This window comes from Duganella sp. Root1480D1, from assembly GCF_001427305.1.
Classification (GTDB): Bacteria; Pseudomonadota; Gammaproteobacteria; order Burkholderiales; family Burkholderiaceae_D; genus Rugamonas.
Genome location: NZ_LMFZ01000006.1, coordinates 114,585 through 159,333, shown reverse-complemented (window position 1 = coordinate 159,333; position 44,749 = coordinate 114,585). Strand labels below are relative to the sequence as shown.

General features: G+C 63.8%; 38 protein-coding genes, 1 tRNA gene and 1 riboswitch. Of the genes, 19 read left to right on the top strand and 20 right to left on the bottom strand.

Annotation, left to right across the window (positions count from 1 at the left end):
- Nucleotides 1-129: 129 nt before the first annotated feature.
- Genes ASD58_RS08810 through ASD58_RS08785 form a run of 6 tightly spaced genes read right to left on the bottom strand, consistent with a single transcriptional unit; the run spans nucleotide 130 to nucleotide 7,327 of the window.
- Entirely contained in the window at nucleotides 130-1,998 is a 1,869-nt protein-coding gene (locus ASD58_RS08810) for an MFS transporter (protein ID WP_057260736.1), read from the bottom strand.
- A gap of 17 nt (nucleotides 1,999-2,015) precedes the next feature.
- Nucleotides 2,016-3,101, bottom strand: a complete 1,086-nt coding sequence (locus ASD58_RS08805; RefSeq protein WP_057260735.1) for an N-acetylglucosamine-6-phosphate deacetylase — start codon at nucleotides 3,099-3,101, stop codon at nucleotides 2,016-2,018.
- Nucleotides 3,102-3,103: 2 nt separating this feature from the next.
- Nucleotides 3,104-3,871, bottom strand: coding sequence for a DeoR family transcriptional regulator (locus tag ASD58_RS08800; RefSeq protein WP_057260734.1), 768 nt, complete (start codon nucleotides 3,869-3,871; stop codon nucleotides 3,104-3,106).
- Between the two features lie 32 nt (nucleotides 3,872-3,903).
- A complete protein-coding gene (locus ASD58_RS08795) occupies nucleotides 3,904-5,232 on the bottom strand; it encodes a D-tagatose-bisphosphate aldolase, class II, non-catalytic subunit (protein ID WP_057260733.1) in 1,329 nt (442 codons plus the stop codon).
- Between the two features lie 9 nt (nucleotides 5,233-5,241).
- Nucleotides 5,242-6,192, bottom strand: a complete 951-nt coding sequence (locus ASD58_RS08790; RefSeq protein ID WP_057260732.1) for an ROK family protein — start codon at nucleotides 6,190-6,192, stop codon at nucleotides 5,242-5,244.
- The gene (locus ASD58_RS08785) at nucleotides 6,179-7,327 is read right to left on the bottom strand and encodes an SIS domain-containing protein (RefSeq protein WP_057260731.1); all 1,149 of its coding nucleotides are present in this window, start codon (nucleotides 7,325-7,327) and stop codon (nucleotides 6,179-6,181) included. Before ASD58_RS08785 ends, ASD58_RS08790 begins: the two co-directional genes overlap by 14 nt.
- Before the next feature lie 314 nt (nucleotides 7,328-7,641).
- Between ASD58_RS08785 and ASD58_RS08780 the strand changes: the two genes are divergently transcribed.
- The 5 genes from ASD58_RS08780 (at nucleotide 7,642) to ASD58_RS08760 (ending at nucleotide 17,622) form a co-directional block, all read left to right on the top strand.
- Nucleotides 7,642-10,971: a TIM-barrel domain-containing protein gene (locus tag ASD58_RS08780; protein ID WP_057260730.1), complete on the top strand. Its 3,330-nt coding sequence runs from the start codon at nucleotides 7,642-7,644 to the stop codon at nucleotides 10,969-10,971.
- Between the two features lie 74 nt (nucleotides 10,972-11,045).
- Nucleotides 11,046-14,027 carry a TonB-dependent siderophore receptor gene (locus ASD58_RS08775; RefSeq protein WP_057260729.1) on the top strand — a complete coding sequence of 994 codons (2,982 nt, stop codon included), beginning with the start codon at nucleotides 11,046-11,048 and terminating at the stop codon, nucleotides 14,025-14,027.
- A 31-nt stretch (nucleotides 14,028-14,058) separates the two neighbouring features.
- Nucleotides 14,059-15,423: a Gfo/Idh/MocA family protein gene (locus ASD58_RS08770; RefSeq protein ID WP_057260728.1), complete on the top strand. Its 1,365-nt coding sequence runs from the start codon at nucleotides 14,059-14,061 to the stop codon at nucleotides 15,421-15,423.
- Nucleotides 15,423-16,592, top strand: coding sequence for an FN3 domain-containing metallophosphoesterase family protein (locus ASD58_RS08765; protein ID WP_162253000.1), 1,170 nt, complete (start codon nucleotides 15,423-15,425; stop codon nucleotides 16,590-16,592). Before ASD58_RS08770 ends, ASD58_RS08765 begins: the two co-directional genes overlap by 1 nt.
- Nucleotides 16,593-16,635: 43 nt before the next feature.
- Nucleotides 16,636-17,622: a TraB/GumN family protein gene (locus ASD58_RS08760; RefSeq protein WP_082565310.1), complete on the top strand. Its 987-nt coding sequence runs from the start codon at nucleotides 16,636-16,638 to the stop codon at nucleotides 17,620-17,622.
- Between the two features lie 16 nt (nucleotides 17,623-17,638).
- Here ASD58_RS08760 and ASD58_RS08755 read toward each other — a convergent pair whose 3' ends face one another.
- On the bottom strand, nucleotides 17,639-19,225 hold the full coding sequence (locus tag ASD58_RS08755) for a methyl-accepting chemotaxis protein (protein WP_057260725.1): 1,587 nt from the start codon (nucleotides 19,223-19,225) through the stop codon (nucleotides 17,639-17,641).
- A 116-nt stretch (nucleotides 19,226-19,341) separates the two neighbouring features.
- A complete protein-coding gene (locus tag ASD58_RS08750; protein WP_057260724.1) occupies nucleotides 19,342-19,779 on the bottom strand; it encodes a carboxymuconolactone decarboxylase family protein in 438 nt (145 codons plus the stop codon).
- 102 nt (nucleotides 19,780-19,881) lie between these two features.
- Here ASD58_RS08750 and ASD58_RS08745 point away from each other — a divergent pair, with 102 nt between their 5' ends.
- Nucleotides 19,882-20,781 (top strand): LysR family transcriptional regulator, encoded by a 900-nt coding sequence (locus ASD58_RS08745; RefSeq protein ID WP_057260723.1) that lies wholly within the window; start codon nucleotides 19,882-19,884, stop codon nucleotides 20,779-20,781.
- On the opposite strand, the gene ASD58_RS08740 is transcribed toward ASD58_RS08745, so the two are convergent.
- Nucleotides 20,778-22,013 carry a M28 family metallopeptidase gene (locus ASD58_RS08740; RefSeq protein ID WP_057260722.1) on the bottom strand — a complete coding sequence of 412 codons (1,236 nt, stop codon included), beginning with the start codon at nucleotides 22,011-22,013 and terminating at the stop codon, nucleotides 20,778-20,780. The genes ASD58_RS08745 and ASD58_RS08740 overlap by 4 nt on opposite strands.
- A 152-nt stretch (nucleotides 22,014-22,165) precedes the next feature.
- Here ASD58_RS08740 and ASD58_RS08735 point away from each other — a divergent pair, with 152 nt between their 5' ends.
- The 7 genes from ASD58_RS08735 (at nucleotide 22,166) to ASD58_RS31805 (ending at nucleotide 27,753) form a co-directional block, all read left to right on the top strand.
- The gene (locus ASD58_RS08735; protein ID WP_057260721.1) at nucleotides 22,166-22,573 is read left to right on the top strand and encodes a YidB family protein; all 408 of its coding nucleotides are present in this window, start codon (nucleotides 22,166-22,168) and stop codon (nucleotides 22,571-22,573) included.
- Nucleotides 22,574-22,691: 118 nt separating this feature from the next.
- Nucleotides 22,692-24,206: a family 43 glycosylhydrolase gene (locus tag ASD58_RS08730; protein WP_162252999.1), complete on the top strand. Its 1,515-nt coding sequence runs from the start codon at nucleotides 22,692-22,694 to the stop codon at nucleotides 24,204-24,206.
- 79 nt (nucleotides 24,207-24,285) lie between these two features.
- Nucleotides 24,286-24,359, top strand: a tRNA-Gly gene (locus ASD58_RS08725).
- Between the two features lie 14 nt (nucleotides 24,360-24,373).
- Entirely contained in the window at nucleotides 24,374-25,183 is an 810-nt protein-coding gene (locus ASD58_RS08720) for an AraC family transcriptional regulator (RefSeq protein ID WP_057260719.1), read from the top strand.
- Nucleotides 25,184-25,230: 47 nt separating this feature from the next.
- Nucleotides 25,231-26,136: a DMT family transporter gene (locus tag ASD58_RS08715; RefSeq protein ID WP_057260718.1), complete on the top strand. Its 906-nt coding sequence runs from the start codon at nucleotides 25,231-25,233 to the stop codon at nucleotides 26,134-26,136.
- Nucleotides 26,137-26,151: 15 nt separating this feature from the next.
- Nucleotides 26,152-26,841 carry a DUF4197 domain-containing protein gene (locus ASD58_RS08710; RefSeq protein WP_057260717.1) on the top strand — a complete coding sequence of 230 codons (690 nt, stop codon included), beginning with the start codon at nucleotides 26,152-26,154 and terminating at the stop codon, nucleotides 26,839-26,841.
- Between the two features lie 33 nt (nucleotides 26,842-26,874).
- Nucleotides 26,875-27,753 carry a hypothetical protein gene (locus ASD58_RS31805; RefSeq protein WP_200951588.1) on the top strand — a complete coding sequence of 293 codons (879 nt, stop codon included), beginning with the start codon at nucleotides 26,875-26,877 and terminating at the stop codon, nucleotides 27,751-27,753.
- Nucleotides 27,754-27,767: 14 nt separating this feature from the next.
- Here ASD58_RS31805 and ASD58_RS08700 read toward each other — a convergent pair whose 3' ends face one another.
- From ASD58_RS08700 to ASD58_RS08690, 3 genes are all read right to left on the bottom strand, one after another.
- The gene (locus tag ASD58_RS08700) at nucleotides 27,768-28,001 is read right to left on the bottom strand and encodes a hypothetical protein (protein ID WP_057260716.1); all 234 of its coding nucleotides are present in this window, start codon (nucleotides 27,999-28,001) and stop codon (nucleotides 27,768-27,770) included.
- 65 nt (nucleotides 28,002-28,066) lie between these two features.
- Nucleotides 28,067-28,789 (bottom strand): hypothetical protein, encoded by a 723-nt coding sequence (locus ASD58_RS08695; RefSeq protein ID WP_057260715.1) that lies wholly within the window; start codon nucleotides 28,787-28,789, stop codon nucleotides 28,067-28,069.
- Nucleotides 28,790-28,872: 83 nt separating this feature from the next.
- On the bottom strand, nucleotides 28,873-29,376 hold the full coding sequence (locus ASD58_RS08690) for a hypothetical protein (protein WP_057260714.1): 504 nt from the start codon (nucleotides 29,374-29,376) through the stop codon (nucleotides 28,873-28,875).
- Between the two features lie 126 nt (nucleotides 29,377-29,502).
- Here ASD58_RS08690 and trmB point away from each other — a divergent pair, with 126 nt between their 5' ends.
- Entirely contained in the window at nucleotides 29,503-30,183 is a 681-nt protein-coding gene (gene trmB / locus ASD58_RS08685; protein WP_057260754.1) for a tRNA (guanosine(46)-N7)-methyltransferase TrmB, read from the top strand.
- Between the two features lies 1 nt (nucleotide 30,184).
- Here the strand turns inward: trmB and ASD58_RS08680 are convergent, their stop codons facing one another.
- Both ASD58_RS08680 and ASD58_RS08675 read right to left on the bottom strand, forming a co-directional pair.
- Nucleotides 30,185-31,081, bottom strand: coding sequence for a DMT family transporter (locus tag ASD58_RS08680; RefSeq protein ID WP_057260713.1), 897 nt, complete (start codon nucleotides 31,079-31,081; stop codon nucleotides 30,185-30,187).
- Between the two features lie 193 nt (nucleotides 31,082-31,274).
- A complete protein-coding gene (locus ASD58_RS08675; RefSeq protein ID WP_057260712.1) occupies nucleotides 31,275-31,844 on the bottom strand; it encodes a PEP-CTERM sorting domain-containing protein in 570 nt (189 codons plus the stop codon).
- A 468-nt stretch (nucleotides 31,845-32,312) separates the two neighbouring features.
- Here ASD58_RS08675 and ASD58_RS08670 point away from each other — a divergent pair, with 468 nt between their 5' ends.
- Complete coding sequence (locus ASD58_RS08670; protein WP_057260753.1) at nucleotides 32,313-33,188, top strand: AraC family transcriptional regulator; 876 nt, start codon at nucleotides 32,313-32,315, stop codon at nucleotides 33,186-33,188.
- Between the two features lie 95 nt (nucleotides 33,189-33,283).
- Nucleotides 33,284-34,294, top strand: coding sequence for a hypothetical protein (locus ASD58_RS08665; RefSeq protein WP_057260711.1), 1,011 nt, complete (start codon nucleotides 33,284-33,286; stop codon nucleotides 34,292-34,294).
- Here ASD58_RS08665 and recQ read toward each other — a convergent pair.
- The 6 genes from recQ to ASD58_RS08635 form a co-directional block, all read right to left on the bottom strand.
- The gene (recQ, locus tag ASD58_RS08660) at nucleotides 34,269-36,089 is read right to left on the bottom strand and encodes a DNA helicase RecQ (protein ID WP_057260710.1); all 1,821 of its coding nucleotides are present in this window, start codon (nucleotides 36,087-36,089) and stop codon (nucleotides 34,269-34,271) included. The two genes, ASD58_RS08665 and recQ, sit on opposite strands and share 26 nt — an antisense overlap.
- A gap of 4 nt (nucleotides 36,090-36,093) precedes the next feature.
- Nucleotides 36,094-36,927 carry an undecaprenyl-diphosphate phosphatase gene (locus tag ASD58_RS08655; protein ID WP_057260709.1) on the bottom strand — a complete coding sequence of 278 codons (834 nt, stop codon included), beginning with the start codon at nucleotides 36,925-36,927 and terminating at the stop codon, nucleotides 36,094-36,096.
- A gap of 135 nt (nucleotides 36,928-37,062) precedes the next feature.
- Nucleotides 37,063-38,205 carry an MFS transporter gene (locus ASD58_RS08650; protein ID WP_057260708.1) on the bottom strand — a complete coding sequence of 381 codons (1,143 nt, stop codon included), beginning with the start codon at nucleotides 38,203-38,205 and terminating at the stop codon, nucleotides 37,063-37,065.
- A gap of 50 nt (nucleotides 38,206-38,255) precedes the next feature.
- The gene (locus ASD58_RS08645; protein WP_057260752.1) at nucleotides 38,256-38,516 is read right to left on the bottom strand and encodes a YkgJ family cysteine cluster protein; all 261 of its coding nucleotides are present in this window, start codon (nucleotides 38,514-38,516) and stop codon (nucleotides 38,256-38,258) included.
- A gap of 14 nt (nucleotides 38,517-38,530) precedes the next feature.
- Nucleotides 38,531-38,788 (bottom strand): YkgJ family cysteine cluster protein, encoded by a 258-nt coding sequence (locus ASD58_RS08640; RefSeq protein WP_307177208.1) that lies wholly within the window; start codon nucleotides 38,786-38,788, stop codon nucleotides 38,531-38,533.
- Nucleotides 38,789-38,811: 23 nt separating this feature from the next.
- Nucleotides 38,812-39,117: a hypothetical protein gene (locus ASD58_RS08635; protein ID WP_156401203.1), complete on the bottom strand. Its 306-nt coding sequence runs from the start codon at nucleotides 39,115-39,117 to the stop codon at nucleotides 38,812-38,814.
- Between the two features lie 150 nt (nucleotides 39,118-39,267).
- A riboswitch (cobalamin riboswitch) is annotated at nucleotides 39,268-39,486 on the top strand.
- A 38-nt stretch (nucleotides 39,487-39,524) separates the two neighbouring features.
- Here ASD58_RS08635 and ASD58_RS08630 point away from each other — a divergent pair.
- Genes ASD58_RS08630 through ASD58_RS08620 form a run of 3 tightly spaced genes read left to right on the top strand, consistent with a single transcriptional unit; the run spans nucleotide 39,525 to nucleotide 44,724 of the window.
- The gene (locus tag ASD58_RS08630; protein ID WP_082565306.1) at nucleotides 39,525-43,928 is read left to right on the top strand and encodes a cobaltochelatase subunit CobN; all 4,404 of its coding nucleotides are present in this window, start codon (nucleotides 39,525-39,527) and stop codon (nucleotides 43,926-43,928) included.
- Complete coding sequence (locus ASD58_RS08625) at nucleotides 43,925-44,368, top strand: MotA/TolQ/ExbB proton channel family protein (protein ID WP_057260706.1); 444 nt, start codon at nucleotides 43,925-43,927, stop codon at nucleotides 44,366-44,368. The genes ASD58_RS08630 and ASD58_RS08625 overlap by 4 nt, the downstream gene beginning before the upstream one ends.
- Complete coding sequence (locus ASD58_RS08620; protein ID WP_057260705.1) at nucleotides 44,365-44,724, top strand: DUF2149 domain-containing protein; 360 nt, start codon at nucleotides 44,365-44,367, stop codon at nucleotides 44,722-44,724. Before ASD58_RS08625 ends, ASD58_RS08620 begins: the two co-directional genes overlap by 4 nt.
- Nucleotides 44,725-44,749: the final 25 nt, after the last annotated feature.

Here is a 44,749-nt window from a genome sequence, read left to right as displayed (position 1 = left end):
CAGCACGGTGTTGGCGATGTCGCCACCCAGCGCCAGGTCCAGCGAGCGCTTGAGGAAGGAGCACATTTCGCTGCGCGAAATGTCCGATTGCCGGAGCTGACCCCGACTTTCATCTTTCCAGCCACCGCGCTAGCGCGCGAAGTGCGCTTCAATCTCTTCCAGCGTTTTCCCTTTGGTTTCCGGCAGCAGGAAGGCTGCGGCCAGGAAGTACACCACCGTGCAGCCGGCCCAGAAGAAGAACATCGCCGCGTAGCCGTGCCGGCCGACGGTCGGCAGGAATACCGCTGCAATCGTGGTCGACACGAACTGGTTGACCAGCAGCGCAATACTCATGCCGTTGGAGCGGATGCGGGTCGGCATCAGCTCCGATAGCGCCAGCCACACGCATACGCCGGGGCCGACCGCGAAGCTGGCCACGAACAGGCAGATCGCCAGCGTCACTTGCCAGCCATGCGCTACCGAAGGCAGGGCGCCGATTTGCGCCTGTTCGATTTTCAGCGGGGCGTTGCGGCCTGCTGCCGGGTCGGCGAAGGGGTTCAGGTGCAGGCGGCGGAAGAAAGCGCCGATCACGCTGTCCGGCTGCACGGTGTCGTCGCGCGACAGCACCATTGGCGCCAGCGCCGGGTCGTCGCTGCGGCGTGTCTGCACGTTGGTGAAGGGGCCGTAGGAGTAGGACACGGTCAGCAGCTGCGGGGGCGCGTCCTTGCCGGCTGCCGCACCAAGCGCCTTCAGGGTTTTTGTATCGAGGCGCAGCGCCAGCGTGTCGCCCCTGGCTTGCGCGGCCACGCTGGCGCTGACGTCGCGCTGCTCGCTTTCGGCGCTGCGGAACAGCAAGCCTGCCGCCAGCAACGCGATCACGATGCCGGCGCTACCCAGCATCAGCAGGAACTTGCGGCCTTTGCGGTCGACCAGCAGCACGGCGACGACGGTCATGATGGCGTTCAGCAGCTTGAGGCCGACGTCGGCCATGTTGGCGGTGGCGCCGGGCAGTCCGGCCTGGTTCAGGATGTTGACCACGTAGGCCAGCACGGAATTGATGCCGGTCGCCTGGGTGCAGGCCAGCACCAGGCAGGCCAGCAGGAAGGGCAGCACGTAGCGGCGGCTGAGCAGGCGCTCATCGCCAGCAGCGGCGCCGGCTGGGCTGCGGGCCGCTGGCGCGCCGCCACGGCCGGCCACCACGCCGCGCGCTGCGGCGATATCGCCTTCGGACGGCTCGCCAGTGGCGGCCGCGCGCACGACGACGCCGGCAGCGGCCTGCATGTCGCGCAGTTCGGCTGCGGCTTCGGCGGCGGCACGGGTGCGCAGCAGGGCGGAGTGCGCCTGTTCGACGCGGCCGCGGCGAACCAGCCAGCGCGGCGATTCAGCCAGCAGTGCGCTGCCGAAAGTGAACACCAGCCCGGGGGCCAGGCACATCCAGAAGATGCTGCGCCAGGCGTGGTCCTTGGCGTCGAATACGGCGGCGGCACGCGCCGCTTCCGGCAGGGCTTGTGCGGCCTGCGTTGCGCCTTCCACGTTTTGCGCCTGCAGCAGGCCGATCACGGCTGCGGCGACCAGGCCGATGGTGAGCAGGAGCTGGAACAGGGCGGCGCCGCGGCCACGCTGTTCGGCGCGCAGGCATTCGGCGAGATAGAGCGGCACGACCACGCCGATCAAGCCACCGCTGATCCCTTGCAGCAGGCGTCCCAGCAACAGCGGGGTGTAGCCGTCCGACAGCGCGATCAGCGGAATGCTGATGGTGAACAGGGCGCCTGCCAGCACCATCGCCCAGCGGCGGCCGATGGCGTCGGCGATCGCGCCGGCAAACAGGGAAGACAGCACGGAGCCAAGCAGCACGGCGGCAACAATGAAGCTCAGTTGCTGTGCGCTCAGCTTCCACGCGACGGAAGCTGTGGACTCAAGGTAAGGCAGGGCGCCGGCGATAATGCCGACGTCGATTCCGTAAAGCAGGCCGCCCATCCCGGCGATAAACAGTAAATAGCGCATGGATAAGGCCTGCATTGGATCTCCTGATATTTTTATGTGAGTGGAATGGCCTCGCCTTCAACGAAGACGGCCACGGGGTGTAAAGACTGGTCCAGCACGACGATGTCGGCCCAAGCGCCCGGCGCCAGGCGGCCGCGCTGCGACTCGCCCAGGTAATCGGCAGGGAACAGCGACAGGCGCTGCGAAGCTTCCGCCACTTCCATGCCCAGGCTGACGAAGTTGCGCAGTGCCTGGTCCATGGTCAGCACGGAGCCCGCCAGCGAACCGGTGGCAAGGCGCACGCAGCCCATGCACTTGAATACGCGCTGGGTGCCCAGCGCGTACTCGCCGTCCGGCATGCCGGTGGCGGACGTGGCGTCGGTGACGCCATACAGGCGCGGAATGGCGCGCAGCGCGGCGCGCATGGCGCCCGGGTGCACGTGCAGCAGGTCGGGGATGATCTCGGCATATTCCGCGTGCGCCATGGCTACGTCCACCATGCCCGGTTCCTTGTGGCTCATGCCGGTCATGCCGTTGAACAGGTGGGTGAAGCCGGCGGCGCCGGCGCGCATGGCGGCCACGCCGTCGTCGTAGCTGCCGGCGCTGTGGCCGATCTGGACGCGGATGCCCAGGTTTTTCAGGTGCGGGATCAGTTCCAGGTGGCCCGTTACTTCAGGTGCCATGGTCAGCACGCGAATCGGTGCGATGGCGTGGTAGCTTTCCACCAGGGCGCGGCTGCCGGTCACCACATCGGGCGGCTGGGCGCCCAGGCGGCGGCGGTTCAGGAAAGGGCCTTCCAGATGCACGCCAAGCATGCGCGCGCCGTGCTGCGGGCGCTGTGCGATGACGCCGGCCAGGCCTTGCAGGGCGTGGCGGATCGAATCCTCCTTGGCGGTCAGCGTGGTGCCTAGCAGCGCGGTGGTGCCGTGCCGGGCGTGGCTGCGCGCCACGACGGCGCCAGCATCACCGCCTTCCATGATGTCGACGCCGGAGGCGCCGTGTACGTGCAGGTCGACGAAGCCAGGGATGATGGTCAAGCCTTCACCGGACGGCCCTTCATTGATGCCGGTGATGCGCTGGCCGAAGGCGATGCTGCCATTGATCCAGCCGTCGGGAGTGAGGATACGGCCTTGCAGCATTGTTACTCCGCGATGATCACTTCAATGCCGCGCTTCTCGAGGCCTTCGCGGTACTCGGTGCTGATGCTGGCGTCGGTGATGACGGTGTGCACGCGGTCCAGTTGCACGATGCGGTGCAGCGACACGCGTCCGAACTTGGAGGCGTCGGTCAGCACGATGACTTTCTTGGCGCGCTCCACCATCTTGTGGTTCAGGTTTGCTTCCGCCTCGTGGTGGGTGGTGATGCCGAACTGCAGGTCGAAACCGTCGACACCGAGGAACAGCTTGTCGAAGTTGTAGGCCGACAGGCAGGCTTCGGCCTGGGCGCCTTGCAGCGACAGCGATTGCTTGCGCAGGCGGCCGCCGGTCAGGATCAGGTCCACGCCAGGCGCATCGGCCAGTTCCCAGGCGATGTTCAGGCCATTGGTCAGCACCGTCACGTCGTTGGCTTCGCGCAGGTGGCGCGCCAGCGAAATGGTGGTGGTGCCGGAGTCGATGATGACGTTGTCGCCCGGCTGCACCATGCGCGCGGCCAGCAGGCCGATTTGCTCTTTCTGCGCCTGGTTCAGGGAATCCTTCTGGCGGATGGTGTGCTCGGTCGGCGGCGTGCGGGCCAGCAGGGCGCCGCCGTGGCTGCGCTGTACCAGGCCTTGCGATTCAAGCACACTGAGGTCGCTGCGGATGGTGACGGCGGAGACGCCAAGCTTGTCCACCAGGTCGGCCACCTGGACCGAACCATTTTGTACGATCGCCTGCAGGATGGTTTCGCGGCGTTGGCTGGTATTTCGCATGTCTTCTGTCGCTGGGTGTAAAAACGTCGAGCTTAACAGATGGCGGCAGCCATGTCCCTGGCAGCGGCGTTGGCGCTGCAGGCGCGCGCATATTGCGCCAGCACGCGGCCGACCTTGTGTTCGAGCAGGGCTTGCGGCACGGCGGCCAGTTCGCCCTGCAGCACTGCGAGGAATTGCTGCGGCAGGTATTGGCTCAGCAAAGGCAGCGGGATGCTGCGCCCGGCCAGGTTGGCGAACAACTGGCTGACGGCGGCCGCCACCTCCTGCTCGCCCCAGTAGTAGCGGCAGCGGTCGGACAAACCGTAGCGGCGCATCAGGCGCTGCTCCTCGGCGCTGCCCAGGTAATGTTTCTGCCAATGCTTGGGCTTGGCCTGCATGACTTGGTCCAGCACCTGCATCAGGCGCGACGCCTTGTCCTTGCCCAGCAGGGCTTCTTCGATCAGGCACAGGGCGAGGTAGCCTTCGCGCAGCGCGAAGGTAGCTGCCGGGCCGACTTTGAGGATGGCGTAGTGGTCGCGCACCATCTGGTGCAGGCCCGATTCGCGCTGGTAGTCGGTGGAGTGGGCTTCGAACACCAGGCCGGGCACGCCGGCCACGAAGGCGGACAAGTCCCGGGCGGCTGCCGCGTTGTAGTGCTGCACATTGGCCTGGTCGAAGTCGACGCCCGGCTGCACCACCATCGCGATCACGCGCTGCCATGCAGCTTGCAGGCCGGCTTCGGCGAAGGCGCGGCGGTGCACTTCCAGCGTGCGGGCAGCCGCTTTCGGCACCGTGACGGCAAGGGCCTGCTCCAGCGCAGGTTCACCGCCCGGCACCGGCACTTCGGTGCCGATCACGTAGACCGGCGCGGGCAGGCCCGCATGCGCTGCGGACCGTTCCGCGATGGCGGCCAGGCGCACCGCGCGTGCGGCTACGATCTCGTCGCTCAGTACCGGCTCGTCGTCGGCGCAGCGCATGCTGCAATCGAGGTGGATCTTGTGGAAGCCGGCCGACACATACGCGTCGATCAGCACCTCGGCATGTGCCATCGCGTTAGCGGCGTCCTGCGATTGCCAGGCGTTGGGGCCAAGGTGGTCGCCGCCCAGCACCAGGCGTTCGGCCGGGAAGCCCTGTTCCTGCGCCAGTCGATGCACGTAATCGCGGAACCCGGCCGGCTGCATGCCGGTATAGCCGCCAAACTGGTCCACCTGGTTGGAGGTGGCTTCCACCAGCAGCGGCGTACCGTATTGCGCGGCCACCTGCATGGCGGCGCGCAGCACGGTCGGGTGGCTGCAACAAACGCTGTACAGGCCCACCGCTGCGCCGGCGCGGTGCGCCTGGACGATTTGCAGGACTGGGGAAAGTTGGGCAGGCTGGTTCATTAGGCTTTCCTACTTCGTTTGTTGGCGCGCCAGCAGGGCGGCGCCGCGCGCACCGCCGGCATCGCCGAAGCGTGGCGGCAGCACCGGCGGCGTTTGCACGCCGCGGAACAGGTGGCGGCGCATGGCGGCCGGCAGTTGCTGGTACAGGTGCGACAGCTTGGACAGGCCGCCGCCCAGCACGATGGCGTGCGGGTCATAGGCCAGCACCAGCCCGGCCAGGGTATGCCCCAGCAGGTCGAGATGGATCGCTAGTGCCTGCGCGGCCACGACATCGCCGTTGTCGGCGCGGGCCACGATCGACAGCGGCTCGGCACTATCGCCGCCAAGGTGCGCGTGCAGTTTCGACAGGCCCGGGCCGGAGACATAGCGCTCCAGGCAGCCCTTCTTGCCGCAAGGGCAGTCCAGCAGCGGCAACTGGTAGAGCGCCAGCAGCGGCGCGGGAACGGTCCAGTGGCCCCATTCGCCGGCAATGGCATTGAAGCCGCGCTGCAGCCGCCCCTCGACGCAATAGCCGCCGCCGGCGCCGGTGCCGATGATGGCGCCGAACATGGTGGGCAGGCCGGCCGCGGCGCCGCCCTGCGCTTCCGACAGGGCGAAGCACTGGCAGTCGTTGCCGATGAAGACGGGGCGCACCAGCGCTTCCTGCAGCGCGGCAGCGACCAGCCGGCCGTTCAGGGCTGGCACATTGGAGCTGAGCTGGCGGCCGGTGGCGCTGTCGATGACGCCGGGCAGGCCAATGCCGACTGCTGCCGGCGAAGCTTGCGGGCCAAGCGCCGCGTCGCCGTGCGCGACCAGGCCGACGATCGCGGCGACGAACTCATTGAAGTCGGTACCCGGCGTCGCAACGCGTTCGCGGAACACTTCCTGCAACTCGCCGCCGGCATCGATCCACGACACCAGTTCGATCTTGGTGCCGCCGATGTCGATGCCGTGATAGCCGGTTTGCTCAGAACTGGTCATGGCGGTAAATGGTGACGCCTTGCACGACGCGGTTGACCGTGCCGTCGGCGAACGGGTTGTCGGGAGTCAGGCCCAGCGCGGCCGATTGGTGCAGGGCGTATTGCTGTGCCATCAGCAGCCACAGTGGCGCCAGCCACGAATCGGACAACTGTGCCGGCAACGCCGGTGCTGCGACCGAAATATCGGATTCGGTGCCGACGGTGACCACAGTGCCGGCCACGCCATCGCGCTGCAACTCTTGCAGCAGGTCTTCCTCGTAGCGCCGCGACAGCGCTTTGCTACTGCGGAACAGGATCACCAGCGATTGCTTGTTCAGCGCGGATTTCGGACCGTGGCGGAAGCCAAGCGCGGTATTTGACATGGCCAGCACCCGGCCGCCGGTCAGTTCCAGTATCTTCAGGGCCGCTTCCTTGGCCAGCGCTTCCAGAGGGCCGCTGCCCAGGTAGACCACGCGTTGCACCGGCTGCGCGGCCAGCGAAGCCACCGGTGCCGCCCAGTCGCGCAGTGCCGCGTCGCCGGCTTGGGCCAGCGCTGCCAGGCGTTCCTGCCACTCGCCTTTGCCCAGCACGCACAGGGCGGCCAGCAGCATGCAGGTGAAGCTGCTGGTCATGGCGAAGCCACGGTCGCAGCTGGCGGCAGGCATCAGCAGATTGAAGGTGCGGGTGCCGGAATCGGCGTTGCGCGCCAACTGGCCTTGCGGATTGCAGGTGATATTCAGGAAGCGCGCATCGGCCACCACCTCGCGCACCAGTTCCACGGCAGCCAGGCTTTCAGGGCTGCTGCCGCTGCGGGCGAAAGAAACCAGCAGGGTCGGGGCATTCGGTTCGAGGTAAAGCTCCGGGTGCGTCAGCAGGCTGGTGGTGGCCACTGCGCGCACTTGCGCAGGCCAGGCGGCATTCAGTTCATCAGCGACGATCTCGCCCACGTAGCAAGAGCTGCCGGCGCCAGTCAGGATCACGCGCTGCTGCGGATTGTGCAGGCAGCTGCCGAGAAAGGCGGCGACGTCGGCGGCCCGGCTCCGCAAGGTGGCGCCCAGTTCGCGCCACAGGGCCGGCTGTTGCGCGATTTCCTCGGCGGTATCAAGGCCGCCGATGTCGCGCCAGGCTTGCAGGTCGCGCTGGAGAAGGATAGTCATCGAAAAAAGATAAGTTGTAAGTTGGCTGAAAGCATAAATAGAATATTTCGAAAAGTCAAATACGAAAGAAAATCGAAAGAAAATGGCCGCAGTCAGATGGGGGAAATGGCCCTGGTTGCTGCGTATTTCGGCTTGTTACGTTGCGAATTCACGACTATGCGAAAGGTATCGCCCTGCGATATCGGTTAAACGAAAGTTAAAATCGCGAAAAATCAATATGAAAGCGCGAATTACTTTCTTTTTGTTGACCTTTTTTGCTTTTATTCCTAAAGTACGTCCATCAAAACGAAAAAACTTGCACCTTAGGCAGGCTTATGAAGAGACTCACCCGCACTGCAATCGCCGCTGCTGCCCTGGCCCTCGCTACCGGCGCCGGCCTCGCTGCCCCTCTCGGAAAACTGCGCAGCATCAGCGCCGCGCCGAGCAATACCGCCGAAGGCCAATCCTGGGACCTGGCGACCGAATCGGGCGCGATTGTGCGTGTCAGCTTGCTGCAGGACGACGTGCTGCGTATCTGGGCTGGTCCCAAGGGCAAGCTGACCGATGCCGGCGACAAGGCTGCCGCCATCGTAGTCGGCAAGCCGGCGGCGCATATTGAGCATAGCGTAAGCGAACAGCCAGACCATATTTTGCTGCGCACCTCCAAGCTGGCTTTGCGCATCGACCGCAACCCGCTGCGTTTCACGCTGTTCCGCGCTGGCGAAAACCAGCCGCTGTGGCGCGAAGTGCAGCCGCTGGAGCTGGGCGAAAAAGCCAGCGTGCAGACCCTGTCGAGCGACAAGGCGGAGCGTTTCTTCGGCGGCGGCCAGCAGAACGGCCGCTTCGAATTCAAGGGCCGCCAGCTTGACGTGTCCTATTCGGGCGGCTGGGAAGAGGGCGATCGCCCAAGCCCGGCGCCTTTCCTTATGAGTTCCCGCGGCTGGGGCGTGCTGCGCAATACCTGGTCGGATGGCAGCTACGATTTGCGCCAGCACGATGTGGTGGCCTTGCAGCACGCCGAACCGCGCTTCGATGCCTATTACTTCGTCGGCAAGGACGTGCGCGACGTGCTGGCGCGCTACACCAAATGGACCGGCCGCGCGCGCATGCTGCCGCGCTGGGCGCTGGAATACGGCGATGCCGATTGCTACAACGATGGCGATAACGTGAAAAAGCCGGGCACCGTGCCCAAAGGCTGGAGCGATGGCCCGACCGGCAAGACGCCGGACGTTGTCAATTCTGTGGCGCGCAAATACCGCGAGAACGATATGCCGGGTGGCTGGATCCTGCCGAACGATGGCTACGGCTGCGGCTACACCAACCTGCCGGAAACCGTGCAGGGCCTGTCCAAATACGGCTTTCGCACCGGCCTGTGGACCGAAAACGGCGTCGACAAAATCAAGTGGGAAGTCGGCACTGCCGGCAGCCGCGTGCAGAAGCTGGACGTGGCGTGGACCGGCAAGGGTTACCAGTTCTCGCTGGACGCCAACAAGTCTGCCTATGACGGCATCCTGGACAACTCCGACAGCCGTCCTTTCATCTGGACCGTGATGGGCTGGGCCGGCACGCAGCGCTATGCCGTGGCATGGACCGGCGACCAGAGCGCAAGCTGGGATTACATTCGCTGGCACGTGCCGACGCTGGTCGGTTCCGGCCTCTCCGGCCAGGCCTACGCGACCGGCGACGTCGATGCGATCTTTGGCGGCAGCCCGGAGACCTATACCCGCGACCTGCAATGGAAGGCGTTCACGCCGGTGCTGATGGGGATGTCGGGCTGGTCGGCCAATGCGCGCAAGCATCCGTGGTGGTTCGATGAGCCATACCGCAGCATCAACCGGCGCTACCTGAAACTCAAGCTGCGCCTGACGCCGTACATGTACACCCTGGCGCGCGAGGCGGAGCAGACCGGCGCGCCGCTGGTGCGTGGCCTGATGTGGGATTACGCATCCGACCCTGCTGCCTTCACCGAAGCGCACAAGTATCAGTTCCTCCTGGGCCGCGACATGCTGGTGGCCCCGGTGTATCGCAGCCAGGCTGTCTCGCAAGGCTGGCGCAAGGGCATCCACCTGCCGCAAGGCACCTGGTTCGAATACTGGGATGGCCGCCAGGCGACGGCAGGTGCGGCAGGGCGCGACCTCGACCTGCAGGTCACGCTCGACAAGCTGCCCGTCTTCGTCCGCGCCGGCGCGATCCTGCCGATGTATCCCGAAGTCCTGTTCGACGGCGAGAAGGCAAAGGACGTGCTGACGCTGGACCTGTATCCACACGGCGAATCCTCGTTCACGCTGTACGAAGACGACGGCAATACGCGCCAGTACCAGAAGGGCGCGTTCAGCCAACAGGTCCTGCGCATGCGCGAATCGAGCGGTACCGTCAGCGTCGACATCGCCCCTGTGGCAGGCAGCTACGCAGGACAGGAGCCGCGCCGCAGCTATGTCCTGCGCATGCCGACCCGCCAGCGTCCGGCAGCCGTTACCGCATCCGCGCCCGCAATCCGCACTCTGCCTGCGCAAGGGGACCGCGCGGCATATGACGCGGCCGTGGAAGGCTGGTTCTACGACCCGCAAGACCGCACCGGAACGCTGCACGTAAAAACCGCGAAACAGGACATTCGCCAGCCCCTGCAAATCACTGTGCAAGGTGCGCAGACCCTGGCAGCGCAGGACGACGGCTTCCCGCAAGCGCCGGAACTGGGCCGCGCTCTGCCGCCAGACGCACTGCTGGTGGTGAACCGTCCGGCCGAAGAACCCGGCCACCCGCTGGAAAACGCCTTCGACGACAAAGCTGCCACCTGGTTCCGCACCACCCGCAACCAGTCGATCCGCACCGGCGCGCACGAATGGACCATCGGCTTCACAGAACGCCGTCTGGTCGACGGCATTGAAATTGCGCCGCGCAATGACGAGCACTGGAAGCACGGCCAGGTACGCGACTACGAAATCTACATCGCCGACACCAATGGCGAATGGGGCAAGCCAAGCTTCACCGGCCGCCTGAAGCTGCAGAAAGAAACACAAACCATCAACTTCCCGGCCACCGCGGGCCGCTTGCTGCGCTTCCGCGTGCTCAGTACGCAGAACCCGGAAGGCGAAGGTGCTGCATCCACCGACCCGATGGTCACGGCTGCCGCGCAGGCGCCGGCCAAGGCAATCAACGCCATGCAGCCGGCCGAAGTGGGGCCGATTGCGCTGTCCACCTTCCGCATCCTCGAGCATCGCGCGAAAGAGGGCGCCGAGCAGCAAAGCTTCCTGTCCGACCTGCCGCTACCGCAAGGCGTCGGACGCGATCGCCCTGCCGGCAAGGGCAAGGAAATGCGCATGAACGGCCTGTGGTTCCGCAAGGGTCTGGGCGTCGGCCCCGCCAACCGCATCGACCTACAATTGGCAGGCAACTGGAACCTGCTGCGCGCCGACCTCGGCGTGGACGATAGCTGCCGTAGCGCCGGCGGCCTGCAGTTCCAGGTCTGGAGCGGCGACCGCCTGCTGTACGACAGCGGCCTGGTGACCGCACCGGCCGTCGTCAAGCCGGAAATCGATGTGCGCGGGTTGAGGCAACTCAGCCTGCGGACCCTGGGTGCGCGCGGCGCCCAACCTGCCCAGGTTTGCGGCAACTGGGCCAACGCCGTACTGATAGGCACAGAGGGCGCCACCGTCCGAACGCGCTGACCGCACATTTATCGTCACTAAGAACGAACCCCTCTTCGGACCGGGGAGGGCGTTTTGCAAACTAAAAAAAGGAGATGCAAGTGGAACTGAAGAAATTGATCGCTGCGCTGGCAGCTATTGGAATGGCTGGCGGCGCCCTGGCAGCCGATGGGGCGGATGACAAGAAGGACGAAAAAGGCGAGAAGATCCACCGCGTTGAAGTGACCGGCTCCAGCCTGAAGCGCATCAATGCCGAAACCGCTTCGCCGGTGCAGGTGATCGACGCCAGGCAGATCGAAAACATGGGCGCCCGCACCCTGATGCAGGTACTGGACAACCTGCCGGCCGCCCGCCCGGCGCAGCAAGACTTCCGTTCCATGTTCACCGGTTCCGACGGGGCCTCGCAAGCCAACCTGCGCGGCCTCGGTGCGCAAGGCACCCTGGTGCTGCTGAATGGCCGGCGCCTGTCCTTTTATGGCGCACCGGCCGGCTTCCAGACCATGTTCGTCAACATCGACGCGATCCCCGCTGCGGCAATCGAGCGCATGGAAATCCTGACCGACGGCGCCTCCGCCGTCTATGGCTCCGATGCGGTGGCTGGCGTGATTAACGTCATCACCAAGAAGAACTACCAGGGGCTGGAAGCGAAGGTCAGCACCGACCATTCGCAGGAAGTCTCGGCATACGGCGAGCATCAGGCCAGCCTGGTGTACGGCAAGGGCGATTTTGGCAACGACGGCTACAACCTGATGGCCTCCCTGAACGTTTACCAGCGCGACCGCATTGCGCTGGCCGATACTTACGACAAGCGCCCCGACTACTTCTACGTCAATAACCCCAACTTTATTTCCAACTTCCGCGTCGGCGTCGGCAGCGAACCAGGCCAGCCAAACCCGGGCACGTTCTTCGTGTTCGATCCGGCCAGGAACAACGCGCGTACACAGCGTGCGGTGAGCGGCTGTTCCACCATGATCACCGAAGCATCCGGCACCCGCTGCGTGTGGAACAACCTGCCGTATGCGCTTGATACCGGACCGACCTCCGATCGCGTGACCGGTTTCCTGTCCGGCAGAAAGAAGTTCGGCGACGACCTGGAAGCCTTTGCCGAAGTGGCTTATACGCACATCAAGCTGCGCGGAGAAAACGGCCCGCGCAGCTTCAACAGCGGCACCACCAGCAACTGGTTCTCGCGCAATACCGGCACCAGGCTGAATACCTTCGTCAACCCTTACCTGGGCCCGAACAACGTCTACCTGCAAGGCAAGCTGGACCCCGACATGGCGGCCAAGATGGGCGGCGCGGCAGGCCTGAACTACATCCTGCAGGATGCGGTCGGACACTTCGGCCAGAAGAACCTGGACGACAACTACCGCGTGCTGACCGGCCTGCGCGGCCATCTCACCGGCAGTTGGGACTTCGAAACCGCGCTTGGCGTGGCGGGCAGCCATTCCACTCTGTACCAGACCACCAACATCAACATCAAGGGCTTTGAGAAAGCCTTCGGCCCAACCAGCAAGGACCCTGTCACTGGCCGCGCCTACATTGCCGACAATCCTGCCTTCAAGTTCGGCGAAATCAGCGAATCCAATGCGGCCCTGATCCGCGAGGCCTTCCCAACCTTCGACATCCAGTCCTGGACCAAGCTGATTACCTTCGACGCCAAGGTGGAAGGCACGCTGTTCAAGCTGGGCGAGCGTGAAGTGCGCGCTGCTTTCGGCACCAACCTGATGCGCGAAAGCTTCGACACGCCGGGCAATGCCGATGCCGCCAATGGCCTGATCACGCAGCAGGGCGGTTCCTGGTTCGATGGCAAGCGCACTGTCAGCGCCCTGTTCGGCGAGGTGGTGGTGCCTGTGACCGACACGCTGGAAGTCAATGCCGCGGCGCGGCTGGACAAATACCCGCACTTCTCGGCCAACCTGGCGCCGAAGCTCGGCGTGCAATGGCGCGCACGTCCTGAAGTGATGGTGCGCGGCACCTACTCGGAAGGCTTCCGTGCACCGAACCTGGCCGAATCTGGCAGCGGCGGCGTGTTCGCGCAGGTGGGCGGCATCCGCGATACCGTGCGCTGCGACGAAACCAATGCCATCGCCAAACTGCTGATGAAGTCCGTCACCAACACCGACCAGGACCTGGGCAAGACCCTGCTGAACTCCAACTGCTCGACCACGGTGGGCGGCCTGACTCCACCGAACCCGAACCTGACACCGGAGAAAGCCAAGATCTCGACCCTGGGCCTGGTGCTGCAGCCTGCCAAGGACGTCAGCATCTCGCTGGACTACTGGTTCGTCTACCGCCGCAATGAAATCGTGCGCCAGGACTTCAACCAGTTGTTCACGGACCTGGTAGCCAATTATGGCCCGAGCCTGGCCGGCACCGACAAGGCAATCCGCAATGACCTGAGCGATGCCGACCGCGCCAATATGGCAGCCGTGGTCAGCATGTGCAACAACCTGGCCAACTTGCCGGCATGCGTTGCAGCCGGCATGCCGAAGTACTCGGTTGGCAACCTGGGTGGCTTGATCAACTCCTACTCGAACCGCGGCCGCACCCTGCTGGACGGCTTCGACATCGACGCGCGCGCCCGCTTCTCCCTGGGCGAATACGGCAAGCTGGGTACCGGCGCCGCCTTCACCATCCGCAAGCGCGAGACCTACAACTACGAAGACGGCGGCGGCTTCTCCGGCAACTACGTCGGCTACTACGATTCGCCACGCCTGCGTGCCACCTTCAATGCCGACTGGACCTACCAGAACCTGGTCACCAACCTGTTCGTGAACTACACCGGCAAGGCCAAATGGGCTTATGGCGCATACGACACCGACAACGCACCGGAAAACTGCACCGCCGGCGGGGTGGCACTGCCGGAAAACCTTTGCGGCGGCCAGCCTTCGTACTACACCGTCAACCTTGGCTTCAACTGGAAGCCGATCAAGAACCTGGATGTGGGGCTGAACATCAAGAACGTGACCAACAAGAAGCCGTATTACGACCCGAACGGCTGGGAAGGCTACAACCACCAGCAAAACCTGTTCGGCCGCGTTTTCTCTCTCTCGGCCAACTACAAATTCTGGTAACCTGCGATCCAACCATAGAGGCAAAGACTAGATGGACAAGCAATTCAATCGACGACACTTCCTCACCGCCGGCGCAGCGCTGGCGGGCAGCCTGTTGCTGCCGACCGCCTTTGCGGCCGGCGGCCGCGAAAAGCTTCGGCTCGGCATGATCGGTACCGGCATGCGCGGCCAGGTGCTGCTGCGCGAACTGGTACGCCGAGACGACGTGGAAGTGGCAGCGCTGTGCGATATCGAACCGGTCATGCTGGGCAAGGCGCTGGCGCAATTCGAGAAGGCCGGCAAACCCAGGCCGCGCACTTTCGGCGATGACGGCGACAAGCATGCCTATCGGCGCATGCTGGACTCCAGGCAGCTCGATGGCGTGATCATCGCCACCCCGTGGGAATGGCACGCGCAAATGGCGATCGACGCCATGCAGGCCAAGGTTCCCGTGGGCTGCGAAGTAGTGGCCGGCATCACGCTGAAAGACCACTGGGACGTGCTGGACACCCAGCTCAGGAGCGGTACGCCGTACATGCTGCTGGAGAACGTTTGCTACCGCCGCGACGTGATGGCGGTGCTGCAGATGGTACGCTCCGGCCTGTTCGGCGAACTGGTGCACCTGCAGGGCGGTTACCAGCACGACCTGCGGGCGGTGAAGTTCAATAACGGCGACCCGGCCAAGCCATACGGCAGCGGCATCGAGTTCGGCGCCAAGGGCTGGTCGGAGGCGAAGTGGCGCACCGAGCACTCCGTGCAGCGCAATGGCGAGCTGTATCCAAGCCATGGCATCGGCCCGTGCGCGATGTACACCAACATCAACCGCGGCAACCGCTTCACCCGCATCAACACCTTTGCGACCAAGGCGCGCGGCCTGCATGACTACATCGTCAAGCAGGGCGGCGCCGAACATCCGAGCGGCAAGGTGAAGTTCAGCCTGGGCGACGTGGTGACCACCACGCTGTCCTGCGAGAACGGCGAGACCATCATCCTCCAGCACGATACCTCGCTGCCGCGCCCTTATTCGCTGGGTTTCCGCGTGCAGGGCACCAATGGCTTGTGGATGGACGTGAACCATTCCATCCACATCGAAGGCAAGAGCAAGCCGCACCAGTGGGATGACTTCCAGGCCTACCAGGACCAGTTCGACCACCCGTTGTGGCGCAAGTACGCCAACGAGGCGGCAGGTGCTGGCCACGGCGGCATGGATTACTTCGTGATCCACGCTTTCGTGGAAGCGCTGAAGGCACGGGCGCCAATGCCGATCGACATCTACGATGCGGTGACGTGGAGCGCCATCACGCCGCTGTCCGAGCAATCGATCGCGCAGAACTTCCAGACGCTGGACTTCCCCGACTTCACGCGGGGCGAATGGAGCAAGCGCAAGCCGATCTTCGCTTTCAACGACCGCTACTGATGAAGCGCACAAGGATAGCCCTGGCGTCACTTTGCATCGGCTTGGCAGCGTTGGCCGTGCAGGGGGCAGCGGTGGCCCAATCCGAACCCTACAAAGTGTTCGACACCAGGCCTGTCATTACCGAAGGTCCCTACCTGTCCGCGCTCTCCGATACCGCCGTGTCGGTGATGTGGATGACCGATGCACCCAGCCACGCCAAAGTGCGCCTGAGCGATGGCGATACGGTGCGCGAAATCGAGCCGCAGGTCGATGGCCTGGTGCCTGTGGGCCAGCGGCATGTGGTGACGATCACCGGGCTGGCGCCCGGCAAGCGCTATTCCTACGAAGCCATCGCCACCCGTGTGGTAAAGCTCAAGCCCTACTGGCCGGACAAGGGCTTGAGCACCAGCAGCCCGACCGCTGCATTTACCACCTTCAATCCGCAACAGGGCAAGGTTTCCTTCAGCGTGGTCACCGATACCCATGAGGACACGGCGCGCATCGGCCGCTTGATGAAGATGGTCGACTGGGGCAACACCGATGCGTTGCTGCACCTGGGGGACGCCTTCCACTGGCTCGATTCGGAAGAACAGTTGTGGGCGAAATGGCTGCGGCCCACGATTGCAGCAATGGGGCCGGGCAAGCCTCTGCTGTTCGCACGCGGAAACCACGAACTGCGCGGCGCCTTTGCGCGCCAACTGGCCGGCTATGTGCCGACGCCGGAAGGGAGCTACTACTACGCGCGCGCCATGGGCCCGGTGCACCTGCTGGTGCTCGACACAGCCGAGGACAAGCCCGACGACACCAACGTCTACGCCCAGTTGAATCGCACCGTTCCTTACCGCGAAGATGAACTGGCATGGCTGCGCGCGCAGGTCGGCGCCAACAAGCACTTTGCCAGCGCGCCGTTCCGCGTGGTGGCAATGCACCAGGGCGACTGGGGCTGGCTGCCCGATAACGGCGCCGCCTGGGCTGCTCTGGCCAACCAGGCCGGCGTCGACCTGGTGATCGCCGGCCATGACCATGCCTTCTCCTACCAGCCGCCGGACCAGGTGCATGCCTACCACCGGCTGGTCCTCGGGCAGGACCAACTGGCGCGTGTCGATGCCACCGAACGCACGCTGACAGTCAAAGTACTGACCGACAAAGGCGCGACGGTCCATACATTAACCATTCCTTCACGGCGCTGATGTAGTATTGCCATTCTCTTAACCATTTAGAAAGAGTAAGAGGATGATAAGTAAAGTGATAAGCGCGGTGGCATTGTGCCTGCTGGCGGCCAACGCCTGGGCACAGGATGAAGCCCAGGCTCCCGAAGGTGAAAAGGTTGTGATTACCGGCCAGCGTCCCGGCCCGGGACTGTGGAAGGTCTCCAAAGGCGAGCACGTGATGTACGTGTTCGGCGATTACTCGCCCTTGCCGATCAAGATGGACTGGCGTTCCAACGAAGTGGAATCCATCATCGCCAAGTCGCAGGAGTACTTGCCGAAGCCTTCGTTCGGCATCAAAGTCGGCTTTTGGGGCGGCCTGAAGCTGCTGCCACATGCAATCGGCTTCAAGAACAACCCGAATGGTGCAAAGTTGATCGATGTGCTGCCTGCGGAGACGTATGACCGCTGGCAGGTGCTCAAGGCCAAATACATCGGTAAGAACGACGACATCGAACGCGAACGTCCCATGTTTGTTGCCGACACGCTTTACAGGTCGGGCCTGGAAAAGAATGGCTTGACCATGCGTACCGAGGTGTATGGCAAGCTGGATAAGCTGGTCAAGCAGTACAAGGTAAAGGTCACTCCGAGCGGCTTCGAGATGGAGCTGGAAAATCCCGGCCAGGCCATGAAGGCATTCAAGAATTCGCCCGGCGCCGATACCGATTGCTTTGCCAAGACCGTGGCGCGCCTGGAATCCGACATCGACGCCATGCGTGTACGCGCCAATGCCTGGGCAGTCGGCGATATGTCGAAGATTGCCTCGCTCAATTTCGCGGATCGCGAAGAAGCCTGCAAACAAGCGGTCTTCGACAATGATGCCTTCAAGTCGAACGAGAAGCTGCTGCACGCGGAACAATCGGCCCGCCAGGCATGGATGGCCAATGTGGAGCGTGCGCTGGAAGCCAACGACAGCACCTTCGCCGTCTTGTCGCTAAGCCAGTTGATTGGGCCGAAGAACTATCTGCTTGAGCTGCAGGCCAAGGGCTACAAGGTGGAGGTGCCCGAATAGGCTCCGCCGGGCCTCGTCAGGCGCGCTTCGATTTGCTGCCGGCTTGCGGTGGCAGCTTGAATACTTCCAGCGCCTTGGCGACGGCCTGTGCCTGCAGGTCCAGCACGCCGGTAGCGGCGGAAGCCTCTTCCACCATCTGGCTGTTCTGGCGCGTCACCTCGTCAAGCTGCACGATGGCGTCTTTCACCTGGTTGACGCCATCACTCTGTTCGCGCGTCGCGCCGCGGATGTCGCCCATGATGGCGGCCACGCGGCCAATGGCGGAAATCACCGCATCCATGTCATTGCCGGCTGTGGTGGCCACGCTGGCGCCGCCTTCGATCTTGTCGGCGGAGGCGTCGATCAGTGCCTTGATATCCTTGGCCGCCGCGGCGCTGCGCTGAGCCAGGCTGCGCACTTCGCTTGCCACCACCGCGAAACCGCGGCCGCTTTCGCCGGCGCGCGCCGCTTCCACCGCTGCATTCAGGGCCAGAATATTGGTCTGGAAAGCGATGCCGTCGATCAGGCCGATGATGTCGACGATCTTGTGCGAAGATGCGCGGATCTCGTCCATGGCCGTCACCACCTGTGCGACGGCGACGCCGGTGCGTTCGGCCAGCGCGGTCGCTTCGTTCGCCACACCGTTGGCGGTATTCACGTTATCGGCGGTCTGGCTCACGGTGCCGGTGATCTGGCCCATATGGGCCGAAGTCTGTTCCAGGTTGGCCGCCTGTGCCTCGGTACGCGCCGCCAGGTCGACGTTGGCAGTGCGCACTTGCGTGGTGGTGCTGCGCGTCAGCGCGAAGTTGCCTTGAATGTCGCCGAGGATCGACGCCAGGTTCAGGTTCAACTGGCGCACGAAGGCCTGGAGCTGGCCCAGTTCATCGTGGCGGTCGACCGCCATGCGCGTGGTCAGGTCGCCGCCGGCCAGGATGCGGGTGGCGTTGATGCAGGCCTGGACCGGCGCCACGATGGCGCGGTGCAGGTTGTACCAGCCATACAGCGCCAGCGCGGCCAGCAGCAATGCCTGCAGATGCAGGGCGAAACCGGAGTAGGGCAGCACGGCATGCAGCGCCATCGACAGCGCCAGCAGCGCCATGCTGCCGAAGCACAAGGCCATGCGCTGCGACAGCGAAATGTCGCGCAGCGCGTTGGTGAGTTTCTTGCGCCCGCGTGGTGCGGCGCCGCCACGGGCGATGCGCACCCCGTCCGGATTCGCGCCTTTGACAGTGCGATACAAAGCCTCGGCTTCCTTGACCTGCTGGGGCTTGGGCTTGGTGCAGACCGACATGAAGCCGGTCGTGCGGTTCTTCTCGATCACCGGTGTGACGTTGGCGATGCACCAGAAATAGCCGCCACTCTTGCGCCGGTATTTCACCAGGCCGCGCCACGGTTCGCCCGACATGGTGGTGCGCAGCATGTCTTCATCGACTTGCGCCGGCATGTCCGGGTGGTAGAGCGCCTTTTGCTGGCGTCCGATCAGGTCCTCACCGGCGTAGTCGCCAACAGCGATGAACGTCGAATTGGTGTAAGTCAGGCGGCCGTGCAAGTTGGTAGTGATGACGATTGGCTTGCCGTCTTCAAGCAGGGTTTCGTGTTCGGCTGCGGTGAGTGTGCTGCGCATTTTTGACACTTTGTTTCAGTTGGGAAAGATCGCAGAGCATACTAGCAGATCGACGAATGGCCGCGCCGAAAGCGTGGCCATTTCGTGGTTTTTCCACCAAAACAGTTGTCGCGCAGTTAAGTTGGTAATTGCATTGCGAAGCCGACGCCAAAGCGGTTCCAGGCGTTGATGGTGCCGATGAGGAAGGTCAGCTCCGACAGCTCCTGTTCGCTGAATTGCGCGGCGACCGCGCTATACACCGCATCCGGCGCACCGTTTTTGGACAGCTCGGTCAGCGTCTCGGTCCACAGCAGCGCCGCACGTTCGCGCTCGTCGAAGAACGGTGTTTCGCGCCAGGCCGGCAACGCCATCAGGCGGCGCACGTCCTCACCGTTCTTGAGCGCGTCCTTGCTGTGCATGTCGATGCAATAGGCGCAGCCGTTGATTTGCGAAGCGCGGATCTTGACCAGCTCGCGCAGGCTGAGCGGCAGCAGCGATTCGGCGATAGCGCGCTCCAGGCCCATCATGGCCTTCATGGCGTTCGGGGCGGCGGCATAGTAGTTAATGCGTTTCATGGTGGATTCCTCCGGTTGGTTTCGATGAATCCACTTTAGTCTGGACGAGATTGCGGATAAACTGGTGTTTATCGTTTTGAATATACGGAAAGCCGAACAATCATGGCTTTTGACCGCCTCGAGGCAATGCGCGCCTTCTGCCGCATCGTGGAAGTGGGCAGTTTCGTCGGCGCTGCCGAAGCGCTGGGCGTGCCGAAGACCACCATCTCCGGCCAGATCCAGGGCCTGGAGGCGCACCTTGGCATGAAGCTGCTCCACCGGACCACGCGCCGCGTGTCTCCCACCACCGACGGTGCCGCTTATTACGAAGGCGCCCGCGCGCTGCTCGACGACCTGGATGAGCTGGAGTCCTCGCGCCACGATGCGCGCGGCCGCGTGCGGGTTGAAATGCCGTCGCCGGTCGGCACGGGCCTGATCATTCCCGCCTTGCCGGATTTCGCGGCGCGCTATCCCGATGTGCAGCTCGATATCGGCTGCGGCGAACGCGTGGTGGACCTGGTGCAGGAAGGGATCGACTGCGCCTTGCGCGGCGGTCCGGTGGCGGACCAGGACCTGGTGGCAAGGCGGGTAGGGAATATGCAGTTCTGCTTGTGCGCCGCGCCGTCCTACCTTGCATCGGCGCCGCGGTTGTCGACGGTGGAAGACCTGCCGGCGCACCGCTACCTCGGCTTCGTCTTCGCTGCCACTGGCCGCCAGCACATACAAACCCTGATGCGCGGCGAACAGCGCTACACCATCGAGCAGATGCCGGCCATGCGCTTCAATAGCGCCGCCGCCTACGTCGCTTCGGGGCTGGCGGGCTTGGGCATCCTGAATATCCCGCGTGCGGAAGCGGCGCCGCATTTGCGCAGCGGCGCGCTGGTGGAAGTGCTGGCCGACTGGCACCTGGGCAGCATGCCGATCAGCCTGGTGTATCCATATGCGCGCAGGCTGTCGGCACGCGTTCGCGCTTTTACCGACTGGGCCACTGCCTTGATGGCCAGCGACCCCTTGTGGCGTTAAGGCTTGACTACCTTGGCGCCGACCAGCCTGGCCACGCCGGCCAGCGTGGTCTGTGCCGCGTTCAGACCAAGCAGGAAGTCCTTGTCCGAATAGTTCGAATACAGGTCGGTTGGCTGGTGCCAGTGCGGATTCCATCCGGAGCCGATTTGCTGCCCGCGCTCGTTCTCGCGCAGTGAAATCGAAGGCACCAGGTCCATGAATGGCGTGGAGTCGGTATTGGTCATATGGAAGCCAACCGCGGCCGGGTAGTTGGTCGCATACTTGTCGTTCGCGGCACGGAAGTCCCACGCCAGCCTGGCTGAAGCTTCGGCCTGTTTCGAGTTGGACTGGAACTCGATGTTCACGTCCGCTTCCGCACGCTGTTCTTTCGGCAGCACGTAGACTGGATGGCCTTTGGCATCCAGCACCGGCTTGCCCGCGTCATCGAGTTTCGGGACCGGCATGCCATGATCGAACATCATCATGTCGTGCTGGATCATGCCCAGCCAGCGCGGCTCGGGATATTTGCCCGAGCCTTTCGGCGACTCGATGCCTTGCAGGTTCTTGCGCTGCTCGACATAAGCGGCAGCACCGTTCAAGCCGGTCTCCTCATTGTTCCACAAGGCGAAGCGGATCGAGCGATCGGTCTCCACGCCCGGTGCGTTGAAGATACGGGCCAGCTCCATTACCAGTGCGGTACCGGAGCCGTCGTCGTTGGCGGCCTCGCCAAAGCCGATGCCGTCCATGTGGGCGCTGACGATGTACATTTCATCGGGACGGGTCTTGCCGATCTTGGTGCAGTAGACGTTCTCGCGCAGCGAAGTGCCTTGCGGCGTCTGTTCCGCGTTGAGCGCGCGCAGGCGCTCATCCGGCTGTTTCATTGGATCGGTGTTCACGCCGGTTGGAGCACGGTTGCCGAACAGCGTGCTGCCGCCCTGGCCCGGCGGACCGCCCGCGCCGCCGCCTGCCGCCACCGCGGGCTTGCCACGCGTGGCTGGTTCGGTGAACTGGTACTGCAGGCGCTCTACGTTGGAACATCCATACGCCTTCAACTGCGCCTCGATCCAGTCCAGCGCCTGGCGATTGCGCTCCGTGCCCTGGCGGCGGTCGCCGAACCTGGTCAGGCTCTTGATGGTGGCCTTGTACTTTTCCAGTTCGAGCTGGCCTACCAGTGTGGAGACTGGATCGGTTTGTGCGTGAGCGATGTTTGCCGCGAAGGCCAGAGCGATGCTGAGGGCTACGGTTGGTTTCATGGGTGGTCCATCCGGTTGATTTGGTCCGGGCATTTTGCACCTTTGGCGCCGGTCGCAGGGTGAATTTTCAATGGGAGATACAACGTTACATTCGGACACAGAGCCTGTTGTGATACTGTTGGTAGTCGCTGTTTCATATGAGGAGGTGTGCCATGGGTATTCTCGATTCGCTGGCAGGCGAAGTGCTGAGCCAGTTCACAGGCGGTAATCATCCGGAAGGAATGCTGGATGCGGTAACCACGATGCTAAACGATCCCAGGACCGGCGGCCTGCAAGGCCTGGTTACGACGTTCGAGCAGGGCGGCATGGGCGGCGTGATCGCCTCCTGGGTTGGCACTGGCGCCAACCAGTCCATCAGTGCGGAGCAGATCCAGGCCGTGCTGGGCAGCGAACAAGTGCAAGCCATCGCCAGCCGCCTTGGCCTCAACACGCAAGATGTCGCCGGCCACCTGGCGCAATTGCTGCCGCAAGTGGTCGACAAGCTCACGCCCGGCGGCACCATCCCTGATGCGGGAGGCGGCCTTGGCGCTGCACTGGGCGGATTGTTCGGACAAACTTAAAAATTAAATAACCGTGATATCGAAAGGGGTATTGCAGGCATAAAAGATACGATTGGTGGCCGCGCAGGCAAGTGTCTAGGATGGTATGGCAGTTAAAAAAACTCCAAGGAGACCATCTATGAAGAGACTTCTGTCATGTTTCGCCATGCTGATCGGCATGGTGTTTTCCGCATACGCAGCCACTCCGATCACGATCAATACGAGCGTGCAGTACAAGATCAAGAACGTTAACAGCGGCCTGGTATTAGGCATCGATGGTGCCAGCCAGGCCGCCGGTTCAAAAGTCATCCAGTGGGCCGACAATGGCACCGCCGACCATTTGTGGCACTTCATGCCGATGGGGAATGGGCGCTACAACATTGAGAACATGCTGACGCACCAGGTGCTAGGCGTGACCAATGCATCAACCGCCGACGGCGCGCAGGTCGTCCAATGGGCCGACAACGGCACCTCGGATCATTTGTGGATCGTCACGCAGGCGGCGAGCGGCAACTTCCTGATCCAGAACGTCAACAGCGGCAAGTACCTGGACGTGTACATGGCCAGTACTGCCAATACCGCCACTATCGACCAGTGGGGGCTGACTGGCTGCACCTGCCAGGAATGGCAATTGGTAAACACCGGGGCAAGCCCTTATCCTGCGCCGCGCGCGGTCGCAGGCAACGGCATCTTCGTCCACGACCCTTACATGCTGCGCGATACCAGCGGCAAATACTGGCTATATGGTTCGCACCAGACCCTGGCCACTTCCACCGATGGCGTCAACTTCACGAATTACACCAATTGCACCAGCGCCCAGATGGGCGGCTACGCGCCGAATTGCCCTCCAATCGGGCCGGACTTCAGTTCCTGGAGTGGCCTGCAGACGCCGAAGGGGTGGAACAATGGCGCCAATACCGATGTCTGGGCGCCGAGCCTGATGGTGGTGAATGGCACTTACTATCAGTATTACTCGATTCCGTACCTGCCCAGCACCGGTGCAGAGGCCGTGATCGGCGTTGCAACCAGCGCCTCGCCACAAGGACCGTGGACCGACAAAGGCTTCGTCACCAAGTCCTGGAACAGTACCACCACTTCGCCACCGCCAGGTTTCTGGGCGACCACCGACAACGCGATCGACCCGGCACCGTTCCGCGATGCCAGCGGCAACTGGTGGATGGCATGGGGTTCGTGGACCGATGGCACGCACCTGGTGCAGCTTGATCCCGCCAATGGCCTGATCAAAGCGAATGCACCGGTGTACACCGTGGCCAAGCGTGGCACGCCATCGGCCGGCGAAGAAGGGCCGTTCATCTACTACTACAACGGCTATTACTACTATTTCGCGCCGATCAATGAATGCTGCAAGGGATCGACCAGCACCTACCGCACCATCGTCGGCCGTTCGACCAGCGTGACCGGACCATACGTGGATCGCGGCGGCGTCGCGCTGACCGCAGGCGGCGGCACCATCCTGCTCAGCACCCACGGCAATATCATTGGCCCTGGCGGCGGCAGCGTGTTCACCGACGCGGGGAATGGCAATAAGCCTACCTACGTCTACCACTACTACGACGGCAATAACGGCGGGCGTGCGACGCTGGGCATCAATACGCTCGGCTTCACTGCCGACGGCTGGCCGTTCATTCAATAAGGCTTCGAGGTGCCAAGAAGGACATCATCGAGTGTCCTTCTTGCCAACTTTGGTCAAAGCCGCATAGAATGCGTGGCATGCGGGTGTAGTTCAATGGTAGAACGGCAGCTTCCCAAGCTTCATACGAGGGTTCGATTCCCTTCACCCGCTCCAATCCCTCTTTGACCATGGCCAAAGCGAACTTCCAGGTGTTACCGTGCGGTGATGCACGCATCCAGGCGGTGGAAGCGCAGAGCAGCCAGTCCTTTTCCCGGCATACCCACGAACAGTTTGGCATCGGCCTGCTCACGCATGGCGGATCGAAGTCCTTCAGCGGTTGCGGTATGGTGGAGGCTTGCGCGGGCGATGTGATTACGGTGAATCCGAACGAAGTCCACGATGGCGCGCCACTTGGCGACGGTGGGCGAAGCTGGAAGATGCTGTATCTGGAACCCGGCTTTGCGGCGGAACTGCTGCGCGAAGCAGATCCTGGCATTGGCGGCACCTCGCTTGAATTCAAGGCGCCGGTGCTGCCGGATACTGCACTGGCGGCAGGCTTTATGCGCGCATACGCCGCAGCCACATCGGCACTGCCGGGAGCCCGGCTGGCGGCTGAGCACCACTTGCTTGAGCTGATGTCGCAAACCATGCTCCGCCGCCGCGCGGCTGCCACGCGAACTGCTGCCCCCACCGCAGTCGCGCGGTCGATGATGGAAGACGATCCCCTGGCCGACTGGTCGCTTGCCGAGCTGGCCGATGCTTGTGGCTTGAGCCGCTTCCAATTGGTGCGTTCTTTCGCCCGCAACACGGGCTTCACGCCGCATGCCTTCCTCCTGCATCGCCGAATCCTGCTGGCGCGCCGCCTGATTGCGGGTGGCATGGGACTGGCCGATGCCGCTGCTGCCAGCGGTTTCGCTGACCAGAGCCATATGACCCGCATATTCACCCGTAAATATGGCGTCGCCCCCGGCGCGTTTGCAATTTCGTTCAAGACCTGAATTCGCCGGATGGTTTAGCCTTCAGCTTTCGTTCATGGAGGCGGCGAATGGTGGGATATCTGTATTGTGCGCTGGCGATGGTGACGGTCGGCAGCACGGTCGTGGCCAGCAAGGTGATCGCGTCGGGACTGCCGCCGTTCACGGCGACGGCATTGCGATTCATGGTGGCGCTGCCGGTGTTCCTTGCCTTGTGCTGGGTGTTGCGGTCGCGCTGGCCGCGTATAGGGCGGCGCGATGCTGCTTTGCTGGTGCTGCAAGCCGGCGCGGGAAGCGTCGGCTACACGGTGCTGCTGATTTCAGGGATGTCGTTCACCAGCGCGGCTACGGCGGGCGTATTGGTTGGCACGCTGCCGATTGTGTCGGCAGCATTTGCGGTGGTGGGGCTTGGGGAGCGGCCGACGGTGCGGCTGCTGGCCGCAATCGCATTGGCGGCGCTTGGAGTGCTGGTGGCGAGCGGTGTCAATTGGCCCACTGCGCCTGGCGCGGGGCGTGATGCTGGGCAAATGCTCGGAATGCTGCTGGTACTGGCTGCCGTAGCGTGCGAGTCGTTCTTCATCCTGCTGAACAAGCGCCTGCGCGCGCCGATTGAAGCGTTGCCGCTGTCGACTTTGATGTGTGCCTTGGGACTGCTGCTTGCCGGCGGCGCCTCGCTGGCCATCGAGCAGCCGTGGCAGATCAGCATAAGCGCCAGCGCATTGCAGGCGGTGCTGTATTACGCGCTGGTGCCGACGGTGCTGGGCTTCGTGCTGTGGTACGCCGGGTCGGCGCGCGTAAGCGGGACGGAGGCGGCCTTGTTCACGGCCTTGTCGCCGATCTCCGCTACGCTCCTGGCCAACACCATCCTGCATGAAGCCATCACGGGCCTGCAACTTACCGGCATGGCTTGCGTGCTCGCAGCGGTGGCGAGTCTTGTATGGAAGCGTCCTGCATATGGTAGGGTTGAGACTTTGTAACCAAGGAGCTGCGCCATGAGCATCACAAAACAAGTATCCACCCTGCTGGCCGGCCTGGCGCTCGCCGCCAGCGCTTTTGCAAACCCGTTGGACGCTTTGACCGAGAAGGAAGCGGGCGGTGGCCTGAAAGCCGCGCTGGAAGCCGGTTCGGTAGCCGCGGTGGGCAAGCTGGGTGTTGAAGGCGGCTTCCTGAACAACGATGCTGTGCGTATCAAGCTGCCGCGCGTGCTGGAAAAAGCCCGCCCGATTCTGGAAATGACCGGCCGCGGAGAACAATTGGATGAGCTGGAAACCGCCATGAACCGCGCTGCCGAACAAACCGTCCCACTGGCGAAACCGCTGCTGGTAAACGCGGTCAAATCGATGACGCTGAGCGATGCGAAGGCGATCCTGACTGGCGGCGAAACATCGGTCACTGATTTCTTCAAAGAGAAGACCGCTGCGCCGCTGGCAGTGAAATTCAAGCCGATCGTGAAAGGCGTAACGGACAAGTCCAAGCTGTCCGGCCAGTTCAATAGCGCGATGGCGCAAGCCACCAAGTTCGGTTTGGCGAGCGAGGAGCAGGCGACGGTGGAAAGCTACGTCACCCAGCGCGCGCTGGATGGCCTGTTCCTGATGATCGGCGAAGAAGAGAAGAAGATCCGTGAAAACCCGGTGTCCTACGGCAGCAAGGCGATTTCCAAAGTCTTCGGCCTGCTCAAATAAGCGCAAGCGGCACAAAGCAAATGGCGAGGGAAAATGGCGACCAGGGACTATTCTGATGACGATGACTTTTACAGCCAGGGGTTCGATAAAAGAGGCTTGGTATCTGTCTGGGTTGGCCTTGGAGGTAAAAAGGGCATCCCGGGCCTGGATATTCTGCAAGACCTGTGCGGAGTCGGTTATTACCGCTTGAGCGACCAGGAGAGCTTCAACAGTTTCCAGCCGTCCGACTTGCGAGCACTCCTGGAAAGTGCATCCTATTCGGAATCCTTTGTCGATGTGGCTTTGGCTGCAGCATCCAAGCGTGGCCTGGAACAAGCGCGCTGGGTTACGCTTCAATACGATTTTGATTACGATCCGGCTGAAGTCCAGCGCCCAATTGCGGACGATCCAATCTTCATTGGCAGCTTTCCTTATGTCGATCCCAACTTCAAGGAAGCATTAATCGAATCCTTTGTGGAGCGCCGTCTCGATGGAAATGAAATTCCCGAAGGCACGGACCTGGTAAAGCTGGTGATGGAGTCGGGCTGGGAACCGCAAAAGATAACGCATATTCGCTGGACATATGACAACGAGGACTTCAGTTTGGACTTTCCGAACGGAGTGCTGGCGAAAGTCCTTCCTGGGCGCCGCCATATCGCATTGATTGAAAACGTTGTGGACGCTGGACAAGCGCAACATCGCCTGGTGGTGGTGGATGCCGAAGGTTACCTGGAGTATTCCGTCAGCGGCAAGCTATCGATTAATGGCGTTCAGCGCGTGGGGGAATTCGTGTGGTTTGAACCTGCGATAACGGATGCCGATGACTGCTTTGGTGTCGTCTTTCAAACGTCCGGCCCGGGCGGCACGGAACAATTTCAGTGCGACATTGAAGTCGAAACCGGAGAGATTGCCGGAATATACGCGTCACGCTAACCGCGTGCGCTGGCTCAAATAAGGGTGCGGCCGCGCGGGTTGCGGGCTTGCGCGGCTGAGTTCAGGATCTCAAGTTGTCCCGATTTGAAGGTCTGCTGGTGTTCGCCGTCGCTATCATGCCAGCGGCATAGCACGTCCTCGTCATCGTTCCGGCCGGTGGGGCCCGGCGTGGTGCGAATCACCAGCATCTTATGGCGCCAGCCGATTGGCCGGACCGCATCACCTGCCTTTGCCCGTTCGCGTTCCATGGTTCCCTCCTGCAAGAAGCAGAACCATGATACGCCTGCCGGGAAAGGCAGGGCGCAATCTACGATCAGCTGCCGACCAGTTGGACCGCGTCGACCTGCAGACGGGTGGTGGTGATGTTGTTGGATTTGGTGATACGGGCTGCCTTGGCCTTGTAGGCCGTCTTCTCGATCGGCTGCACGAACCAGGTGCGCGGGCCGCGATGGTCGGCTTTCACGCTGTTCACGCCGGACCAGACGGTATTCCATTTGCCATCAATGTCCTGCAGCTCCACCTTGGTGATGCCTTCCAGGCCATAGGAATCGGTCACCGCCACGCGCAACTGGGTCGCGTTGACCGGCTTTTCGAAGGACACTTCCAGCGAGTCGAAGCCGATATCGGTATCCTTCGTGGACCAGTAGTTGCCATCGACCTTGCCGGTAGCTTTCGATGCGTTGTAGCTGTCGCTGTAGTTCGAGCTGGCAGTGGCAGCGCTGGCCCACTGCGCGCCGGGATCGGCCATATAGCCCTGTTCCATATTCGAGTAATCGAGCTTGGCCTGGCGCTTGGCGGTTTCCCGTTGCTCGTCGCTCATGTTTTCGGTCGAAATCTCTGGCGTTGGCAGTGGATTGTTGCCGGCTGGAGCGGCAGCGGCTGCCGGAGCCGGTGCTGCGGCGGGGGCTGGAGCCGGGGCAGCGGCTGCAGTGGCGGGTGCCGGGGCAGCAGCCGGTGCTGCCTCAGGTTCCGGGTGCTTCTTGGCGCATGCTGCCAGCAACAGAACTGGCAGCAGCAGGGCGACTTTGGTCTTCATGGGCATCCTTTTGCGGAATTATCAAAAATATAAAGCCGCAATATGGCATAGCGATGCCAAAAACTCAATTGTGCGTGGAGCGATTACGACAAGTTAACATCCAGCCACACTGCATACGCCAGGCGCTTGCCGTCGTACAGTTGGCCGCCGCGGATGACGGCGTCGGTGGACGTGAGCTGGCCGGTGATTTCCTGGCGCGCCAGCATGGTGCGGAAGGCCGCGGCATCTTTCGGCGCCAGGTAGCCGACCATTTCGCTGTTGAGGAAGACGGCGACTGCCTTGTCTTCGTAGGGATTGTTATCGTCCGCCAGCAGCAGGGCCTTGTAGTGGGCATTGGCTGCGGCTTCGCCATGCTCGCCGGCCAGGCTGCGAATGGTGTCGGAGTAGCGCGACTCGCCCAGTACTTCAAGCTGGAAGCGGCCCTCATCGGTCCAGTGGTGCACCGGCTCGCCCTGCGGCAGGGGCGTGTAGGAGCCGCCCACTGGTTTGCACGCCGGCGCCGGCGCGCCTTTCGGGCCCCCTTTGAGCAGGAAATACAGCGTTACCAGCGCCAGGACGATGATCAGGATATTCAGTGCGAGGGCCATTTCAGGGGCTTCCTAAGGGACAAGACCCGCTATTATCGCAGGCCGGGCGCTAAAACCGGAATGGTATAATCGTCCCTTTTCCTTGCACGTTCAGCCATGTCTTCCGAATCCACGCCAAAGGGCAAAATGCTCTATGACCCGACCGAACACCGCATTCGCAGCTTCGTTACGCGTGCTGGCCGCCTGTCCACGGGCCAGGAACGTGGACTGAAGGAGTTCGGCCCGCAATTCCTGATCGAGCACAAGAAGGAAGCGCTGGATTACGAAAAGGCTTTCGGCCGCAAGGCGCCGGTAATCCTGGAAATCGGCTTCGGCATGGGCGGCACCACCGCCCACATCGCCAAGGTTATGCCGGAGAAGGACTTCATCGGCGTCGAGGTGCATACGCCTGGCGTAGGCAGCCTGCTCAAGATGATTGGCGACGAAGGCATCACCAACCTGCGCGTGATCCAGCACGATGCGGTGGAAGTGCTGCGCGATATGATCCCGGCTGGTTCGCTGGCGGGCGTGCATATCTACTTCCCTGATCCATGGCACAAGGCGCGCCACAACAAGCGCCGCCTGATCCAGCCACCATTCGTGAAGACCTTGTGCGAACACCTGGCGCCGGGCGGCTACATCCACCTGGCGACCGACTGGGAAGACTACGCGGTGCAGATGCTGGAAGTGTTGAGCGCCGAGCCAGCGCTGCAGAACACCGCAGAGGGTTACGCTCCGCAGCCGGCATACCGCCCGCTGACCAAGTTCGAAAACCGTGGCCTGAAACTGGGCCACGGCGTGTGGGACCTGGTGTTCACCAAGAAGTAAGCTAAGCAGTCGCCGACGCCTGGGCCTTGGCCCGTGCCGGCATGAAGGCCAGTAAATTCCCTCCGATGACCAGCAGCAGCCCGGCCAGCGCCATGCTGCTCCACTGGTAGCCTTCAAAGACGGTGGACACCGTCAGCGCCACCACCGGGAACAACACCGTGCAGTAAGCCGCACGGTCAGGCCCGACCCTCCCCACCAGCAGCAGATAAGCCGTAAAGGCAATCACCGATCCCGGCACGGCGAGGTAGAGCAGTGCGCCAACGTAGCGCGGGCTCGGGTCGAAGGTGAACGGCATGCCGAGGGCCAGTGCACCAATCGTCAGGATAGTGGCGCCGCACAGCATGGCCCAGGTGTTGGTCAGCCACGGCTGCATGCCCAGCGCTTGCATGCGGCTGGAGAGCAGGTTGCCGGTCGAGAAGCACAGCGTGCCCAGCAACGCCAACCCGAGGCCGCCCAGCATGCCGCTATCGTTCCAGTGCCCCTGCATCGATGGCAGGAACAGCATCACGATGCCCGCCAGTCCCAGCACCGCTCCGCCCAGTACCTGCGGGCGGATTGGCCGGTTCATGAACAGGCGCCCATTGATCGCATTCCAGATCGGCGCGGTGGAGAAGACCACCGCAACCAGCCCGCTCGGCACCCACATGGTGGCGTAGTAAAAGCACAGGAAGTTACAGCAGAACAGGGCGAGGCCTTGCGCCAGCAGGTAGCGCCAGGCGGAACGCGGCGGCAGGATCTGCTGCCTGCGCACGAGCAGGATCAGCATCAGCACCAGCGCCGCAATCCAGAAACGATAAGCGATCGAGACCGGCGCCGCGACGACGCCGAGCTGGAATTTGATCGCGATCCAGGTGGTGCCCCAGATGAGCACCGTGGTGAGGTAGAGGGCAATATTCATAGTGCCCTCAGCATGCCGTCAATTGCGCCGGGCTGGTTGTCTCATCTTGCTGCTATCTGAGGCCATCGAGAGCCGCTTGCAGCCCGGGCCAGTTTCTCGGGAATAGCAGGCAAGCAGAAGGCCATTCTCCCTGAACGGCGCTGGCCAGGAAAGGCGCCAGTGTACCGTGAGGAGCACACTGGCGGTTTCCTGCCTATTTCACTTTACGGCGGCGCGACATGCCCAGTGCGGACAGGCCAAGGCCCAGCAGCGCCAGCGTGCCCGGTACTGGCACTTGCTGCGTTGGCGAGCTGTCGACATTGATCTCGGCCAGGCCAACGCCTTGCGTGCCACCGTCCTGGTCGATATTGAAGACCACCGAAGTCACATTGCCCATGCCGGCAACGTCAAGCATGCCGGTGCCAGACAGGGTTTGCGTTGCGCCGTTGGAGCCGGTCAGTGTGAGGGAAGTCGCGCCATCGGCGTAGGCTGCGATGTTGACGTTGAGCAGGCTGAAACTGGCGCCGAAGAAATCGAGGACCCAGCTAACGTCATCAGGATTCTGGAACCCATTGTGGATGCCGATATCGCCGATAAAGCTGCGATCGTAGTGGGCGCCGTTGGGGATCATGCGGATGCGAAAGCCGTCTTCCGTGTAGGTATCGAACACCACCGAGCCATTATTGTTCGCGTCGATGCCGCTGGTCAGGTCAAGCTGGATCGGGCCCGCGTGTGCTGCGGAGAGTGCGAGTGACAGGGCTGCAAGGCAAGCGAGCTTCTTCATCGATATTTCCTTTCAGAACAGTAGTCTAGTTGGCAGCATTGCTTCAAATGCAATAAGCAATTTTTATACCCCACATCTGCAAGTTGCTGATTCATATGGGAAACTGATTCCTGCACCTGTAGGCACTGTAAATTTTCCCGACATTTACGCTCGGCATCGCGGTTATTCCTCGTCCCTCAACCGGGTTCCTCTGCCGGTTTCTAAAGTCGCAAATCGCGACCTTAAAGATTTGTACCCCAGTGATGTCAGTTGGAACATGAAGTCGGCCGGAAATCCCCCAAGTTGCGCTTCACTTGTTCGTTGATTGTCTGATCTTGCGCAAATCGGGGCGTGGGACGGCCGGGTGGCCGTGCGCGTGCTAGACTTTTCGGCGTGAAGCCTCTGACTGGACAACTTGATGATGCCGTTCCGCGCAAGCGCGTGGGGGCGGCGGCGCGCGCGGCGCTGGCTGGCCAGCCGGGCGATGCGATGTCGCACGCGGTGTTCCGCACCATGTCCGGCACCGATGCCACGCTGGAGCGCTTTGCCTGGCTTGGCGACGGGCTGGCGGCCGCAGTATGGCACCGCAGCACGGAGGAGGCGCTGACGGAGTATCGCCAGCCGGGCCATCACACCTTGTCCTGCTACCTGGGCGGCGGCTACAGCGTCGAACGCGAAGGACTGCCGGGGCAGTTCGGCGCCCCGCAGCGCTTATGCTCGCTGCCGGACTGGCATGAGTCCGAGTGGGTAGTGCGCGGACAACTGCGCATGCTGCACGTTTACTTCATGCCGGAGCATTTCACGCAGCGCGCCGTGGCGGAGCTGGACCGGGAACCGCGCGAACTCACGCTGCAGGACCGGACCTATTTCGAGAGCCAGCGGCTGGTGCAGTTATGCGGCGACTTGCTCCAGCAACCGTGGGACGACCCCGGCCAACTGCTGCGTGCAAACGAGATCACGCACGAGGCCTTGAGCGAGCTGCTGCACTCGCAGTCGATGAGCAAGCCCGGCCTGCGCTTGCGCGGCGGCCTGGCGCCTCTCGTGCGGCGCCGGCTGCACGAGTACATCGAAGCCCATCTCGACCAGAACATCACGCTCGGCATGCTGGCGCAGCTTGCCTGCATGTCGGAATTCCACCTGGCCCGCATGTTCCGCATCAGTTTCGGCATGCCGCCCTCGGGATGGATAGCTGCGCGCCGCATCGAGCGTGCGCGCGGACTGTTGCGCGCAGGCCGCCTGCCGCTGCAGCAGGTCGCGCAAGCTTGCGGCTACGCCGACCTCAGCCACTTCACCCATCGCTTCAGCGAGGCAGTCGGCGCGCCGCCTGGACGCTACCGCCAGCTCACTGCCGGGCTCAAGTCTTAAACCTATCGCCGCGCTTCGCACGATTGGCGAAGCGGCGGGCATCCTTGCCGGGCTAAGTGCAGCATAAGCGCTCATGCCAATGCCGGGAGAACGCCGTGTACAAGCTCGCCAGTTTGCTGATTACCGTCCTGCTGTGGCCCTGTATTGCTGATGCGCAGGTGCCGGCGGCCTACCATGCAACAGTGCTGGGTACTGGCACGCCAATGGCGTTGAACAACAAGGGCCAGGTCGCGGGGCTCGATGAGTACAACCGCCCCACGGTGTGGAGCCGCACAGGTGCTGCGACCGTGCTGGCGGGGCAGGTATACCAACCCTATATTTCCGGCATCAACGATGACGGCACGGTGGTCGGCTTCGGCTTGCTGAATGATCCGGACAACGGCGGCTACTACCAGCCACTGATATGGCGCGCGGGCGCCAGCATGGAGCGCATTGATCTGCCGGGACAGGGCGGCGTGACGTATGGCATCAACCAGCGTGGCGACATCATCGGCTCCATTGCTGCGCCGGAACGGTGGCCGGACACCACCAGCGGTTTCGTGATGCGCGATAGCGGCACCGTCTATTTCGAGAACTTTCACCCGACCGGCATCAATGATGCGGGGCATGTTGTCGGAAGCCGGGACAACGGCATCCAGATCTGGCACGACGGGGAATATTCGCAGGTCGGGGACGAGTGTTGCGGCTACCCCGGCCACATCAATAACCACGACTGGGTCATCGGAACTTACGACAACTTCCATACCGGCGTGTGGCGCGATGGGCGCTTCGAACTGGCCTGGGAGGGTTATTCCACGGACATCAATGATGCCGGCATGATCGTCGGAAGCTCCAGCTATGCGAGCTCGGTGCTGTGGTACGAAGGCGAAGCCTATGTGCTCGACCACCGGTGGCGCGAGCCGCAGTGGCATGACTGGATGCTGACGTCTGCCTTGGCCATCAACGAGAACGGCGAAATTGCCGCCCAGGCGAAAAACATCGTCAGTGGGGAATTCGTGATGATGCTGTTGTCGCCAGTGCCCGAGCCGGCGCGCGTGACACTGTTGCTGGCCGGCCTGCTGCTGCTTGGCGGCTTGCGCTTCAGGCCAGGTCGCCGATCAGCCTGACGATTTCGTCGCCATAGGAGACCAGCTTCTTCTCGCCTACACCGGAGATGCCGCGCATCTCATCCAGTGTGCCTGGCCGCACCTTGGCGATTTCACGCAGGGTGGCGTCGTTGAAGATCACGTAGGCCGGCACGCCGTGTTCGCGCGCCGCGCCCATGCGCCAGGAACGCAGGCGGTCGAAGAGGCGCTGCTCGTCGCCATCGAGGCTGGTTTCCTCGTAGCCCTTCGGCGCCGAGCTGCGCTTTTGCTTGACCGGTTTCTGGTACTGGCGCAGTTGCACTTTCTGGCCGCCTTTCAGCACCGGGCGCGCAGCGTCGGTCAGCTTGAGCGAGCTGAATTGTTCGTGGTCGACGGTCACCAGGCCAAGTGCGATGACTTGGCGAAGGATGGCGCGCCATTCCTGTTCGCTGCGGTCGGCGCCGATGCCGAACACGGACAGCTTGTCGTGGTGCCAGGTCTGGATGCGCTCGGACTCTGCGCCGCGCAGCACGTCGATCACGTGGCCGGCGGCAAAGCGCTGGTCGCAGCGATAGATCGCAGACAGCAGTTTCTGCACCGGCACCGTACCGTCGAAAGAGACTGGCGGGATGAGGCAGGTATCGCAATTGCCGCAAGGCGTGGCCGGCTCGCCGAAGTACTCCAGCAGCCGCACGCGGCGGCAGCTCAGGGTCTCGCACAGCCCCAGCATGGAATCGAGCTTGGTCGACAGCACGCGCTTGAAGGTCTCGTCGGCTTCCGATTCGTCGATCATGCGCCGCTGCAGCACCACGTCCTGCAGGCCGTAGGACATCCAGGCGCTGGCGGGCATGCCGTCGCGGCCGGCCCGGCCGGTCTCCTGGTAGTAGCCTTCGATCGATTTCGGCAAGTCGAGGTGGCAGACGAAACGCACGTCCGGCTTGTCAATGCCCATGCCGAAGGCGATGGTCGCCACCATCACGACATTCTCTTCGCGCAGGAAGCGCGCCTGGTTGTCGGCGCGCTTCGCATGCTCCATGCCGGCGTGGTAGGCCATGGCGCGCACGCCATGCTCGTTCAGGAATTCCGCCGTCTCTTCCACCTTCTTGCGTGACAGGCAGTACACGATGCCGCAGTCGCCCGCGTGTTCGGCGGTGATGAAGTCCAGCAGCTGCTTGCGGCCGTTGGTTTTCTCAACGATCTGGTAGCGGATGTTCGGGCGGTCGAACGAAGAGACAAACTGCGCGGCATCGTTCAGCGCCAGGCGATGGATGATCTCGGCGCGCGTCTGCTGATCGGCGGTGGCGGTCAGCGCAATGCGCGGCACATTCGGGAACTGCTCGTGCAGCACCGACAGCTTGATGTACTCAGGGCGGAAGTCGTGGCCCCATTGCGATACGCAGTGCGCCTCGTCGATGGCGAACAGCGCGATCTGCGAATCCTGCAGCAGGTCGAAGCAGCGCTGCGTCAGCAGGCGCTCCGGCGCCACGTACAGCAGGTCGATCTGGTTGGTGCGCACCAGGCGTTCGATGCGCGCCGCTTCTTCATAAGTCTGGGTGGAATTCAGGAAGGCCGCGCGCACGCCGACTTCGGCCAGCGCGTCGACCTGGTCCTGCATCAGCGCGATCAGCGGCGACACCACCACACCCACGCCGTCGCGCAGCATGGCCGGGATCTGGTAGCACAGCGACTTGCCGCCGCCGGTCGGCATCAGCACCAGTGCATCGCCGCCATTGCCGACGTGGTCGACAATCTGCCCCTGCTGGCCGCGGAAGGCTGGGTAGCCGAATACGGTCTGGAGCAGGTGCAGGGCGCGTTGGCTGGTGTCCTGGCCGGTCATTCTCTTATTCGGCCCAGACGATCATGCCGGAGTAGGCGGAGGCAATCACCACGATGCCGAACGCGATGCGGTACCAGGCGAAGACGGTGAAGGTGTGGGTGCTGATATAGCGCAGCAGCCAGCGGATGCAGGCGAAGGCAGACACGAAGGCCACCACGGCGCCAATGCTGAACAGCGGCAGGTCGGCAGCCGACAACAGCGCGCGCTCTTTCCACAGCGAGTAGAACGTGGCAGCCAGCAGGGTCGGGATGGCGAGGAAGAAGGAGAACTCGGTCGCCACTTTGCGCGACAGGCCGAACATCATGCCGCCAATAATGGTGGCGCCGGAACGGCTGGTGCCAGGGATCAGGGCGAACACCTGGGCAATGCCGACTTTCAGCGCATCCATGGTGGTCATGTCGTCCACCGACTGCACGCGCACGGCGACCGGATTATTCCTGGCGCGGCGCTCGACCCACAGGATGATCAGGCCGCCGATGATGAAGGCCAGCGCCACCGGCACCGGCGCGAACAGCACGGCCTTGATCTTTTTGCTGAACAGGAAGCCCAGCGCGGCAGCCGGGATGAAGGCCACCACCACATTGATTGCGAAGCGGCGCGCCCGCTCGTCGCGGAACATGCCGAACAGGACGTCGCAGATCTTCTTATGGTATTCCCAGATCACGGCAATCATGGCGCCGCCCTGGATGGCGATCTCGAACACTTTGGCTTTCTCGCCGGTGAAATTCAACAAGCTGCCCGCCAGCACCAGGTGGCCGGTGGAAGAAATCGGCAGGAATTCAGTAAAACCTTCGACCAGACCCATGATCAGAGCCTTCAGCGCGAGAATGATATCCATTGTGATTTTGTTAAGTGTATCGGTGGGAGAACGCGGGCGGGATGCTGCGCGGGCACGAAGCTTACCATGAGCGCGGCCCTCCGATGCACTTGGGTCAAGCGTAGCCCCGTTGCCGGGGCGCCGGTTTGCGCTGCGTCAGGAGTGGACGCGCACCAGGCGGCTGTTGGCGGCCACCAGCAACAGCGCCCCGCCGAGGACGGCAAAAGCCAGGTCCAGGCTGGACAGGTGAGCCACGAAGCCGATCATGGCCGGCCCGGCCAGGATGCCGGCGTAGCCGATGGTGGTGATGGCGGCAATCGCCAGGCTGGCCGGCATGGCGCGCTGGTTGCCGGCGGCCGTGAACAGGATCGGTACGATATTGGAGGCGCCCAGGCCGACCAGCACGAAACCGGCCAGCGCCACGGCCGGTGTGGGCGAGGCGACTGCCGTGAAGAAGCCGGCAGCCGCGCACAGCCCGCCCGCCAGCAGCACGCGGCGCCCGCCGAAACGGCCCACCACGCGGTCGCCGGTCAGGCGGCCGACTGTCATGGCGACGGCGAAGGCGGCGTAGCCAAGGCCGGCGCGGCCTTCTTCCAGTCCGCGTTCGGCGGTCAGGAACACGGCGCTCCAGTCCAGCATGGCGCCTTCGGCCAGGAAAACGATGAAGCACAGGGCGCCAATAAAGATCACGGCGCCGTGCGGCATGACGAAGGCCGGGGTGTCGCCATCGCGCGCTTCCGGCTCGTGCAGCAGGTCAGGGCTGGCGCGCCACAGGAGCAGCACGATCAGCGCCACGATGGCCACGCAGGCGCCCAGCGGCCCGCTGCCAAGCCACAACAACAGTGCCATGCTGCCGGCGCCGGCAAAGCCGCCCAGGCTGAACATACCGTGGAAGCCGGACATCAGCGCGCCGCCGCTGGTCTTTTCCACAATCACGGCCTGCACGTTCATGGCCACGTCCATGGTGCCGAGCGAAGCGCCAAACACGAACAGCACCAGGCCAAGCAGGATCGGGGTCGGCGCCAGTGCCAGGCCGGGCAGGGCCAGGCAGACCACCAGCGCCGACCACAGCACCACCTTGCGGCATCCAAAGCGCGCCGCCAGTGCGCCGGTCAGCGGCATCGCCAGCAGCGAGCCGAGGCCGAGGCACAGCAGCAGCAGGCCAAGCGGTCCTTCGGCCAGCTGCAGGCGCTCCTTCGCATAAGGCACCAGCGGCGCCCAGGCAGACATGGCAAGGCCCGCGGTCAGGAAAGCAAGGCGGGTGGAAAGGCGGTGGCGATGGTCGATGGCTTGATTCATAGCTGAACATTCTAGCCGGGAATCGTTTCCAATGCCCGCGTCGGGCATGTTCAGGGCGCGGTGGCCAGTTCCAGCGTAGTGAGCCAGTGCATCGCCTGCTCGCGCGTTTCGCCGCACATTTCGGCCGAGGGCTGCAGGCCGCCGCAGAACGCCGGGCGCTCGGGCTGGCCAAAGATCTTGCACAGCTTATCGTCGCCAAGCTGGACGCAGCGCACGCCGGCCGGCTTGCCGTTCGGCATACCGGGTATCGGAGACGTAATCGAGGGCGCCGTGCAGCAGGCGCCGCAGGCTGGGCGACATTGGAAACTCATGATGGGGCAGTATTTTACCGCTTCGGCCACCCCAGCCAGCGCATGGCCTGCTCGCGCGACTCCCCGCACACCGCTTCGTCGGCGCTGAACTGGACGCACACGAGGGGCCGTTCGGGCAAGCCGTAAAGCTTGCAGCGCCGTTGTGCATCGAGCTGGATACAAGGCATGCCCGCTGGTTTGCCTTCAGGCATTCCGGGAATAGGGCTGGAGATTGCGGGCGCCGTACAACAGGCACCGCATTGTGGACGGCACGGGATCGGGGTGCGGTTCACAGCCGTGTTGGCGGCTTGCCTTGCTAATGGATTACGTGGTGCGTGCGGCCGCCGAAGGCTTTGAGGGCGTCGGACAGCGACACTTCAATCTGGCCCAGGTGGGCGTCAGCCAGCACCCAGGGTTCGCCTTCCGCGGAATGGCGTTTGGCCACTTCGCGTTCGACCATTGCCGCCATGCGCTCATGCAGCACTTGCTGGTAGCGCGGCGAATCCGGGTTCCCAGCCTGGGCACGGGCATACATATCCGCCCCTTCCCAAAGTTCCTGGATGCGCTCGTCCCCAAGTCCGGAGGCGGCTGCCAGGACTTGTAAAGTTGTCTTGTTATGCATTTTTACTCTCCCAGACACGTTCTTTGACGCGTACTTAGCAGTAAATACCTAATTCTCTCGAATTACCAATCATTTTGAAGAAGTGGATCCTTATAACAACAGTCGTTATTTTTCTGGCTAGATTGTTGCCGGAATTGAGTCTGCTAGAATGGCGCACGTTATGTGATTGGTGCCTTCCTGCAAGCCTGCAGGGAGGTGAAACGGGAAGCCGGTGCCGCGCGAGATAGCCATCTTGCGCCAGTCCGGCGCAGCCCCCGCTGCTGTATGCCGGACGAAGCTGGACCAACGCCACTGTGCACCGCACGGGAAGGCCAGGCCAGCGGAGGATGAAGGCGAGCCAGAAGACCGGCCAGTCACCTTGATTGTGCGAAGCCCGGGGTGTGGTTTCGCGTGCTCGGAATCCTGCTGTGCCTACCACTACCTTTGCCCGGACCATTGCGGTCCTGCTATGTGCGTTTGCTTGCGCGCGTGCCAATGCCGCCGTGCTGTTTGCCATCGTCACCGAACGCGCCGCACCCGTCGCCATCGAGGCCGCCCATCGCCACCTGGCCAGCCACCCTCAGGACAGCATCGTGCTGCGCACGCCGGCGCAGTGGATGGCGGCCGACGACAGGCAAGCCGCCCAGTGGCTGGCCCAGGCCGACAGCATCCTGGCGGTATCGCTGTTCGGCGATCCGGCGCGCCGGCTGAAGGAAGCCTTGCCGCGCCATGCCCGTCCGCAGGCGACGGTGCTGGCCATGAACGGCGACGCCACGCTTAGCCTGCTGTCGCGCGGACGGCAAGGCAGCCTGCAGGGCTTTTCGCCGGAAACGCTGCGCCAGCTCTCGACCGAGCAGCCGTCGGAATCAGCGCTACAGGCAGCCAAGGCGCGCCCGGCAGCGGCCCAGTGGCTGGCGGCGCGCCAGGTGTGGCAGGCCGGTGGCCGCGACAACACGGCGGCCCTGTTCGCGCACCTGCTCGATCCATCGCACGCCCTGGCGGAACCACAGCCGGAGCCGACCCTGCGCCTTCGCGTCGGCCAGCGCGAGCTGCATGATGCGGCGGCGTGGGGCAGGGCGGCGCAGCTTGGCGTGCAGGCGCGTCCGGCAGTGGTGGTGCTGGACCTGTCGAATATGGATGGCACGGTGCCCGATGCGGTATGCCGGCAGGTCGAGCACAATGGCCAGCAATGCGTGCAGGTGCTGCCGCGCTGGGGTGGCGCTTCGCGCGAAGCACTGGAGCGCTTGCCGGAACTGATTGCGCCGGCTGTGCCGGCCGCCATGGTGGTGTTGCAGGATTTCGTTGTCGGCGCAGCCGAAGGGCGCGAGGCCGTCAGCGATGCGTTCAAGAAGCTCGACATCCCGCTGTTCAAGGCGATCCGCCTGTCCGACCGCACGGCGATGCAGTGGCGCCTGTCGCCGGACGGCTTGCCGCCGGACTCGGTGCAGTACCGGGTCGCGCTGCCGGAGTTGCAGGGCATCGGCCAGCCTGTCGTGGTGGCTGCACTGGGCGAGCCGCAGCGCGACAAGCTGACCGGCATCGAGAACCGCCCGCCGGTCGTGGTGGCGGCGGAAGCGGAACGCCTGGCGGCGCGTATCGAGCGCTGGCTGGCGCTGCGCGCCAAGTCCAACCGCGACAAGCGCGTGGCCCTGGTCTATTACAACCACCCACCGGGCCGGCAGAACATCGGCGCCGATAACCTCGACGTGCCGGCTTCGCTGTTCGACATGCTGCATGCCTTGAAAGACGCCGGCTACAACGTTGGCGAATTGCCCGCCACGCCGGAAGCGCTGCTGGACCGCATCATGGCGCACGGCGTCAACTTGCCGGAAGACCGCGGCGCCTTGCGCGAGCTGGCCGGCGCGGTGAACAGCGTCAGCGCCGCCGATTACGCCAAGTGGTTCGCTTCCTTGTCGCCGCGGGTGCAAGGCGAAATGACCAGCGGCTTGCTGGGCCGGCTGCACGCCGACGTGCTGGAAGCGGAAGCCGCCGGCGAATGGGCGCTGGGCCGCAAGCAGGCGGACGTCGTGATCAAGGAATTGCAGCACCTGGTGGAAGGGGCCGATCATCCGCAGCGCCAGGCGGCGATCCGCGACCTGGCTGCGCTGGCCGATGGCTACGCCCAGTGCCTGCAGGCGAAAGCGCCGCGCCGCTGTTCCGCGCTGGAGCCGCTGCGCCGCCGCGTGTCGTCATATGGGATTGAGGGCTTGAAGGGATGGGGGCCTGCGCCCGGCAAGATCATGGTCGAAGGCGGCAAGCTGCTGGTGCCTGGCCTGGTGTTCGGCAACGTGTTCATCGGACCGCAGCCGCCGCGCGGCTGGGAGGTCGACGAGGAGCTGCTGCACGCGAATACCAGCGTGCCGCCGCCGCACCAGTACCTGGCGTTTTACCACTGGCTGCGCGACCGTTTCAAGGCCGATGCGCTGGTGCATATCGGCCGCCATTCGACTTACGAATTCTTGCCGGGGAAGGCGGTCGGCCTGTCGGCGGATGACTTTCCCAGCCTGATTGCGGGCGATCTGCCCGGCATCTATCCCTACATCGTGGATGGTGTCGGTGAAGGCACGCAAGCCAAGCGGCGCGGGCTGGCGGTGATGGTCGATCACCTGACGCCGCCCCTGGCCTCGACGCCGCTGTATGACGAATTGCTGTCCCTGCGCCAGGTGGTCGAGAGCTACGAGGCCGCCAGCTCGGAAACTTTGAAAGCAAAGGCTGCACAGCTGATACGCGAACGTGTGGTGGCGTTGAACCTGAAGGCGGAACTGGAAGCATCGATGGCCGACGTGCTGGCCGTCCGGGGCATCGGCTTCGACGCTGCCGACGATGATTTGCTGGCGCACGAAGTCGGCCACTACCTGACCAAGCTGCAGGAAAAATTCATGCCGCATGGCCTGCACATCTTCGGCCGCCCGTGGAAGCAGGAATCCATCGACCTGATGCTGGAGTCGATGAAGAAAGGCGGCATCGATGACCCGGAAGTGGCGCGCAAACTGGCCGCGTCGCCGCTGAACGAAATGCGCGCATTGCTGGCTGGCCTGGATGGCCGCTTCATCGAACCGGGCAAGGGCAACGACCCGCTTCGTTCGCCGGAAGCTTTGCCGACCGGCCGCAACTTCCACGCCGTCGACGGCGACATCCTGCCGACCAGGATCGGCTACCAGATGGGCTCCAGCCTGGCCGCCAAGGCTGCGGCACGCGAGCGCTCCGATGCCGGCAGCGAAGGCATCCTGCTGTGGGCCTCGGACGCGGTGCGCGATGAAGGCGTGATGGTGGCGTTCGCGCTGGCCATGATGGGCGCCGAGCCGGTGTGGAACGCGCGCGGCATCGTCAATGATGTGCGGCTTGTGCCGGGGGCGGTGCGGCGCGACGCACTGGTCACCACTTCCGGCCTGTTTCGCGACCTGTATCCGAACCTGATTCGCCTGATCGACCGTGCAGGGCGCCTGTCGCTGGCTGCTTCCGCAGCGGGTATTGCCGAACAGGAGCCGGGCTTGCGCGAGGCCTTGGAGACCGCGCTGGCGCCGCTGGGCGGCAGCACGGGTGCCAGCGCCGCCTGGGGCCGCGAGTCGGCATCGGGCAACCGTGTGGCGCGCGAATGGCTGGTGCGCGTGCGTGCACTGCAGGCCAGCGGCATGCCGCTGGCAGAAGCCGGCCGTGCGGCCGCGCAGCGCATTTTCGGCGATGCACCTGGCGCCTATGGGGCCGGCGTCAACCGCCTGACCGAGCGCTCCGGCGCCTGGCGTGAACGCGACGAGATCGGCAAGGCTTACCGCAACCGCATGGGGCACGCTTACGGCCTCGATGCCAGTGGCGAATCGAGCCACGCGGCCTTCGACGCCGCGCTGGACGGCATCACCCGCACCTACCATGGCCGCGCCAGCAACCTTTACGGCCTGCTCGATAACAATGACGCTTTCGATTACCTTGGCGGCCTGTCGCTGGCGGTGGAAAGCCGCACCGGCCGCGTGCCGGAAGCGCTGATCCTGCAGCACGCGCAGCCGGGGCGTGCCGACGTTGAGCCGCTTGCCTCCGCCATGCTGGGCGAGCTGCGAGGCCGCTTCCTCAATCCGGCCTGGATCAAACCGTTGATGGGGCATGGTTACGCCGGTGCCCGCACCATGGGGCAGGAGTTCCTGGAGAACCTGTGGGGTTGGCAGGTCACACGGCCGGACCTGGTGAAGAACTGGGCCTGGGACGAGGTGAAGTCGGTCTACTTCGATGACGCGCATAAACTCGGCCTGCCGCAGTTCCTTGGACAAAGCCACAACGCGCACGCCAAGGCGCACATGCTGGCGATCTTCATGGTGGCGGCCGAAAAGGGCTACTGGAAGACCGACGATGCCACCATCAGGAAAATGGGCGGCGAACTGGCGCGCCTCGTTGCCAGCAATGGCTTGCCGGGCAGCGGCCACACAGCGCCCGATCACCCGATGTGGCAATGGCTCTCACCCCAGCTCGATCCCGCTGACGCCCAGGCCCTTGCCGCCACCCTCGCCAAAGCCCGTGGCGATGCGTTGGCGACCGATGCCGATGCTGCTCCCACCCCGGCCGGCAACGCAGCCATGCGCGGCGCTGCGGCGCATGCCAGCCCCGCTGCGGCCACGCCTTCTGCTGCCAGCACGGCTGGCGCCGCCGTCGCGGCGGCGGGCGGCAATGCCACCCCGGCCCGCGCCTACGAGCTGCGCGACCTTGCCGACCCAGCGCAATCCGCCGCCGAACGCGCCATGACGCTGCTAGCCCTGCTGTCCGCGGCGGCAGCCGGCATCGCACTGTTTGCACTCGGCGTCCTGCGCGGCACCCAAACACCAATCCACAAAGGAGCACACCAATGATCGACAACCAAACCTACGCCTGGCTGCACGACGGCGTCAGCTTCCTCCTCGCCCCAGCCCTGCTGGCCCTCCTGGCCGCCTGCGCGGTGGCGGCGGTGGAAGCCGGGATCGCTGCCGGCGAACGTTTCAGCGGCCTGAAAAAGCTGCGCGCCGCCGGCAACGCCGCCCACGTCCAGGCCCTGGCGCGCCACCGCCTGGAACGCGCCGACCTGCTGGCCCGCATCCCGCCGATGCTCGGCCTGATGGCCACTATCATCCCCCTCGGCCCCGGGCTGGCCGCGCTCGGCCAAGGCAACCCCGCCCAACTGGCCAGCGCCGTGACAGTCGCTTTCGATGCCACCGTGCTGGGCCTGGTCGCCGGCATCGCCGGCCTGGTGATCGGCAAATTGCGCCGCCGCTGGTACGAAGAAACGTTGGATGCAATGGAGCATGCAGCATGAGGGACCAGGCCCAAGCCCCCGGCAACACCGCCGTTCCGGCCCGCAAGCGCTTGCGCCTCTATCGCCACCTCGATAACCGCTTCGACGACAGCGACGAAGACCCGCGCGCCAGCCTGGTCAACCTGGTCGACGTGATGCTGGTGTTCGCCTGCGGCCTGATCGCCGCCATCGCCGGCAGCCAGGGCGCGCTCCAGCACAAGCCGGTTGAGAAGGGGCGCCAGATCGAGCGCCCGGCCACTGGCGTCACGCAAGCCGGCAGCGGCTACGACCGGGTCGGCGAAGTGTTCCGCGACCCCAAGACTGGCCAGCTGGTGTTGATCGAGCCGCCGAAAAACGCAGCAACGCGCCCCAAGTAAGCGCCTAAATTAGGTACTTGCTGCC

Coding starts and splice junctions, on each gene's coding strand:
- ASD58_RS08810 (WP_057260736.1), bottom strand. CDS start 1,998: ATGCAGGCCTTATCCATGCGCTATTTACTGTTTATCGCCGGGATGGGC.
- ASD58_RS08805 (WP_057260735.1), bottom strand. CDS start 3,101: ATGCTGCAAGGCCGTATCCTCACTCCCGACGGCTGGATCAATGGCAGC.
- ASD58_RS08800 (WP_057260734.1), bottom strand. CDS start 3,871: ATGCGAAATACCAGCCAACGCCGCGAAACCATCCTGCAGGCGATCGTA.
- ASD58_RS08795 (WP_057260733.1), bottom strand. CDS start 5,232: ATGAACCAGCCTGCCCAACTTTCCCCAGTCCTGCAAATCGTCCAGGCG.
- ASD58_RS08790 (WP_057260732.1), bottom strand. CDS start 6,192: ATGACCAGTTCTGAGCAAACCGGCTATCACGGCATCGACATCGGCGGC.
- ASD58_RS08785 (WP_057260731.1), bottom strand. CDS start 7,327: ATGACTATCCTTCTCCAGCGCGACCTGCAAGCCTGGCGCGACATCGGC.
- ASD58_RS08780 (WP_057260730.1), top strand. CDS start 7,642: ATGAAGAGACTCACCCGCACTGCAATCGCCGCTGCTGCCCTGGCCCTC.
- ASD58_RS08775 (WP_057260729.1), top strand. CDS start 11,046: ATGCAAGTGGAACTGAAGAAATTGATCGCTGCGCTGGCAGCTATTGGA.
- ASD58_RS08770 (WP_057260728.1), top strand. CDS start 14,059: ATGGACAAGCAATTCAATCGACGACACTTCCTCACCGCCGGCGCAGCG.
- ASD58_RS08765 (WP_162253000.1), top strand. CDS start 15,423: ATGAAGCGCACAAGGATAGCCCTGGCGTCACTTTGCATCGGCTTGGCA.
- ASD58_RS08760 (WP_082565310.1), top strand. CDS start 16,636: ATGATAAGTAAAGTGATAAGCGCGGTGGCATTGTGCCTGCTGGCGGCC.
- ASD58_RS08755 (WP_057260725.1), bottom strand. CDS start 19,225: ATGCGCAGCACACTCACCGCAGCCGAACACGAAACCCTGCTTGAAGAC.
- ASD58_RS08750 (WP_057260724.1), bottom strand. CDS start 19,779: ATGAAACGCATTAACTACTATGCCGCCGCCCCGAACGCCATGAAGGCC.
- ASD58_RS08745 (WP_057260723.1), top strand. CDS start 19,882: ATGGCTTTTGACCGCCTCGAGGCAATGCGCGCCTTCTGCCGCATCGTG.
- ASD58_RS08740 (WP_057260722.1), bottom strand. CDS start 22,013: ATGAAACCAACCGTAGCCCTCAGCATCGCTCTGGCCTTCGCGGCAAAC.
- ASD58_RS08735 (WP_057260721.1), top strand. CDS start 22,166: ATGGGTATTCTCGATTCGCTGGCAGGCGAAGTGCTGAGCCAGTTCACA.
- ASD58_RS08730 (WP_162252999.1), top strand. CDS start 22,692: ATGAAGAGACTTCTGTCATGTTTCGCCATGCTGATCGGCATGGTGTTT.
- ASD58_RS08720 (WP_057260719.1), top strand. CDS start 24,374: ATGGCCAAAGCGAACTTCCAGGTGTTACCGTGCGGTGATGCACGCATC.
- ASD58_RS08715 (WP_057260718.1), top strand. CDS start 25,231: ATGGTGGGATATCTGTATTGTGCGCTGGCGATGGTGACGGTCGGCAGC.
- ASD58_RS08710 (WP_057260717.1), top strand. CDS start 26,152: ATGAGCATCACAAAACAAGTATCCACCCTGCTGGCCGGCCTGGCGCTC.
- ASD58_RS31805 (WP_200951588.1), top strand. CDS start 26,875: ATGGCGACCAGGGACTATTCTGATGACGATGACTTTTACAGCCAGGGG.
- ASD58_RS08700 (WP_057260716.1), bottom strand. CDS start 28,001: ATGGAACGCGAACGGGCAAAGGCAGGTGATGCGGTCCGGCCAATCGGC.
- ASD58_RS08695 (WP_057260715.1), bottom strand. CDS start 28,789: ATGAAGACCAAAGTCGCCCTGCTGCTGCCAGTTCTGTTGCTGGCAGCA.
- ASD58_RS08690 (WP_057260714.1), bottom strand. CDS start 29,376: ATGGCCCTCGCACTGAATATCCTGATCATCGTCCTGGCGCTGGTAACG.
- trmB (WP_057260754.1), top strand. CDS start 29,503: ATGCTCTATGACCCGACCGAACACCGCATTCGCAGCTTCGTTACGCGT.
- ASD58_RS08680 (WP_057260713.1), bottom strand. CDS start 31,081: ATGAATATTGCCCTCTACCTCACCACGGTGCTCATCTGGGGCACCACC.
- ASD58_RS08675 (WP_057260712.1), bottom strand. CDS start 31,844: ATGAAGAAGCTCGCTTGCCTTGCAGCCCTGTCACTCGCACTCTCCGCA.
- ASD58_RS08670 (WP_057260753.1), top strand. CDS start 32,313: ATGTCGCACGCGGTGTTCCGCACCATGTCCGGCACCGATGCCACGCTG.
- recQ (WP_057260710.1), bottom strand. CDS start 36,089: ATGACCGGCCAGGACACCAGCCAACGCGCCCTGCACCTGCTCCAGACC.
- ASD58_RS08655 (WP_057260709.1), bottom strand. CDS start 36,927: ATGGATATCATTCTCGCGCTGAAGGCTCTGATCATGGGTCTGGTCGAA.
- ASD58_RS08650 (WP_057260708.1), bottom strand. CDS start 38,205: ATGAATCAAGCCATCGACCATCGCCACCGCCTTTCCACCCGCCTTGCT.
- ASD58_RS08645 (WP_057260752.1), bottom strand. CDS start 38,516: ATGAGTTTCCAATGTCGCCCAGCCTGCGGCGCCTGCTGCACGGCGCCC.
- ASD58_RS08635 (WP_156401203.1), bottom strand. CDS start 39,117: ATGCATAACAAGACAACTTTACAAGTCCTGGCAGCCGCCTCCGGACTT.
- ASD58_RS08625 (WP_057260706.1), top strand. CDS start 43,925: ATGATCGACAACCAAACCTACGCCTGGCTGCACGACGGCGTCAGCTTC.
- ASD58_RS08620 (WP_057260705.1), top strand. CDS start 44,365: ATGAGGGACCAGGCCCAAGCCCCCGGCAACACCGCCGTTCCGGCCCGC.